36 protein-coding genes (1 of these 36 only partly in view) are annotated in these 44,526 nt (G+C 67.8%); 27 read left to right on the forward strand and 9 right to left on the reverse strand.

All coding sequences use genetic code 11. From position 1 onward, the window contains the following. Positions 1 to 1,575: the 3' portion of an ATP-dependent RNA helicase HrpA gene (hrpA, locus tag ABH900_RS07755; protein WP_429622302.1), read on the forward strand. Its footprint begins 2,508 nt before the window's first position; only the last 1,575 of its 4,083 coding nucleotides appear in the window; the start codon falls outside the window, past its left edge; it ends in the stop codon at positions 1,573 to 1,575. A 75-nt stretch (positions 1,576 to 1,650) separates the two neighbouring features. Here hrpA and ABH900_RS07760 read toward each other — a convergent pair whose 3' ends face one another. Then, complete coding sequence (locus tag ABH900_RS07760) at positions 1,651 to 2,175, reverse strand: hypothetical protein (RefSeq protein WP_429622303.1); 525 nt, start codon at positions 2,173 to 2,175, stop codon at positions 1,651 to 1,653. 130 nt (positions 2,176 to 2,305) lie between these two features. On the opposite strand from ABH900_RS07760, the gene ABH900_RS07765 reads away from it, so the two are divergent. Both ABH900_RS07765 and ABH900_RS07770 read left to right on the forward strand, forming a co-directional pair. Beyond that, entirely contained in the window at positions 2,306 to 4,462 is a 2,157-nt protein-coding gene (locus ABH900_RS07765) for a RelA/SpoT family protein (RefSeq protein WP_429622304.1), read from the forward strand. Between the two features lie 30 nt (positions 4,463 to 4,492). Next, a complete protein-coding gene (locus ABH900_RS07770) occupies positions 4,493 to 6,058 on the forward strand; it encodes a hypothetical protein (protein ID WP_429622305.1) in 1,566 nt (521 codons plus the stop codon). Here ABH900_RS07770 and ABH900_RS07775 read toward each other — a convergent pair. Beyond that, positions 6,055 to 8,154, reverse strand: coding sequence for a glycosyltransferase (locus tag ABH900_RS07775; protein ID WP_429622306.1), 2,100 nt, complete (start codon positions 8,152 to 8,154; stop codon positions 6,055 to 6,057). The two genes, ABH900_RS07770 and ABH900_RS07775, sit on opposite strands and share 4 nt — an antisense overlap. Before the next feature lie 96 nt (positions 8,155 to 8,250). Here ABH900_RS07775 and mrcB point away from each other — a divergent pair, with 96 nt between their 5' ends. From mrcB to tsaB, 4 genes are all read left to right on the forward strand, one after another. Next, the gene (mrcB, locus tag ABH900_RS07780; RefSeq protein ID WP_429622307.1) at positions 8,251 to 10,692 is read left to right on the forward strand and encodes a penicillin-binding protein 1B; all 2,442 of its coding nucleotides are present in this window, start codon (positions 8,251 to 8,253) and stop codon (positions 10,690 to 10,692) included. After that, a complete protein-coding gene (locus ABH900_RS07785) occupies positions 10,689 to 11,225 on the forward strand; it encodes a hypothetical protein (RefSeq protein ID WP_429622308.1) in 537 nt (178 codons plus the stop codon). Before mrcB ends, ABH900_RS07785 begins: the two co-directional genes overlap by 4 nt. Positions 11,226 to 11,814: 589 nt before the next feature. After that, on the forward strand, positions 11,815 to 13,863 hold the full coding sequence (locus ABH900_RS07790; RefSeq protein WP_429622309.1) for an ATP-dependent DNA helicase: 2,049 nt from the start codon (positions 11,815 to 11,817) through the stop codon (positions 13,861 to 13,863). 9 nt (positions 13,864 to 13,872) lie between these two features. After that, entirely contained in the window at positions 13,873 to 14,586 is a 714-nt protein-coding gene (gene tsaB, locus ABH900_RS07795; protein ID WP_429622310.1) for a tRNA (adenosine(37)-N6)-threonylcarbamoyltransferase complex dimerization subunit type 1 TsaB, read from the forward strand. A 500-nt stretch (positions 14,587 to 15,086) separates the two neighbouring features. On the opposite strand, the gene ABH900_RS07800 is transcribed toward tsaB, so the two are convergent. Together ABH900_RS07800 and gshB are read right to left on the reverse strand one after the other, a co-directional pair. After that, positions 15,087 to 15,971: a TonB family protein gene (locus tag ABH900_RS07800; RefSeq protein WP_429622311.1), complete on the reverse strand. Its 885-nt coding sequence runs from the start codon at positions 15,969 to 15,971 to the stop codon at positions 15,087 to 15,089. Then, positions 15,971 to 16,918 carry a glutathione synthase gene (gene gshB, locus ABH900_RS07805; RefSeq protein ID WP_429622312.1) on the reverse strand — a complete coding sequence of 316 codons (948 nt, stop codon included), beginning with the start codon at positions 16,916 to 16,918 and terminating at the stop codon, positions 15,971 to 15,973. The genes ABH900_RS07800 and gshB overlap by 1 nt, the downstream gene beginning before the upstream one ends. A 240-nt stretch (positions 16,919 to 17,158) precedes the next feature. On the opposite strand from gshB, the gene pilG reads away from it, so the two are divergent. The 7 genes from pilG (at position 17,159) to ABH900_RS07840 (ending at position 29,112) form a co-directional block, all read left to right on the forward strand. Continuing rightward, on the forward strand, positions 17,159 to 17,560 hold the full coding sequence (pilG, locus tag ABH900_RS07810; RefSeq protein ID WP_005418455.1) for a twitching motility response regulator PilG: 402 nt from the start codon (positions 17,159 to 17,161) through the stop codon (positions 17,558 to 17,560). Between the two features lie 18 nt (positions 17,561 to 17,578). Then, complete coding sequence (locus ABH900_RS07815; RefSeq protein ID WP_005410717.1) at positions 17,579 to 17,941, forward strand: response regulator; 363 nt, start codon at positions 17,579 to 17,581, stop codon at positions 17,939 to 17,941. Next, positions 17,941 to 18,471: a chemotaxis protein CheW gene (locus tag ABH900_RS07820; protein ID WP_429622313.1), complete on the forward strand. Its 531-nt coding sequence runs from the start codon at positions 17,941 to 17,943 to the stop codon at positions 18,469 to 18,471. The genes ABH900_RS07815 and ABH900_RS07820 overlap by 1 nt, the downstream gene beginning before the upstream one ends. Positions 18,472 to 18,512: 41 nt before the next feature. Beyond that, a complete protein-coding gene (locus tag ABH900_RS07825) occupies positions 18,513 to 20,549 on the forward strand; it encodes a methyl-accepting chemotaxis protein (RefSeq protein ID WP_429622314.1) in 2,037 nt (678 codons plus the stop codon). 100 nt (positions 20,550 to 20,649) lie between these two features. Next, positions 20,650 to 27,324 carry an Hpt domain-containing protein gene (locus ABH900_RS07830; protein WP_429622315.1) on the forward strand — a complete coding sequence of 2,225 codons (6,675 nt, stop codon included), beginning with the start codon at positions 20,650 to 20,652 and terminating at the stop codon, positions 27,322 to 27,324. Then, positions 27,311 to 28,651 carry a chemotaxis protein CheB gene (locus ABH900_RS07835; protein ID WP_429622316.1) on the forward strand — a complete coding sequence of 447 codons (1,341 nt, stop codon included), beginning with the start codon at positions 27,311 to 27,313 and terminating at the stop codon, positions 28,649 to 28,651. Before ABH900_RS07830 ends, ABH900_RS07835 begins: the two co-directional genes overlap by 14 nt. Then, a complete protein-coding gene (locus ABH900_RS07840; protein ID WP_429622317.1) occupies positions 28,648 to 29,112 on the forward strand; it encodes a chemotaxis protein CheW in 465 nt (154 codons plus the stop codon). Before ABH900_RS07835 ends, ABH900_RS07840 begins: the two co-directional genes overlap by 4 nt. Positions 29,113 to 29,211: 99 nt before the next feature. Here ABH900_RS07840 and ABH900_RS07845 read toward each other — a convergent pair whose 3' ends face one another. Both ABH900_RS07845 and bioA read right to left on the reverse strand, forming a co-directional pair. Then, a complete protein-coding gene (locus ABH900_RS07845; protein WP_429622318.1) occupies positions 29,212 to 29,949 on the reverse strand; it encodes a 16S rRNA (uracil(1498)-N(3))-methyltransferase in 738 nt (245 codons plus the stop codon). Continuing rightward, positions 29,940 to 31,331: an adenosylmethionine--8-amino-7-oxononanoate transaminase gene (bioA, locus tag ABH900_RS07850; protein WP_429622319.1), complete on the reverse strand. Its 1,392-nt coding sequence runs from the start codon at positions 31,329 to 31,331 to the stop codon at positions 29,940 to 29,942. The genes ABH900_RS07845 and bioA overlap by 10 nt, the downstream gene beginning before the upstream one ends. Before the next feature lie 77 nt (positions 31,332 to 31,408). Between bioA and nudE the strand changes: the two genes are divergently transcribed. The 9 genes from nudE to gcvH all read left to right on the forward strand — a co-directional run bounded on the left by nudE (position 31,409) and on the right by gcvH (position 37,605). Further along, entirely contained in the window at positions 31,409 to 31,972 is a 564-nt protein-coding gene (nudE, locus tag ABH900_RS07855) for an ADP compounds hydrolase NudE (RefSeq protein ID WP_053506078.1), read from the forward strand. Then, positions 31,969 to 32,772, forward strand: coding sequence for a 3'(2'),5'-bisphosphate nucleotidase CysQ (gene cysQ / locus ABH900_RS07860; protein ID WP_429622320.1), 804 nt, complete (start codon positions 31,969 to 31,971; stop codon positions 32,770 to 32,772). The genes nudE and cysQ overlap by 4 nt, the downstream gene beginning before the upstream one ends. Positions 32,773 to 32,785: 13 nt before the next feature. Then, positions 32,786 to 33,625, forward strand: coding sequence for a nucleoside triphosphate pyrophosphohydrolase (gene mazG, locus ABH900_RS07865; protein ID WP_429622321.1), 840 nt, complete (start codon positions 32,786 to 32,788; stop codon positions 33,623 to 33,625). Then, positions 33,622 to 33,951, forward strand: coding sequence for a YnfA family protein (locus ABH900_RS07870; protein WP_429622322.1), 330 nt, complete (start codon positions 33,622 to 33,624; stop codon positions 33,949 to 33,951). The genes mazG and ABH900_RS07870 overlap by 4 nt, the downstream gene beginning before the upstream one ends. A 115-nt stretch (positions 33,952 to 34,066) precedes the next feature. Further along, the gene (locus ABH900_RS07875) at positions 34,067 to 34,369 is read left to right on the forward strand and encodes an Mpo1-like protein (RefSeq protein ID WP_429622323.1); all 303 of its coding nucleotides are present in this window, start codon (positions 34,067 to 34,069) and stop codon (positions 34,367 to 34,369) included. A gap of 67 nt (positions 34,370 to 34,436) precedes the next feature. Then, positions 34,437 to 35,396, forward strand: a complete 960-nt coding sequence (locus ABH900_RS07880) for an SPFH domain-containing protein (RefSeq protein ID WP_429622324.1) — start codon at positions 34,437 to 34,439, stop codon at positions 35,394 to 35,396. Between the two features lies 1 nt (position 35,397). Beyond that, on the forward strand, positions 35,398 to 35,841 hold the full coding sequence (locus ABH900_RS07885; RefSeq protein ID WP_429622325.1) for an NfeD family protein: 444 nt from the start codon (positions 35,398 to 35,400) through the stop codon (positions 35,839 to 35,841). Positions 35,842 to 36,003: 162 nt separating this feature from the next. Beyond that, entirely contained in the window at positions 36,004 to 37,116 is a 1,113-nt protein-coding gene (gcvT, locus tag ABH900_RS07890) for a glycine cleavage system aminomethyltransferase GcvT (RefSeq protein WP_429622326.1), read from the forward strand. A gap of 93 nt (positions 37,117 to 37,209) precedes the next feature. Beyond that, the gene (gene gcvH / locus ABH900_RS07895) at positions 37,210 to 37,605 is read left to right on the forward strand and encodes a glycine cleavage system protein GcvH (RefSeq protein WP_429622327.1); all 396 of its coding nucleotides are present in this window, start codon (positions 37,210 to 37,212) and stop codon (positions 37,603 to 37,605) included. Between the two features lie 184 nt (positions 37,606 to 37,789). Here the strand turns inward: gcvH and ABH900_RS07900 are convergent, their stop codons facing one another. Next, a complete protein-coding gene (locus tag ABH900_RS07900; RefSeq protein WP_429622328.1) occupies positions 37,790 to 38,269 on the reverse strand; it encodes a hypothetical protein in 480 nt (159 codons plus the stop codon). A gap of 111 nt (positions 38,270 to 38,380) precedes the next feature. On the opposite strand from ABH900_RS07900, the gene ABH900_RS07905 reads away from it, so the two are divergent. Further along, positions 38,381 to 38,920 carry a hypothetical protein gene (locus ABH900_RS07905; RefSeq protein WP_429622329.1) on the forward strand — a complete coding sequence of 180 codons (540 nt, stop codon included), beginning with the start codon at positions 38,381 to 38,383 and terminating at the stop codon, positions 38,918 to 38,920. A 64-nt stretch (positions 38,921 to 38,984) separates the two neighbouring features. Here the strand turns inward: ABH900_RS07905 and ABH900_RS07910 are convergent, their stop codons facing one another. Further along, a complete protein-coding gene (locus tag ABH900_RS07910; RefSeq protein WP_429622330.1) occupies positions 38,985 to 39,899 on the reverse strand; it encodes a LysR family transcriptional regulator in 915 nt (304 codons plus the stop codon). Positions 39,900 to 40,013: 114 nt separating this feature from the next. Here ABH900_RS07910 and ABH900_RS07915 point away from each other — a divergent pair, with 114 nt between their 5' ends. Then, entirely contained in the window at positions 40,014 to 40,772 is a 759-nt protein-coding gene (locus ABH900_RS07915; RefSeq protein WP_429622331.1) for an SDR family NAD(P)-dependent oxidoreductase, read from the forward strand. Positions 40,773 to 40,902: 130 nt separating this feature from the next. Here ABH900_RS07915 and ABH900_RS07920 read toward each other — a convergent pair whose 3' ends face one another. After that, complete coding sequence (locus ABH900_RS07920; protein ID WP_429622332.1) at positions 40,903 to 42,303, reverse strand: serine hydrolase domain-containing protein; 1,401 nt, start codon at positions 42,301 to 42,303, stop codon at positions 40,903 to 40,905. A gap of 286 nt (positions 42,304 to 42,589) precedes the next feature. On the opposite strand from ABH900_RS07920, the gene ABH900_RS07925 reads away from it, so the two are divergent. Both ABH900_RS07925 and ABH900_RS07930 read left to right on the forward strand, forming a co-directional pair. Further along, positions 42,590 to 43,918 carry an NTP/NDP exchange transporter gene (locus ABH900_RS07925; protein WP_429622333.1) on the forward strand — a complete coding sequence of 443 codons (1,329 nt, stop codon included), beginning with the start codon at positions 42,590 to 42,592 and terminating at the stop codon, positions 43,916 to 43,918. 71 nt (positions 43,919 to 43,989) lie between these two features. Beyond that, positions 43,990 to 44,340 carry a DUF1304 domain-containing protein gene (locus ABH900_RS07930; protein WP_429622335.1) on the forward strand — a complete coding sequence of 117 codons (351 nt, stop codon included), beginning with the start codon at positions 43,990 to 43,992 and terminating at the stop codon, positions 44,338 to 44,340. The last annotated feature ends 186 nt before the right edge of the window (positions 44,341 to 44,526 follow it).

Here is a 44,526-nt window from a genome sequence, read left to right on the forward strand (position 1 = left end):
AAGGTACTGGAGGTTGCCCGTGAGGAAGAGGCCAAGCTCCGCCGCGCCGGTATCGTTGCAGATGACAGCTGGCAGGCGCGCTGGTACCTGGACCGGGTGCCGCCGCAGATTCATTCGGCTGCCGGCCTGGATACCTGGTGGAAGGGACTGGGGCCGGAACAGCGCAAGACCCTGCACTGGACCCTGGTCGACCTGCTGCCCGGTGAAGGCAGTGAGCAGGAGCGTTACCCGAAGTACCTGGCACTGGGCCAGGCGCGGCTGCCGCTGCACTATCGCTTCGAGCCGGGTGCCGACGATGACGGCGTGACCCTGGACGTACCGCTGCATCTGCTCAATGCCCTGGACCCGGTACAGCTGGGCTGGCTGGCGCCGGGCTTTGTCGCCGACAAGGCCTCGGCACTGATCCGCAGCCTGCCCAAAGCGATGCGCCGTAACTACGTGCCGGCGCCGGACTTCGGTCGCGCGTTCTACGAGGCGTTCCCGCAGCCTGGTGCCGATGCCATCACCGGTGAGTTGGCGCGTTTCCTGTCACGCGCAACCGGCGCGACGGTGACCGCACTGGATTTCGAGCCGGGTGCGATCGAACCGCATCTGCACATGAACCTGCGCCTGCGCGACGAGCAGGGCAAGGTACTGGCAACCTCGCGTGACCTGGACGCACTGCGGGCGAAATTCGGCGGCCGTGCCGGCGATGCCTTCGCTGCACGTGCCGGGCGAGAGATGGCGGCTGATGGCCTGCGTGCCTTCCCGGCCACGCCGATCCCGTTGCAGGTACCCGGTGAAGCCGGCGTGCCGGCCTATCCGGCATTGCTCGATGAGGGCGACAGTGTGGCGCTGCGCATCTTCGCCGATCGCCAGCAGGCGCAGGAGGCTCATCCGCTGGGTGTTCGCCGGTTGCTGGAAATTGCCCTGGCCGAGAAGGTCAAGCAGGCGCGCAAGCAGCTGCCGGTCGGTGCCAAGACCGGCCTGTTGTATGCGGCGATCGAATCGCAGGAACGCCTGCGCGGCGACCTGGTCGATGCGGCGATGAACGCGGTTCTGGCCGAAGGCCTGGAGGACATCCGCGATGTGGCGGCCTTCGAGCAGCGTCGCGAGCATGCCGCCAAGGCTCTGTTCGGCGAGGCGATGTCACGGCTGAAGCTGGCCGAAACCATCCTGGCGCTGGTGGCGGAGTTGAAGCCGATGCTGGAAGCGCCGTTGATGGGTTGGGCGCGTGGCAACCTGGACGACATGGAAGCGCAGCTGGCCGGGCTGATCCATCCCGGTTTCCTGCGCGATACGCCGGCCGACGCGCTGGCGCAGTACCCGCGCTACCTGAAGGCGATGATCCTGCGCACCGAACGCGCCAAGCGTGATCCGCCGCGTGACCAGGCGCGCATGCTGGAACTGCATCCGTTCCTGGAAGCGCTGGCGGTGGGTGAGCAGCAGGGCCTGCGCGAGCGGCCGCAGTGGCAGGCCCTGCGCTGGGATCTGGAAGAACTGCGGGTGTCGCTGTTCGCCCAGGAGCTGGGCGCACGTACCGGCATTTCAGCGAAGAAGCTGGCGCAACGGGTGACCGCCCTGCGCCAGGCATGACAGCGCGCAATGGTCGCCCTACTGGGCGACCATTGCTGCCGGGAAAGAACCCGGCGCGGCCGGAATACCGGGGCGTTACTTGGTACGGCGCACCTTCGGCTGCACGTTCACCCCATCCACCTTCATGTACCAGGCGCCCATCACGCCGGGACGCATGCTGACCTTCGGGGCCTCCTTGCGGCTGCCCGTATAGTGGGTGGCGTCGATCTGTTCCCACTCCTGGCCGTTCTGCAGCACGTAGCGGCGGCCCTGGCCGAAGCTGCGGAACTCCCCCTGCAGGCTGCTTTCGATCGGCTCGTTGCTGCCGAAGTCGAAGAAGCCACGGTTCTTCTTGATCACTTCCTGGCGGCCTTCCTCGCGTGCGGCGGCTACGGCCTGGGTGGTGGCTGCCTCCACCTTGCCCTGCAGCCAGCGATTGAGCGTGGCCAGTTCACCGGCACTGAGCTTGTCCAGGCCGGCGGCCTTGAACTCTGTGGGCGACATCTGCTGCTGCAGGTCGCCCTCCACCACGCGCTGGGCCAGCGCCGGCGCGGACAGGGACAGCAGCACGGCGGCACAGGCCAGCAGCCGTGGGCGGACACGCAGGGCAATCAAAGGCATGGCGGGTCTCTCCTGGGTTTACCCGCGAGTGTAGCGGCATGTCCTCATGGCCGGCGATGGCAGCAGCGGTGATTGTCCCTGAACGGCGCCGGCGCTAGTGTAGGGCCCTCTGTCTTGCCTGCTCGATGCTGTGAACCGCGCTTCCGTCCCTGGCCTGGATGCCTTGTTGAACCGTCCCTCGGCAGCGGTGCTGCCTGCTCCGCTGCGCCAGGCCCTGCGCGAGCATTGGGAGTCCCCCGGCTGCGATCACCAGATGCGGGCCACCTGGTCGGTGCTGGGCGATACGCTTGATGCGCTGGCGATGCTCTCCGCGGACGAAGGCGCGGTGGTCGCAGCGCTGCTGTTCGATCTGCCGGGCCTGCGTGCCAGTCTGGAACAGCTGCCCCTGGGCGGGCACAAGGCGGCGGTGGTTGGCCTGCTCGATGGCCAGGATGCGGCGGACCCGGTGTGGGCGCTGCATGCCGGCCGCGAAGCCGGGCGCAACAGTGAGGGCCTGCGCCGGCTGCTGCTGGCGATCATCCGTGACCTGCGCGTGGTGCCGATCCTGCTGGCGCGGCAGCTGGCGCGCATGCGCGCGGCCGACAAGCTGGACGACGAACAGCGCCGCGCGCTGGCCCAGTTGACCCGCGACATCCACGCACCGCTGGCCAACCGGCTCGGCATCTGGCAGTTGAAGTGGGAGCTGGAAGACCTGGCGTTCCGCCATCTGGAACCGGAGACCTACCGGCGCATCGCCCGCGAGGTGGACGAAACCCGTATCGCCCGCGAGCGCTATGTCGAGAACGTCAAGAAGGTGTTGTCGCGTGAACTGGTCGCGCAGGGCATCAAGGCCGAAGTCAGTGGCCGGCCGAAGCATATCTACAGCATCTGGCGGAAGATGCAGAAGAAGCGGCTGGCCTTCGACCAGCTGTACGACATCCGTGCGGTGCGGGTGATGGTGGACGACGTCGCTGCCTGCTACGCCGCGCTGGGTGTGGTGCATGCGCTGTGGGCGCCGGTGCCGAGCGAGTTCGACGACTACATCGCCCGGCCCAAGGCCAACGACTACCGCTCGCTGCATACGGCGGTGGTCGGGCCGGAAGGGCGCACCATCGAAGTGCAGATCCGCACCCATGAAATGCACTCGCAGGCCGAGCTGGGCGTGGCCGCGCACTGGAAGTACAAGGAAGGCGGCAAGGGTGCGGAGAAGTCCTTCGACCGCAAGATCACCTGGATGCGCCAGCTGCTGGAGCAGGCGCAGGACGGCCAGGGCAACGAACTGGCCGGGGCGCTCGATGCCGAGCTGACCGAGGACCGGGTCTATGCGCTGAGCCCGAAGGACGAGGTGCTGGACCTGCCGCAGGGTGCCACCCCGCTCGACTTTGCTTACCAGGTGCACACGATGGTCGGCCATCGTTGCCGGGGGGCGAAGGTCAACGGACGCATCGTGCCGCTGACCTACCGCCTGCGCAGCGGCGACCGTGTCGAGATCCTCACCGGCAAGGAGGCCGATCCGCGCCGCGACTGGTTGATGCCGGCCAACGGTTTCCTGGCCAGCAACCGTTCGCGCGAAAAGGTGCGCAGCTGGTTCCACAAACTGGACCGCGCGCGCAACGTGCAGGCTGGCCGCGAGCTGCTCGAGCGCGAGCTGAAGCGACTGGGCCTGCAGCATTCAGACCTGTCGGTGGCGGTGAAGAAGTTCCACGCCGACAGCGTTGATGACCTGTACATCCAGGTGGCGCTGGGCGATACCGGCCCCAACCAGGTCAGCCGTGCGCTGTTGGAAGCCGAGCGTGCGGCCAGCCAGCAGGCACCCGCCCCGACGTTGCCGCGGCCGACCGCGCGCCGCGAGAACCTGGGCAAGTCGAAGTTCACCGTGCAGGGCGTGGGCAACCTGCTGGTGCAGCTGGCGCGTTGCTGCCAGCCGGTGGCCGGCGAGCCGATCGTGGGCTACCTGACCCGTAGCCGGGGTGTCACCGTGCATCGTGCAGACTGTGTGGCGCTGGCCCGGCTGGCGGCCACCAGCCCGCAGCGCATCCTGCCGGTGGAGTGGGGCCAGGCGGGAGGCGGGTATGAAGTGGACGTGGTGGTCGACGCGGTCGATCGCCGCTGGCTGCTGAAGGACATCACCAACCTGATCGCCCAGGAAGACGCCTACGTGCTCGACATCCACAGCGACAACGTGCGCAACAGTGGCCGTGCCCATCTGCGGCTGCGATTGAAGGTCAGCGATTACGGCCAGCTGTCGACGTTGCTGGGCAAGCTCGATGCGCTGCCGGGCGTGAGCGAGGCGCGTCGCCTCGGCTGAGCTTCACGCTGACCCGGCTACCCTGCACGCATGGAACGCGAGCCTCCGCATCGCCCGCATGGCGCTGAACATCCGGCGCTGGACCGCGTCCGCCGCGAGGGCCGTTGGTGGTGGCTGCAGGCGCGCCATGCGCGTCGGATCTGGCGCTGGGCGCTGGTGGTAGCACTGGCAGTGTTCGTGCTGCTGGTGCTGCTGCGCAAGCCATTGGCCGACTGGTTCTGGGATGAGCCGCAGATCGAGCAGTTGCTGGCCGAAGGTGATCGCGCGCTGGCCAGCGGGCGCCTGAGCGAAACCGATGGCGGCGGCGCGCGCGAGCGCTACCAGGCGGTGCTGGCGTTGGATGGTGATCGCCTGCAGGCCCGCCAGGGGCTGGCCCGTACCGGTGCGGCCGCACTGCAGCAGGCGCGTGACCGGCTGCAGGCCAATGACCTTGATGGCAGCGCGCAGGCACTGGCGTTGGCGCGGGAACTGCAGGTGCCGCAGGCCGAGGCCGACAGCGTGTCGCGCCAGCTGCAGGCGCGCCGCAGTACCGGTGCCGGCATCGGCGCCCTGCTGGCGCAGGCGCGCAACGCGTTTGCTGCCGGGCGCCTTGATGACGGCGACAGCAGTGCGTTGCCGCTGTTCCAGCGCATCCTGTCCCTGCAGCCGGACAATCTGCCGGCCCTGGAAGGGCGCGAGGATGCCCTGAGCGATCTGTTGCAGCAGGCACGCACGTTGGCAGGACGCGGCGAGCTGGCCGCCGCCGCCGTGATGCTGCAACGCGCCCGCCAGTTCGATGCAGGGCATGCCGATCTGCCGGCCAGCCAGGAAGCACTGGCACAGGCCGTCGATCAGCGGTTGCGGCAGGCGCAGCGTGCGCTGCAGCGGCAGCAGCTGGAAGCGGCGGCAACCGGATTCCAGGCAGTACTGGCCGTGGCCGCCGATGATCCCAGCGCCCAGCGTGGCCGCGAGCAGACGCTGCGGTCGGTGGTGTCACGCAGCCAGACCCTGGCCGACGATTTCCAGTTCGAAGCAGCACAACGCGATGCGGCACTGGCCGCGCAGCTGGGGGCTTCGCAGGCAACTCGGCAGCAGCTGGCGCAGCGCCTGCAACGCGCACAGCAGGCGCAACAGGCCTTGCAGCAACCGGCAGTGGGCAATGCGCAACGCGAACGGCAGCTGCGTGAACACCTGCGCAGGATTGAACGCGCCGAGCGTGCCGGGCAATGGATCAGCCCACCGGGGCACAATGCATTCGATGCGCTGCGCGAAGCGCAGTCGCTGGCGCCTCGCGACACACGGGTGAAAGCGGCCGCTGCACGCCTGCTGCCAGCCAGCCGTCGTTGCTTCGACGACAACCTGCGACAGAACCGCGTGCAGGCGGCAGGTGCCTGCCTGCAGGCCTGGCAGACGTTGTCGCCGACGGCAGTGGGCCTGCCTTCGGCTCGTCTGCGGCTGGCCCAGCGCTGGCTGGCGATCGGCAGTGAGCGGCTGGGCAATGGCGATCTGGCCTTTGCCGCCCATGCCGCCGAACAGGCCCGGTTGCTGCAACCGGACCTGGCCGAGCTGCCGGCGTTCGAAGAGCGTCTTCGCCGCGCCGGCGGACGCGCGGATTAGGCGAAGAACACCCGTTGTACGGTCGTGCGGGCGGCATCGAGCGAGAAGTGCTCGGCGACATTGGCCAGGCCGGCGTCGGACAGCTGCTGCCACAGCTGCGGGTCCTGGTACAGGCGGACCACCGCATCGGCGAAGCCTGCGGCGTCGTCGGCCACCAGCACGTCCTGGCCCGGGTGCAGGTGCATGCCCTCCACGGCGCAGGTGGTGCCGACCACCGGCTGGCCATGGGCCATGCTCAGGTTGATCTTGCCTTTTACTCCGGCGCCGAACCGCAGCGGTGCGATGGCGATGCGCGCGCCATCCATGTAGGGCGTGATGTCTTCCACGAACCCGTGCATCTGCACACCGGGCTGGCGCGCGGCCAGTGCCAGCAGCGATTCCGGCGCAGCGGCGCCGATGCAGTGCAGGCGTACCTCCGGCAGCCGGGCGCGGATGCTGGCGAACACCTCGCCGATGAACCACTCCATGCCGTCCAGGTTCGGCGGATGGCGGAAACCACCGACGAACACCAGGTCGTGGCGCTCGGCGAAGGTCGCGCCGGCACCGGCCACCTCGTGCAGGTTGGAGATCAGTTCCACCCGCACGCGCGGTGCGTCAGCACGCAGTTGTTCGCGCTCGGCTGCACTGACCAGCACGGTGACATCGCACTGCTCCATCACCGCCAGTTCGCTGCTGCGGGTGCGTTCGGCAGCGCGCAGCAGGGTGGCATCGCCGGCGACTTCGGCACCGCGTCGTTCGCGCAGGTAGTGCAGGTCGACCGTGTCGAACACGGTGCGCGCCTGTGGCGCATAGCGCTTGAGCAGCGGCAGGCACTCATGGGCGACGTGGTGGCGCACCAGCATCGCCACGTCGAAACGCGACCCATGGTTGCGCAGCCAGCCGGCCACGCCGTCAAGGAACGGTGCGTACCAGACCTCCACGCCCATCCGCTGCAGTGCTTCGGTCGCCGCACCGGCATGTTCGCGCCGGGTAGGTACGAACACCACGTGCGCACCGCCCTGGAGCAGCAGGCGGATCAGATTGACCTGGCGCAACGATCCAGAGTCGCGATCCGGCTGCGGCACTTCCTCGTCCAGGATCAGCACCTGGCGGCGGCCGCGCAGCAGCAACGCCGGCGACGGCACCTCGCCGACCGCCGGATGGCGGGCCAGTTCAGCCGCCCACTTGGCAGCGAAGATGGCCTGGTTGCGCACCTGGTAGGCCTTCACCCCGCTGCCGGTGTCGGTACCGTTGCTGGTGCCTTCATCGTGGATCACCCGGCTGGCCGGCTGCACCAGCACGCGCAGCCCCTGCGCGCGCACGCGGAAGGCCAGGTCGGTGTCTTCGTAGTACGCCGGCTTGTAGCGCGTATCAAAGCCGCCCAGCTGCTGCCAGAGCGCTCGGGGCAGCATCAGCGCCGCACCGGAGCAGTAATCGACATCGCGCAGGCTGGCAAAGCGGGGGTCGTCGGCGGCCTCGAAGCGGCCGTAGCTCCAGCCGCTGCCGTTGGCGAAGATCACCCCGCCCGATTCCTGCAGGCGGCCATCCGGGTACAGCAGCTGGCTGCCGACCAGGCCCGCGCCGGGCACATGGCCGAAGGTATCCAGCAGGGCATCCAGCCAGCCCGGCTGCGGCACCGTATCGTTGTTGAGCAACACCACGTAGCGCCCGCGCGCCCGCGCCACGCCATCGTTGCAGGCTTCGATGAAGCCGCCGTTGTGTTCGCGCACCTCGTAGCGCAGCCCGGCCACCTGCGGCATCCACTGCACGGTGGCGTCGCTGCTGCCGTCATCCACCACCAGGATCTCGCACGCGGCGGCCGGCGGGTGTGCGGCCAGGGCACGCAGGCAGGCCAGGGTGTGGTCGGCGTGGTTGTAGACCGGGATGACGATGCTCACCTCCGGCGATTCGCTGAACGGCACCGTAAAGGGAGCGAACGCCTGTGCCGGTGGCAGGAACAGCGGCGTGCGCGGGGCGGGGACGGCGCGTTGCGTGTGGACGCGGATGCGCTGCCACGTGGCCCGCCAGCCGCGGGTACGCAGGCTGGCCAGGCTCCGGCGGGCCAGGCCCGACAGGCGGTTGATCAGGTATCGGATCTCGGCCAGGGACATCGCCATCCGGTTGCAACTCCAGCTTAAGCAGGGGAACCCGGGAGAATTCGCCAGCCGCAGCGGCTGGGGTAGACTCGCCAGACCCTACATTCTCGCATTCCCGTGCCCCGACGCTACGATTCCGACGACATCGACGATTCCGACGACGACGACCAGCAGGACAACGGCCCGCTGTGGCGACGCCGGCTGATCACCTGGAGCATGGCTGCGGTCGCGTTGGGATTGGGTTTCCTGATCCCCTATACGCTGTACCTGAACCAACAGGTGACCCAGCGTTTCGGTGAGCTGCGCTGGCAGATCCCGACGCGTGTGTATGCGCGCCCGCTGGTGCTGACCCCCGGCAAGGCGATGGACGCGTCCACGCTGAAGACCGAATTGGCCGCCTCCGCCTACCGTGATGACGGCCAGGGCAAGGAGCCGGCCACCTACGCGGTGAGCGGTGGGCGCTTCGTCATCTCCAGCCGAGGCTTCAACGATGTCGACGGCCGGGTGGCCCCGCGCCGGCTGGAGCTGTCGCTGGCCGACGGTGGTGTGGCCTCGCTGCGCGACGCCGACAACCGCAAGGCGTTGAAGGCCGCGCGGCTCGACCCGGCGCGCATCGCTACCCTGTACGGTCAAAAGCAGGAAGAACGCCGCCTGATCCGCATGGACGAGGCGCCGGACCTGCTGGTGACCGGCCTGCAGGCGGTGGAAGACAAGGATTTCAACCGCCACCACGGCATCGATCTGTCCGGCATCGCGCGCGCGGTGTGGGTGACGATCCGTTCAGGTGGGCAGAGCCGCCAGGGTGCCTCCACGCTGACCCAGCAGCTGGCCCGCAGCGGCCTGCTCGGCATCGGCAAGGAACAGACGGTTACCCGCAAATTCAATGAAGTGCTGTACGCGCTGATCATGGAAGCGCGCTACGACAAGCGCACCATCTTCGAGGCCTACCTCAACCAGGTGTACCTGGGCCAGCGTGGCAGCCAGGCGATCCATGGCATGTCCTCCGGCGCCGAGTTCTGGTTTGGCCGTGATCTGCAATCGCTGGAGACCGAGCAGATCGCGCTGCTGATCGGCCTGGTCAAGGGGCCCTCCTTCTACGATCCGCGGCGCAACCCGGAGCGCGCGCTGGACCGCCGCAACTTCGTGCTGGGCAAGCTGCATGAGGCCACGCTGATCGATGACGCCGAGTACCAGCGGGCGCTGAAGGCACCGCTGGGCGTGCCGAAGACGCCGGGCCTGGTGGCCGCCAATCGCTTCCCGGCCTACGTCGACCTGGTCCGCCGCCAGCTCGGCCACGACTATCCGGAATCGGCACTGCAGGGGGCTGGGCTGAGCGTGATGACCGGCATGTCGCCGTCCGCACAGGCCTATGCCGAAGGCGCGGTGACCCGCACCATCAAGTCGCTGGAGAGCAAGCGTCGCCCCGAGCTGCAGGCCGGCATGGTGCTGACCGATGTGCACAACGGTGACGTGCTGGCGGTGATCGGCAGCCGTGAGGTCTCCGAGGTCGGCTTCAATCGCGCCATCGAGGCACAGCGCCCGGTCGGCTCGCTGCTCAAGCCGTTCGTGTACCTGCTGGCGCTGGCGCAGCCGGACCGTTACTCGCTGGCCAGCTGGGTCGACGATTCGCCGGTGACGGTGCAGCTCGGCCGCGGCCGCAACTGGAACCCGGGCAACGCGGACAACCGCAGCCATGGCACGGTGCGCCTGATCGACGCGCTGGCGCATTCCTACAACCAGGCCACAGTGCGCGTGGGCATGCAGGTCGGCCCCGAGCGCGTGACCCAGCTGATCCATGTGCTGGCCGGCATCAAGGCCGAACCGAACCCGGCGGTGATCCTCGGCTCGACCGACCAGAGCCCGTACGCGATGGCGCAGCTGTACCAGTTCCTCGCGTCGGGCGGCGAGATCCAGCCGCTGCACGCGGTGCGTGGCGTGCTCGATCCGCAGGGCAAGCTGCTCAAGCGTTACGACAAGACCCCGGCACCGGCACAGGAGGGCGACTCGATTGCCGCCAACCTGATCAGTGTCGGCCTGCAGCAGGTGGTCGCCAGCGGTACCGCGCAGCGGCTCAATGCCGATGGCCTGGGCCGTCTGCAGCCGGCCGGCAAGACCGGTACCACCAACGATGGCCGCGACAGCTGGTATGCCGGCTACACCGGCGACCATCTGGCGGTGATCTGGATCGGCAACGACCAGAACGAGCAGGCCGGTCTGTATGGCGCCACCGGCGCGATGCGGGTGTGGTCGGGCATCTTCCAGCGCCTGCCGAGTGCGCCGCTGCGGGTCAGCAACAAGGGCCTGGACTGGCAGTCGGTAGCGCCCACCGGCCTCAACAGCACCGACGAGGGTTGCCCCGGCGCGCGTCGTTTCCCGTTCGTGGTGGGCTATGCACCGGCCTATGCGCCGTGTGCACCGGCCGCGTCGCCGGATGGGCAGGGCGGGGCCGAAGGCGAGGGCGGTGGCTGGCGCAGCTGGTTCGGCCTGGACCGCAAGCAGGAAGCACCCGCCGAACCCGCTGCGGCACCTGCTGCCACCACTCCTCCTCCGAACCGATGATGCCGATGAACATGCGATCCCTGCTGCAGCCCCTGGCCCTGACCGGCCTCAGCCTGGCCCTGGCTGCCTGTGTGAGCAGCGCACCGCCGGTGATCAAGCCGGTCGATACCACCACGCCGGCGCAGCGTCTGGCCGCCGTCAATGCAGCAGCCGGCCCGGACGACAAGGAATTGTCGGTGCAGCCGCTGCGTGACTCGCAGGTGGAAGACCTGCGATTGACCGCACAGGCGCAGCGTCAAGCGAACGACCTGGCTGGCGCGGCCAGCAGCCTGGACCATGCGCTGGAGATCGTCGCTGCGGACCCGGCGGTGCTGCAGGAGCGCGCCGAACTGGCGTTGCTGCAGGGCCAATGGGCGCAGGCGGAAACGTTCGCGCGCAAAGCGGTCGACCTGGGCTCGAAGACCGGCCCGCTGTGCCGTCGGCACTGGGCGACCATCGAGCAGTCGCGCCTGGCGCGGGGCGAGAAGGAGAATGCCGTGTCGGCGCACGCGCAGCTGGAAGGGTGCACCGTGCCGGGCATCAAGCGGTACTGAGGTAGTCCACTCCATCGGGCGCTGCCCCCTCTGCGGCACGCGCTCGCACTGATGGATGCTGGTGATGGGCCGGATGGGTGGAGCGTGCAGGACACGCCGTAAACCCATCCATGGGGGCTCGTTGGCGCCATCCATGGCGCCAACGGTCCTGCACGCCCCACCCAACCGGCCCGCCATACATCGCGCGGGCCGCAGGCAAGAACAAAAAGAAGATCAAAAGCGGGTCGCGCGCTCGCCACGGGGTCGGATCCGTTTTCCGCAGGAAACGGCTCTGACCCCTTTTACTTTCTCCGTTGCATTGACTGCTTCTGAACCGCCAGTCGAGCGAGCTCGACGCTACCAGGCGCGCCCATCCGTCACCGGGAAACCGTCGAAGGCGGGGGACGGTGGGTTTGCGGGGTGTCCGCGGCATGGATGCCGCGGCCAAGCCCCCCAGGGACGGTTTTCGGCGTCCCCGCAAACCCACGGTCCGCCGCCAGCTCTCAGTACAACCCAGAGCCATGAGCAAACGCTGCTGCCGTTGCTTTTGCCTGGGCCCTGACTTGAAACGGGTGCCGGGCAGCGCCCGGCCCGGTATCCTTTCCTTCTGATGTCCGACCTTGTCCATGCCAGCCGCGGAGCCCTCAGCGAAGGCGGCGCGCTCGCCTCGCACCTGGATGCGTTCGTCCCGCGTCCGGCACAGCTGCACCTGACCGAAGCCATCGCCGACGCGCTTCAACAGCGTGACCTGTTGCTGGCCGAGGCCGGCACCGGCACCGGCAAGACCTTTGCCTATCTGGTGCCCGTGCTGCTGTCCGGGCTACGCACCATCATCTCCACCGGCACCCGCGCGCTGCAGGACCAGCTCTACCATCGCGACCTGCCACGCGTGCGCCAGGCACTCGGTGTCGGCCTGCGCAGCGCGCTGTTGAAGGGACGCGCGAACTACCTGTGCCGCTATCGCCTGCAACAAGCACGCGGCGAGCCGCGCTTTTCCAGCCCCGAACAGGCGGCGCAGTTCCAGCGCATCCTGGCCTGGTCCGGCCGCTCGGAGTTCGGTGACATCGCCGAACTGGAAGGTCTGGCCGATGATTCGCCGCTGTTGCCGATGGTCACCTCCACCGTCGACAACTGCCTGGGCACCGAGTGCCCGTTCTGGGATGACTGCTTCGTGGTGCGTGCGCGGCAACGCGCGCAGGCCGCCGATGTGGTGGTGGTCAACCATCACTTGCTGCTGGCCGATCTGGCGCTGAAACAGGATGGCTTCGGTGAGCTGCTGCCCGGGGCGCAGGCCTTCGTCATCGACGAGGCGCACCAGCTGCCGGAGCTGGCGGCGCAGTTCTTCGGCGAAGGCTTCGGCATGCGCCCGTGGCAGGAACTGGGTCGCGACTGCCTGGCCGAGGCACGCGGCGTGGGCGGCGCGCAGTCGGCCTTGCAGGAGCCGGTCGATCAGCTGCAGCAGGCGTTGCTGGCGTTGCGTTCGGCGATGGAAGGGCTGCCGCCGCGCGGAACGCAGTGGCGTGCGCTGGCGATGCCGCAGGTGCGCGATGGCTTCGACGCGGTGATGGCCGGCCTGGTGGCGCTGGAGCAGGCACTGCAGGTGCTGCGCGAAGCGGCGGCGGGCCTGGATGCCTGCCATGCGCGAGCACGCGAAGCGATCTCGCGGCTCAGCCGTTGGCTCGGCGATGATGAGCCGGTACTCGATTTCGATACCGACTCGGCCGAGACTGCCAGTGCGGCCGACGTGCTCTGGTATGAGCTGACGCCACGAGGTTTCCGCTGCCAGCGTACGCCGATGGATGTGTCCGGCCCGCTGCGCGAGCATCGTGAGCGCAGTCGCGCGGCATGGATCTTCACCTCGGCGACGCTGACCGTCGGTGGTGGCTTTGACCATATCGCCACGCGGCTGGGCCTGGATGATCCGCACACCCTGGTCCAGCCCAGCCCGTTCAACTGGCCCGAGCAGGCGCTGTGCTATCTGCCCGAAGGGCTGCCCGATCCGGCCGCACGTGGATTTGGTACCGCGCTGATCCAGAGCCTGCGGCCGGTACTGCAGGCATCGCAGGGCAGGGCATTCCTGCTGTTCGCCTCACACCGCGCATTGCGCGAGGCCGCCGAGGCATTGCGCGACGGGCCGTGGCCGTTGTTCGTGCAGGGCGAGGCACCGCGGGCGACGCTGCTGCAGCGCTTCCGGGAGTCGGGCAATGGCGTGCTGCTCGGCTCGGCCAGCTTCCGCGAGGGCGTGGATGTGGTCGGTGAGGCACTGAGCGTGGTGATGATCGACAAGCTGCCGTTCGCGGCGCCGGACGACCCGGTCTATGAGGCGCGGCTGGAGGCAATCCGCAGCCAGGGTGGCAATCCGTTCCGCGACGAGCAGCTGCCGCAGGCGGTGATCGCGCTGAAGCAGGGGGTGGGCCGCCTGATCCGCAGCGAGAGCGACCGGGGCGTGCTGGTGCTGTGCGACCCGCGCCTGCTCAACCGCGGCTATGGCAGGGTGTTCCTCGATTCGCTGCCGCCGTTCCGGCGTACCCGCAGCCTGGCCGATGTGCAGGCCTTCTTTACGCCACAATGGGCGCCCGTGACCGATGATGCCGTGCCGACCGCCTCCCCTGTGGCGGGCCCGGAGCCGGCGCCTGGTGCCACGTTCCCCCTGTTCTGACCTGATCCGATGAAACTGCTTGCCTTTGAAACCGCCACTGAAGCCTGCTCCGTTGCCCTGCATGTGGATGGGCAGGTGCTGGAACGTTTCGAGATCGCCCCTCGCCGGCATGCCGAACTGAGCCTGCCCTGGGCTGAGACGCTGCTGGCCGAGGCCGGCATCAGTCGCCGCCAGCTCGATGGCATCGCGCTCAGTCGCGGCCCTGGCGCGTTCACCGGCGTGCGCCTGGCCATTGCGCTGGCCCAGGGCATCGCGCTGGCGCTGGACCGGCCGCTGCTGCCGGTCTCGACGTTGCAGGTGCTGGCGTTGCGTGCACCGGCGGAGGAGACGCAGATCCTGTCGGCGATCGATGCGCGGATGGGCGAGTTGTACGTGGCGCGTTTCGAGCGCGTGCAGGGATTGCCGGTGGCGCGCGATGCCGAGCGCGTGTGCGTGCCCACCGCCGTGACACTGCCGGAGGGGTTGTCGGCCTATGGCGTCGGCACCGGTTTCGGTGCGGCCGAGGGCGTGCTGGTGGCACAGCTGGGCGCGAGCCTGCGTGGTTTTGACGCCACCGCATTGCCGCGTGCATCGGACGTGCTGGCACTGGCGGTACCGGCCTTTGCGCGCGGAGAAGCCATTGCACCGGAGAAGGTCGAGCCGGCCTACCTGCGTGACAACGTGGCGCTCACCCTGGTCGAGCAGCAGGCGGCGCGCGAGGCCAAGGCGAAGGCCAACGGCTGAGCCCCTCGTGGCGGGGGGCTGTAGGCAGCAGCAGAAGCCGCGCTGGGCCGGGCGGGGTGGGTTCGCGGGGGACGCCGTGAACCTGTCCATGGGGGCTTGGCCGCGGCATCCATGCCGCGGACACCCCCGCGAACCCACCCCGCCCGGCCTCTGACGGTTCCCGTGTGCGTCCGCCACGGAAAATCAAAAAAAGAAAATTCAAAGTCAAAAGCGGATCGCTTCGCTCGCATCCACGCATGGCGTGGATGTGTGTCGACCAAGGTCGACACCTACCAACAGCAAAGGTGCGCCGCGATCTGTCGGAGATGGGGCGGTGTGGGCTTGCAGGACCGTTGGCGCCATGGATGGCGCCATCGAGCCCCCATGGATGGGTTTACAGCGTGCCCTGCAAGCCCACACCGCCCCGCCAAACCCAAAGCCCAACCGCAGCTCTTGATCTTGCTGTTGCAGTTGCTTGGGCTTGCAGCGGGCCCCGGGCCGCAGGCCCGGGCAACAAAACCCTACCGGTCGTCGCGCAGTGCGCCGCCCGGCAGGAACACCCATGTACGGGTCACCTGCAGGATATCGATCGCGTCTTCGGTCTTCGGCAGCGGCGGGAACGGCTGTGCCAGCTGCACCACCCGCAGCGCGGCCTCATCCAGCAACGGCGTTCCGCTCGAACGCAGGATCCGGCTGCTCTCCACGCTGCCATCGCGGCGCACGCCCACGCTGATCACCACCTGGCCGCCGAGGCGACGCTGCCGCGCCTCGTCCGGATAATTCAGGTTGCCCACCCGCTCGGCGCGGTCGACCCAGGCGCGCAGGTAGTTGGCATAGGCATATTCGCGCGTGCTGGCCGACACGAACTTGCGGTTGGGGCGCTTGGCGTACTGCGCCGAACGCAGGTGCACCTCGGCCGCCAGCCGTGCCATCTCCGCATCACGCTGTTCGCGCGCGGTCAGCGGGGCGTCTGGTTCGGGCCGTTCCGGTGTCGGCCGAGATTGGGCCTGCGCCACCGTTTCTTCGCCATTGCGGCTGCTGACCACCCGCGCCTGCGGCGGTGGCGTCGGTGCGGCTGACTGCTGTTGCTGCGGCACCGGGCTGACCCCGGCCTGGGCCTGCGGCACGATGCCGGCCTGGTTGTCGCGCGGGCGCTGGGCGCGGTCGTGCTCGCCACCGCCTTCCTGGCTGGCGGCGGCAAGGAAGTCGGCCTGCTTCGGCGTCAGCGCGGTGCGGGTCTGGCTGAAGATCACCTCCAGCGTCGGCACCAGCGGCGCATCGCCCTTCACTGCAAAGCCCACGCCCAGGATCAGCAGGGAGTGGACCACGACCGACAGCGCGATGGTCGCCCCCAGCCGCTGCGCTTCGCGCGGCGGCGGTGGCAGTACGGCAGGTGCGGCAGCCATCAGCGCAGGCCGGCCTCGATCGCGTCGAACAGGGTGCCGGCGATGTTCAGACCGTACTGTGCGTCCAGCTCGCGCACGCAGGTCGGGCTGGTCACGTTGACCTCGGTCAGGTAATCGCCGATCACGTCCAGACCGACGAAGCGCATGCCGCGGCGCTTCATCTCCGGGCCGACCTGGGCCGCGATCCAGCGGTCGCGCTCGCTCAGCGGGCGGCCTTCGCCGCGGCCGCCGGCGGCCAGGTTGCCGCGGAACTCGTCGCCCTGCGGGATGCGCGCCAGGCAGTAGTCGACCGGCTCGCCGTCGACCAGCAGGATGCGCTTGTCACCGGCGCTGATGTCGGGAATGAACTTCTGGGCCAGCGCCAGCGTGCGGCCGCCGTTGGTCAGGGTTTCCAGGATCACGTTCAGGTTCGGGTCGCCCTGGCCGCTGCGGAAGATCGAGCGACCGCCCATGCCGTCCAGCGGCTTCAGCACGGCCTGGCCGTGCTCCAGGGCGAAGGCCTTCAGCGCCTTGGCGTCACGGCTGACCAGGGTCGGCGGGCAGCACTGCGGGAACAGCAGGGCCGCCAGCTTTTCGTTGTAGTCGCGCAGGCCCTGTGGGTTGTTGACCACGCAGGCGCCGGCAGCGGCGGCCACATCCAGAACCTGGGTGTCGTAGATGTACTCCGCGTCGACCGGCGGGTCCTTGCGCATCAGTACGATCTGGCCCGGACCGAACTCGGTACGGCTGAACGCGCCCAGCTCATACCAGCCGGCTGGATCGTCGCGCACCTGCAGCGGCGCGGTCTGGGCCACCGCCACCCCACCTTCCAGGGCCAGTCCGCCCGGGCGCACGTAGTGCAGGGCATGGCCACGGCGCTGGGCTTCCAGCAGCATGGCGAAGGTGGTGTCCTTGGCGATCTTGATGTGGGCGATGGGGTCCATCACCACGATGACGTTCAACGGCATGGGCGCACCTGTCAGGCAAGGCGTTGATGGTAGCGGCAACGCTGGTCGCGCGCCTCCCCGGCGTAGTGCAACGCAGCGTCCGCCTGGGGGCAGCGCAGTCATTGCGAACCCGGTCACGTTCAGCAGGGCGCCGCCCCCTGCGCCATGGCCCGCCCTTGAAGCGGGCGCGGAAAGTGCGATATAGATACGCTTTCGCAGCGGCTCCCGCCAGAGATTGGGCCGTGCGCTTGGGGATAGGCAATGACTGAAAACACGACTGCGGGCGGGGAGCTCGCAGGACTCCGGGTGATGGTCATCGATGATTCGAAGACCATCCGCCGGACTGCGGAAACGCTGCTCAAGCGCGAAGGCTGCGAGGTGGTCACCGCCACCGACGGCTTCGAAGCGCTTGCCAAGATCGCAGACCAGCAACCGCAGATCATCTTCGTCGACATCATGATGCCGCGTCTGGACGGGTATCAGACCTGCGCGCTGATCAAGGGTAACCAGCTGTTCAAGGCGACCCCGGTGATCATGCTGTCGTCCAAGGATGGTCTGTTCGACAAGGCGCGGGGACGCATCGTCGGCTCGGAGCAATACCTGACCAAGCCTTTCACGCGCGAAGAACTGCTGGGTGCCATCCGCACATACGTCAACGCCTGACCAGGGGGGAAAGGCACAATGGCTCGTATCGTCCTGATCGAGGATTCACCGACCGACCGCGCGGTGTTCACCCAATGGCTGCGCCGTGCCGGCCACGAGGTGCTGGAAGCGGACAACGCCGAGGATGGCCTGCAGCTGGTCCGCGACCAGGTGCCGCAGTTGGTGCTGATGGACGTGGTCCTGCCTGGCATGAGCGGCTTCCAGGCGACCCGCGCGATGGCCCGTGATGCGGCGATCAAGCATATTCCGGTGATCATCGTCAGCACCAAGGCGATGGAAACCGACAAGGCATGGGGCCTGCGCCAGGGCGCGGCCGATTACATCGTCAAGCCGCCGCGCGAGGATGAGCTGATCGCGCGGATCAACGAGCTGGTGGCCTGATGCGCTCGCCCTTCGACATTCTTGAAGCCTACGAACGGCGCAGCCTGGCCCATGCTGTGCGGCTGCCCGGGCGGCAGTTCGCCCAGGACCTGTGGCGTGGCGTGGGCTACCGCGTCGGCCAGCGTCGGCTGGTGTCCGATTTCCGCGAAGTGGTGGAAATCGTGCCGATGCCGCCGGTCACCCCTGTACCCTGCGCGCAGCCCTGGCTGCTGGGCGTTGGCAACCTGCGTGGCAACCTGTTCCCGGTGGTCGACCTGAAGTACTTCCTGGAAGGCACGCGTACCGTGCAGCAGGAAGGCCAGCGCGTGCTGATCGTGCGCCAGGCCGGTGGCGATGTCGCCCTGACCATCGATGAACTGTTCGGACAGCGCAGCTTCGAACTTGACCAGCAGATCGCGGCCGGCACGCTGGCCGAAGGGCGCTACGGCCATTTCGTTGATCGCGCTTTCCATGCCGACGGCCATGACTGGGGCGTGTTCTCGCTCTCGCTGCTGTCGCGCACCCCTGAATTCCGGCAAGCCGCGGCCTGAGGCCGGGCATCGCCCCCTGCATTGAAGATCGAGGTTGAACGATGAGTACTGCTTCGGACGCCACCAAAACCGGCAAGCTGCGGCTGGGCGGCAGCAACCTCTGGCTGTTCCTCCTGCTGGCATCGATGATCCTGTTCGGCGTCAATACCGGCGTCGCCACCTGGCAGGGCAGCCGCCTTGCAGACGCCGGCTCCAAGGCCGCCGACCTGCAGGTGCTGTCACAGCAGCTGGCCAACCAGGGTCGTGACGCGGTCGGCGGCAACGCACAGGCCTTCACCGCCTTCAAGGCCACCCGCAACGCGATCGAACAGAACGTATCGACGCTGCAGGGCCGCTATGGCAAGGAGCCGGGCGTGTCCGGCGCCATCGCCACCCTGGGCGAGACCTGGGCACCGCTGGGCAAGCAGGCCGGGCAGCTGGTCGCCAGTGAGCCGGCCGTGCTGGCCCTGGCCGGCAACGCCAACAACTTCACCGGCGCGGTGCCGGGTCTGCAGGCCCAGCTGAATGAGCTGGTGCGGGCGATGTCCGCCTCCGGCGCCCCTTCGTCGCAGGTCTACAGCGCACTGCAGCAGGTCGTGGTGGCCGGCTCGATGGCCCGCCGCGTAACCGAAATGCGTGCCGGTGGCAGCGGCGCGGCCACCTCCGGCGATGCGTTGGCGCGTGACATCACCGTGTTCTCGCAGGTGCTCGACGGCCTGCGCAACGGCAACGAGGAACTGGGCATCACCGCCGTGCGCGGTGCCGCCGCCGTGGCCGCGCTGGAGCAGTCGCAGCAGAAGTGGGAAGCGATGAAGCAGGACGCCGACGCGATCCTGGCCAGTTCGCGCCAGCTGTTCGCCGCGCAGTCGGCCGCCACCGCGCTGGGCCAGGGCTCGGTGCACATGCTGGACGACAGCCGCAAGCTGTTCGATGCGTTCTCCTCGTTCGGCTCGGTGTCCGATACCCGCCTGTTCCCGAATTTCTGGATCGGCGTGGTGTCCGGTGCGCTGTCGCTGATCGCGATCATCGGTTTTGTCTCCACCAACGTGCGCAGCCGCTCGCGCGAACAGGAACTGCGCTACCAGACCCAGGTGGAGTTCAACAGCCGCAACCAGCAGGCGATCATGCGGCTGCTGGACGAAATCTCCTCGCTCGGTGAGGGTGACCTGACGGTGAAGGCCTCGGTGACCGAGGACATGACCGGTGCCATCGCCGACGCCATCAACTACGCCGTTGATGAGCTGCGCCACCTGGTGACCACCATCAACGACACCTCGGCCAAGGTCGCCGTGTCCACCCAGGAAACCCAGGCCACGGCCATGCAGCTGGCAGAGGCGGCGGGCCACCAGGCCAACCAGATCACCTCGGCGTCGGACCGCATCGGCGAAATCGCGGCGAGCATCGAGCAGGTGTCGCGCAACTCGGCCGAGTCGGCCGACGTGGCGCAGCGTTCGGTGGTGATCGCTGCCGAGGGTGCAGGCGTGGTGCGCGAAACCATCCAGGGCATGGACCAGATCCGCGACCAGATCCAGGAAACCTCCAAGCGCATCAAGCGCCTGGGCGAGTCGTCGCAGGAAATCGGTTCGATCGTGGAACTGATCAACGACATTTCCGAGCAGACCAACATCCTGGCATTGAACGCGGCCGTACAGGCCGCCTCGGCCGGTGAAGCCGGTCGTGGTTTCGCGGTCGTGGCCGACGAAGTGCAACGCCTGGCAGAGCGTACTTCGGGCGCGACCCGACGTATCGAGAACCTGGTGCAGGCCATTCAGGCCGATACCAACGAAGCGGTCACCTCGATGGAGCAGACCACTGCCGAAGTGGTGTCCGGCGCGCGCCTGGCCGAAGACGCCGGCACCGCACTGACCGAGATCGAGCGCGTGTCCAACGCACTGAACACCCTCATCAAGAACATCTCCATTGCGGCCCAGCAGCAGTCGGCGGCGGCCTCGGACATCACCCGCACCATGGGCGTGATCCGGCAGATCACCGGCCAGACTTCGCAGGGTGCCGGTCAGACCGCCGAGTCGATCGGCCACCTCGCGCAGCTGGCGGCGGACCTGCGCCGTTCGGTCGCCGACTTCAAGCTGCCGGCGTGACGCGGGCAGGGCGGCGAGCAAGGAACCAGTCGATGAAGCATTTCCATTTTCCACGCCAGAATTCGCGCGGCAACCGCGCGGCGGCGAACGGAGCGCGTCCATGAGCAGTCTGCGCGATGCGATGAGCCACGCAGCGCTGGGTTGGGTCAAGCCCGAGCTGGACGAGACCCTGCGCCAGGTACGCAACGAGGTCGAGTACTACGCGGAAGATCCGACCGATGCCAGCCGCATGCGCATCTGTGCCGGCCATCTGCACCAGGTGCAGGGCACCTTGCGCATGGTCGAGCTGTACGCCCCGGCGATGGTGGCTGAGGAACTGGAGCAGCTGGCCAACGCCATTGGTACCGGCCGCGTGGCCGACCGCGATGAAGCCTGCGCGACCCTGATGCGCGGCAGCGTGCTGCTGCCCGACTACCTGGAACGCCTGCAGAACGGCCATCGCGATATCCCGATCGTGCTGATGCCGCTGCTCAACGAGATCCGTGCCTCGCGCGGCGAAGAAGGTGTCACCGACAGCGTGCTGTTGGCATTCGCGCCGGACAGCGTCAGTGCCACCGAGGCTGAGCTGGACCATGCCCGTGGCAGCCTGAGCGGACGCAACCGCGAGCTGCTCGACACGGTCGGCAGCGCGGTGAAGGAAGAACTGCTGCGCATCAAGGACGCGCTGGACCTGCACCTGCGCACCGGTGGTGCGCCGGAACAGCTGCAGACCCAGGCCAACGAGCTGGGCGCGGTGGCCGATACGTTGGGCATGATGGGCCTGGGCGTGGCTCGCGGCGTAGTGGTGCAGCAGCGCGACGCGCTGCGTGGCGTGGTCGAGGGCCGCCAGCAGATCGACGAGAACCTGCTGTTGGATATCGCCGGCGCGCTGCTGTACGTCGATGCCTCACTGGATGACCAGGTCGCCCATCTGGGTGCCGGTGGCAGTGGTGAAGACGATCCGAGCGCGATGGAGAGCCGGCGCACGGTGGAAGTGCTGGCGCATGAAGCCATCGCCAACTTCTCCGCGGCCCGCGAACATTTCGTCGCTTTCATTGAAACCAGCTGGAACCATGCCGAGCTGCAGGACGTGCCGCGCCTGCTGGGTGACGTGGCCGGTGCGCTGCGCATGCTCGACCTGGCGACTGCCGCCGACTACCTGCGCGGTGTGCAGCAGTACATCGAGGCCGAACTGATCGGTCGTCAGCGCGTGCCGAGCGGGCGCCAGCTGGACACCCTGGCCGATGCCATGGCCAGCCTGGAGTACTACCTGGAAGCCCTGCGCGACCGCCGTCCCGGCCGCGAGGACATCCTCGAAATCACCCGCAGCAGCCTCGAGGCGCTGCGCTACTGGCCGCTGCCCGATCGCAACGCCGCAGAGCCGGTGGCGCTGGCGGTGCAACCGGTCGAGCGCGAATCGATCGCCGTGCAGGCCGCTCCGCTGCAGCCGGAGCACATCGAGATTCCGGTGCAGCCCGCCGCGCCCGTTGCAGGTGATGTGCCGGTGCCGCTGCCGGACTTCACCTTCGATCCGCCGCCGGCGCCGCTGGTGGCCGGCAACAGCCTGATGTTCGCCGCATCGGGCACCGCCGCTGCCGCTGCTGTCGCAGCCAGCGCCGACCCTGTCCATGCCGCGCCGCCGTACGAGGATGCGGATGCCGCGCTGGTATTCGCCGCCTCCAGCGCGCCGGCACCGGAGGTCGCACAGTGGGAGCTGGCGCCGTTCCATCCGGATGCCGCGATCGCCGCGCCTGCCGACGATGAGCGCAGTCCGACCTTCGCCAGCTTCGATCCGGTCAGCTTCGATCACGCCGATGCCGGGCAGGGCGATGCACCGCAATGGTCACTGTCCGAGCTGCCGCAGACGCTGGAGCAGGACGCTGCGCTGGAGACCGATGACACTGCCGAGGTCGTGCTGTCCACCGCAGTGGCTCTGGATGCCATGCCGGTGTTTGACCCGGTCGCCGCCGAGCACGATGCGATGTCTGCCGCCGACGACGTAGTGTTCCGCTTCGATGCCGATGCCCTGGACAACGCTGATGATGTGCTGTCGCTCCACGCGATGGAGACGTTGTCGCTGGACGACGATGCCGGGCTGCGTCCGTCGCTGGAGTTCGTCGATGCTGAGGCGCTGTCGCCGCTCGACGAACACCCCGCGGTTGACGGGACCGATGCCGCCGCGGATGAGCAGACGGCATCGGCCATCGACCTGCCGCAGGCCGACGATGCCATGCCGGTGGTGGAGAGCACCGCACCGGCCGTGTCGGTGATCGATATCGATACCATCGCGCCCATCGACTTCAGCGAAGCCGATGCGCAGTTCTTCGCCGAGCTGAGTGCGGCCGCCGCCGACTTCAATCCGCAGGCCATGGCCGCTCCGGCGGCAGCACGGACTGGTGCTGCGGTTGTCGACGAGACCGGTGCAGACGCGGGCTTCGACGCGGGCTTCGACGACGATGCCGAGAACATCGACGAGGACATCCGCGAGGTGTTCCTGGAAGAGTTCGACGACGAGCTGGGCAATCTCGGTACGTTGCTGCCAGCGTGGCGCATGCAGCCGGACAACATGGACCGGCTGCGGCCGATCCGTCGCATCTTCCACACCCTCAAGGGCAGTGGCCGCCTGGTCGGCGCACGTACCCTGGGCGAGTTCGCCTGGAAGATCGAAAGCATGCTCAACCGCGTGCTTGACGGCAGCCGCGCGGCCTCGCCGGCGGTGCTCGCGATGGTCGACACCGCGCATTCCGCACTGCCGCAGTTGAACGCGGCGCTGCGCAACGGCCAGCGCATCAGTGTCGATCTGCAGGCCATCCAGGCCATCGCTGATCGCGTCGGCGCCGGCGAAGAAACCTACTACGTGCCGCTGCCTGGTGCCGCCGTACCGGTTGCGCCGGTCGCAGAGGCCGACGGCGAGGACGAGATCAGCCGCATCCTCGAGGCCGAAGCGGCCGGAGCAGTGCGCGCCGACGACGGCATGGCGGACGCCGAAGCCAGCGGCACGCCGGCCAACATCGACAGCGTGCTGCGCGAGATCCTTGAAGCCGAGGTGGAAGTCCACCAGGCGACCCTGCAGGACTGGCTGCGCTCGGCGCAGCAGGCGCCGCAGCCGGTCAGCGACGCACTGCTGCGCGCGGTGCACACCATGAACGGCGCCTTCGCGATGACCGAAGTGCCGGAGATCACTGCAGTGACCGGGGGGGCCGAGTCGTACATCAAGCGCGCGCTGGCCGCCGACGTGGTGCCGGGTGACGAAGGCGTGGCTGCATTGGATGCGACCGCACAGGCGATCACCGCGACGATGGAAGCGTTGCAGGCCGAACAGCCACGCATCGTGCCGCAGCAGGCACTGGTGCAGCGCCTGCTGGCGCTGGCCGGCGAGCTGCCGGAAGCGCGTTGGCCGATGGTCGGCCTGGAAGAGGACGACGACTTCGCGGTGGATGCTGAACCCGCCGTCGAAGCGGTAGGCGGTGCACCAGTGACCGATGGCACCGACGCCGCACCGCTGGCCGATGTCGAACCCGAGCGGGAGCCGGAGCAGCCATCCAGCGACCTGGAGGCCGATGTCGCCGCAACGACAATCGAGGAAGGGTTGGAAGTCGGTGAGCTGACCGCCAGCGACGATCTTTCGCGCTACTTCGATGCAGGCTGGCCGTCCGTGCCGGGCGAAGGAGAGCCACAGGCAGCAGCGCTCGAATCGATCCAATCGCCGGTCGAAGCACAGGACATCCCGGTCACCGCGGTCGGAGCGGAAGACGACGCTGCGCTGTCGCTGTCCGACGAGGCCGGGTTGACCGCCGTGGAGGATCTGTCGCCCTACCTGGACGCCAGCGCGCTGCCGGTCGACGACCGTGACGTCGAAGAGGCCGTCGTGGCCGACGAAACTGTCGCATTCGACCTGAATAGGGTGTCGTTCGATGACGCCCGCGATGCTGACCCCGCAGCCTTCGATGGGCCTGCTGCACTGCCACTCGACAGCGAGCTGTCGAGCCTGCAGGATGAAATGGCTGTGCCGGGTTTTGCAGAACCGGTCTCGCTGGAAGCCGCGCTCGAGGCCGGCCTGCACGTGATCGACGAAGAGCAGACTCTGGCCGACGACGGGCAATGGCCCGTACTCGGCCTGCAGGCCAGCGAACTCGCGCCGGGCGAAGCGGAAGCCTTCGCTGAGGATGCGGACGTCGGCGGGGAGGCGGCGGTCGGTGAAGGAGAGAGCGCCGACCAGCCGTCCCCGGCGACGGTGGATGACGATGTTCCGGTGCAGGCGCCGCAGGCGGCCGCCGAACCGGTACGCTTCTTCGAACTGGAAGACGCACCGGGTCAGGGCGCCGTCCATGCCGACGTGGCCGAAGCCGAAGCTGCGACCATCGACACAGAGGCCAGCGTGGCCCTCGTCGAGCAGACGGAAATCCTGGACGCACCGTTGGCCGATGACAGCGCCGATGCGCTCGACTTCAGCGTGTACGACCGCGAGCTGGTCGACATCTTCGTCGAGGAAGGCAAGGATCTGCTTGACCACTGCGATGGCCTGATCAGCGAACTGCGCGATGCACCGCAGGATCGCGAGGTACTGGCTGGCCTGCAACGTGACCTGCACACCCTGAAGGGCGGCGCACGCATGGCGGGCATCAATGCCATCGGTGACCTTGGCCACAGCATCGAATCGCTGCTGGAAGCCGTCGCCGGAGGCCGCACCGAGATCGAACGCCGCGACGTGCAGCTGCTGGAGCGTGGATTCGATCGTCTCCACCAGCTGCTGACCCGCACTGGCAACCACCGAGTGGTGGAACCGGCGCAGGATCTGCTCGAGGCCTTTGAAGTCCGCACCACCACCGATATCGCTGCGGCGACTGCAGCTGCCCGCGCGGCCGCTGTTGCGGCAGCCGAGCCGGCTTCTGCCGCCGGCCCGGTGCCAGCGCTGCTCGACGCACCGCTGTCGGCGCCGCTGCCGGCCGAAGGCGTGGTCGATGAAGATCCGCTGGCTCGTCCGCAGCAGGAACAGGTGCGTGTGCGCGCCGACCTGCTCGACCGCCTGGTCAACCACGCCGGTGAAGTGGCGATCTATCGCTCGCGCCTGGAGCAGCAGCTCGGCGCATTCCGGGGCGCGATGGGCGAACTGGAGCGTACCAACGCGCGTCTGCGCGACCAGCTGCGCCGTCTCGACCTGGAAACCGAAGCCCAGATCGTCGCCCGCTATCAGCGCGAGCAGGACCAGGCCGACCACAAGTTCGATCCGTTGGAGCTGGACCGCTTCTCCACGCTGCAGCAGCTCAGCCGTGCGCTGAACGAATCGGCGGCCGATCTGGGCGGCCTGCAGGGCGTGCTGGACGATCTGTCGCGTCAGTACGATTCACTGCTGCAGCAGCAGTCGCGGGTCAGCTCGGAGCTGCAGGACGGCCTGATGCGCGCGCGCATGGTGCCGTTCGATGGCCTGGTGCCGCGCCTGCGTCGGGTGGTCCGCCAATCGGGCATGGATACCGGCAAGCAGGTCCACCTGACGCTGGAAGGTACCCATGGCGAACTGGACCGCAACGTCCTCGATCGCATGGTCGCGCCGCTGGAGCACATGCTGCGCAACTCCGTGGCCCATGGCCTGGAAGCGCCGGAACAGCGCCGCGCCGCCGGCAAGCCGGAAGAGGGCGAGGTCGCCATACGTCTGCACCGCGAAGGCTCGGAAATCGTGCTGGAAGTGGCCGACGACGGTGCCGGTCTGGACCGCGAAGCGATCCGCCGCCGTGCCGTCGATCGTGGCCTGCTGGCCAGCGATGCGCAGCCAAGCGAGCAGGAGCTGGACAACCTGATCTTCGCCTCCGGCTTCTCCACCGCCGACCAGGTCAGCCAGCTGGCCGGCCGCGGCGTGGGCATGGATGTGGTGCGCAACGAAGTGCGCCAGCTCGGCGGTTCGGTCGACATCCAGTCGGTGCGTGGTCAGGGCGTGCGCTTCACCCTGCGTCTGCCGCAGACGCTGGCGGTCACCCAGGCGGTGTTCGTGCAGATCGGCGAAACCACGTTCGCGGTGCCGGTGGCATCGGTCAGTGGTATCGGCCGCCTGTCGCGCGAGCGTTTCGAAGCCGCCGACAGCAGCTACCGCTACAGTGGCGAAGACTATCCGCTGTACGACCTCGGCAGCCTGGTCGGGCAGGCCCCGGCACGCGCCGACGGCCAGGACCAGGTGCCATTGCTGCTGGTCCGCGCCGGTGACCTTCGGGCCGCCGTGGCAATCGACCAGGTGCTTGGCAACCGTGAAATCGTGGTCAAGCCGGTCGGCCTGCAGATCGCCTCGGTGCCGGGCATCTACGGTGCCACCATCACCGGCGATGGCCGCGTGGTGGTGATCCTGGACGTCGCGCCGCTGGTGCGTCGTTTCCTTGCCAACCCGACGCTGCCGGTACTGGCCAATACGCCGCGCGATGAACGCCAGGTGCCGCTGGTGATGGTGGTCGACGACTCGCTGACCATGCGCAAGGTGACCGGACGCATCCTCGAACGCCACAACTTCGAAGTCAGTGTCGCCCGCGATGGTGTCGAGGCGCTGGAGCGGCTGGAAGAGCGCGTGCCGGATCTGATGCTGCTGGATATCGAGATGCCGCGCATGGACGGCTACGAACTGGCGACCGCGATGCGTGCCGACCCACGTTACAAGGACGTGCCGATCGTGATGATCACCTCGCGCAGCGGCGACAAGCACCGTCAGCGCGCCTTCGAAATCGGTGTCCAGCGCTACCTGGGCAAGCCGTACCAGGAACTGGACCTGATGCGTAACGTGTACGACCTGCTGGGGATCGCCCGTGTCCGTGAGTGAAGCCCGTCCGGCCCCGGCCGTTGCCCTGCTGGCCCGCCCCGGCGCGGCGCGTGAGCGTCTGCGCGAAGCGCTGTCGCACGCCGACGTGCAGCTGGTGCTGGAAGACGATCCGAACGGCCTGGAGCCGCAGAACCTGCTGGCAGCGTGTCCGCAGTTCGTGGTGATCGCACTGGAAGCGGCCATCGAGGAGGCGCTGGAGCGCCTGGAATCCGTGTTGTCTGCCCCTGGCCTGACCCTGGTGTTCGATGAGGCCGAACTGGCCGCGCGCCGCGATGGTTGGGAGGCCCAGCGCTGGGGTCGCCACCTGGCTGCCAAGCTGCATGGCCATCAGCAGGTGCTGCCGCCGGGTGCCGAGGAAGAACCCAGCCTGCAGCTGGAGCCAGGTCATCCGGCGCCGCCGCCGGCACCGCGGGAAGAGGCCCTGCAGCCCCACCTGCAGCAGGCATTGAGCTGGGCCGACGACGTTCCGGCCGACAGCCTGTATTCGCCACCGGCGCACCTGCACGAGCCGATCGCGCTGGAGCAGGCGCTGGCCGCACTGCAGCCGGTCGTGCCCGAACCGTTGGATCCGCCGTCATCGCTGCCGCAGGCGCTGCCCGAACCGCCGGCTCCTTCGGCACCGCCGATCTCCTTCGATCACACCGCCTGGTCTCTGGTCGAGGAATCCATCGAGGCACCGGTGCCGGCGGCTGTCTTGGCGCCAGTCGCCGCACCGCAGCCCTCTTTCGATACCGATCACCTGAGCCTGGTCGATCTGGATGCCACCGCCCCGGCCGGTGCGCGCGCCGCGTCGCTGCTGGTGCTGGCCGGCATCGGTGGCCCGGACGCGCTACGTCGCCTGCTCGGTGCGCTGCCGGCGTCGCTGAGCGTGCCAGTCCTGGTGCACATGCGCCTGGACGGTGGCCGCTACGGCAACCTGGTCAAGCAGATGTCGCGTGTTTCGCCGTTGCCGGTGCTGTTGGCCGAAGCGGGTCAGCGCGCGGTGCCCGGCGAGGTGCACGTGTTGGCCGATGACATCGGTGTGCGCGCGGCCAGCGATGGACTGCATTTCCACAACGATGCCGACGGTATCGCGCTCACCGCACTGCCGGCCGAACACACCGCGGTGGTGCTGCTCAGTGGCGCCGATCTGGCCCATGTGGGCCCGGCACTGGACCTGGCTGCCGCGGGTGCCTGGGTGGCCGGGCAGGTGGGCGAGGGCTGCTATGACCCCGCCGCGGCCACGGCCGTGGTTGCGGCGGGCCAGGTGGCCGGTGAACCGCAGGAGCTGGCGCAGGCGATCGCCGCGCGCTGGAGCGTGGAAGACGACAACGGAGAGGCACGATGAGCTACGCCAGCAATGACGAGATCCGCGGTGTCCTGATCCAGGCCGGCCACGAGCGCGTGCTGCTGCCCAATGCCACCGTGGCCGAAATGATGTCCCGCGTGCCGGTGCAGCCGGTATCCGATGCACCGCACTGGCTGGTCGGTGAGATCGGCTGGCACGGCTGGCAGGTGCCGCTGGTGTCGTTCGCGCGCCTTTCCGGGCTGGGCGAGGAACCGGTGGCCGGCCACAACAAGGTCGTGGTGCTCAAGGCACTCAGTGGCAACGCGCAGCGGCCGTACTACGCGCTGCTGACGCAGAATTTTCCACAGCTGATCTCGGTGCCGCGCGATGGCCTGTTGGCCGACGCCTCCGAGGAAACCCTGCCGCAGACCGTGCACATGCGTGTGTTGCTGGGTGAGCAGAGCGCACTGCTGCCGAACCTGGACGCGCTGGAAGCCGCGCTGGATTCGCTGGCAGCCTGAATTGCATCGGCCGGGCATGGCCCGGCGCCACCAGGGTGCTCCGGATATCGGCTAGCGCCGGGCGATGCCCGGCGAGCGACGCGGTCGCGCGATCCGTCCTTACCCCAGATCCCCCAGCCGCGCCTGCAACGCAGCGATCGCCGCCAGCCCGGCCGTCTCTGTGCGCAGGATCCGCGGGCCCAGCTGCAGTCCCTGGAATCCTGCCGCGGCCAGTTGATCACGGTCGCGCGGTGACCAGCCACCTTCCGGCCCGATCGCAATCACGATGCCGCCTGCCGGAGCGGGCTCCAACGTCGACAGGCGGTGTTCGCCCTGCGGGTCCAGGGTCAGTCGCAGGCTGTCGGCCGGCAGCGCCGCCGCCGCCTGCGCCAGCGACAGCGGCGATCCCACCTGCGGAATGCAGGCGCGCCCGGACTGGCCGCAGGCCGAAGTCACCACGTTGTTCCAATGTGCCACGCGCTTTTCCGCGCGGGCGGCATCCAGCTTCACCTCGGTGCGCTCGGCATTGACCGGAATGATCGCGGCTACACCCAGTTCGGTGGCCTTCTGCAGGATCAGGTCCATCTTCTCGCCGCGTGCGATGCCCTGCAGCAGGGTGATCGCCAGCGGCGACTCGGTATCGATGGCCTGCACCGCGTCGATGCGGACCTGCACCTCGCGCTTGCCGGCCACCGTCAGGGTCGCGCTGTAGTCGTGTCCGTCACCGTTGAACAGCACGCAGGCATCGCCCTCACGCAGGCGCATCACCCGCACCAGATGGTTGGCCGTCTCTTCCGGCAGGGTTACGGTCTGGCCGCTGTGCAAGGCCAGGTCGATGGGGCAGCGGGTCACGCGCATGCAATCGCCTCGTCGATGGCTGCCAGCGTGGTGTGTGCCAGCAGCTCCAGTTGTTCGTCATCCACGCAGTAGGGTGGCATCCAGTACAGAACGTCACCCAGCGGGCGCAGCACCACGCCACGCCTCAGCGCAGCCTTGTAGGCGTGCAGGCCCAGCCGCAGCGCCGGGTCGAACGGGGTGTGCCTGTTGCCGCCGCGCGAGAGCTCGAAGGCCACGACCATGCCGGCCTGGCGTACATCGGCCACGTGCGGATGGTCGCTGAAAGGGGCGGCCAGTGTGCCCATCACCGAGGCAATGCCGCGGTTGCGGGCGATCACATCATCGTCGCGGAAGATATCCAGCGTCGCCAGCGCCGCCGCGCAGGCCAGCGGGTTGCCTGTATAGCTGTGCGAATGCAGGAACGCCCGTTCGCGTGATTCGTCGAGGAAGGCGTCGTACAGCGCCTGCGTAGCCAGCACTGCGGCCAGCGGCAGGAAGCCACCGGTCAGGCCCTTGGACAGGCACATCAGGTCGGGCATCACCCCGGCCTGCTCGCAGGCGAACAGGGTGCCGGTGCGGCCGAAGCCGGTGGCGATCTCGTCGGCGATCATGAACGCGCCATGCGCGTCGCACAGTTCGCGCACGCGCTGCAGGTAGACGGGGTCATGCATGCGCATGCCGCCGGCACATTGCAGGCGCGGTTCCAGGATCACCGCGCAGATCTCGCCCGGGTGCTGGTCGAACAAGGTGGCCAGGCCGTCGGCGGCCTGGCGCGCACGCTCGGCCGCGCTCTGGCCCGGCTCGGCCAGATAGGCGTCGGGCGAGGGCGCGAACAGGCCCTCGGCCAGCAACGGAGCATAGACGCGGCGGTACAGCGGGATGTCGCCCAGCGCCAGTGCGCCCAGGGTCTCACCGTGGTAGCCGTTCTCCAGCGCGACAAAGCGCGTGCGCCGTGGTTCACCACGGTTCTGGAAGAACTGGAAGGCCATCTTCAGTGCGACTTCCACGCCGGCCGAACCGTTGTCGGCGTAGAACACCTTGGCCAGCGGCTCGCGACCGGGCTGGCGTGGCGCCAGCGCCAGCAGGCGCTCGGCCAGGGTGATTGCCGGCTCGTGGCCGAAGCCGGCCAGCATCACCTGTTCCAGTTGCCCGGCCTGGGCCGCGATGGCGCCTCCGATACGCGGCTCGGCATGGCCGAACAGGTTGGTCCACCAGCTGCTGACCGCATCCAGGTAGCGGTTGCCATCGTGGTCGATCAGCCACGCGCCTTCGCCGCGGGCGATCGGCACCAGCGGCAGGGTGTCCGGATGTTCACGCATCTGCGTGCAGGGGTGCCACAGCACCTGCAGGTCGCGCTGCCGCCAGTGGCGGGCCAGCGGGGAGGGGGTTGGGTCTGCTAGCATTTCGGGCTCATGAACATGTCGCTGCCTGCACATTCTATCGGCCCCGACGCCTGCGCCGGCCGCCGCGGAGATTCCGCATGAACGATGACCGTGCCGGCCGTCGCTTGCCGATCATCCATCGGATCACCGATGAAGAGAACGGCCCTTTCCAGCGCCAGCACCTGGACCTGGAGTTTTCCAACGGCGAACGCCGCCGCTTCGAGCGCCTGGTCAGCCGTGGCCATGGCGCGGTGGTGGTGGTGCCGATGCTCGATGACGAGACCGTGCTGCTGGTACGTGAATACGCCGCCGGCATGCACCGTTACGAGCTGGGCCTGGTGAAAGGCCGGATCGACGCAGGCGAGACCCCCGAGCAGGCCGCCGACCGCGAACTGAAGGAAGAGGCGGGTTACGGTGCGCGCCGGGTCGATGTGCTGCGCGCGATGACCCTGGCGCCGACCTATATGAGCCACCAGTCGTGGCTGGTGGTGGCACGCGATCTGTACCCGGAAAAACTGGCTGGCGACGAGCCGGAAGAGCTGGAAGTGGTGCCGTGGAAGCTGGCCGACCTCGACCAGCTGATGCTGCGCGAGGACTTCTCCGAGGGACGCTCGCTGGCGGCGCTGTTCATCGCCCGCCAGTGGCTGCAGGGAACGCGATGATCAAACTGACCACGGACCTGCGCGAAACCGCCATCGCCATCGCCCAGGAAGCCGGACAGGCCATCATGCAGGTGTATGCCGATGGCTTCGACGTTCAGATCAAGGACGACAACAGCCCGGTCACGGCGGCCGATCTTGCCGCCAACCAGGTCATCGAACTGGGCCTGCGCCAGCTGACCCCGGACCTGCCCATCCTGTCCGAGGAGTCTGCACAGGCGGGCTGGGAGCAGCGTCGCCACTGGAGCGCGTACTGGTTGGTCGACCCGCTCGACGGCACCCGTGAGTTCGTCAAGCGCAACGGCGAGTTCAGCGTCAACATCGCGCTGATCTACCAGGGCGCGCCGGCGTTCGGCGTGGTGCTGGCGCCGGTCACCGGCATCGTCTGGCATGCCATGCGCGGCGAGCTGGCCTATCGGCGGCAGGGCCTGCATGACACCGTACTGCGCACACGCACGCCGGCCACGGCACCGTTGCGGGTGGCCGCCAGCCGTTCGCACCGCTCGCCGCAAACCGAGGCGCTGCTGGCCCGCATGGGCCGCATCGAGACCATTGCGCAGGGCTCATCGCTGAAGTTCTGCCGGATTGCCGAAGGCGGCCTGGACGTCTATCCGCGGCTCGGCCCGACCTCGGAATGGGATACCGCCGCCGGCCAGTGCGTGTTGCACGCCGCCGGCGGCGCGGTGCTGTCGGCGACGACCGGCAAGCCGTTCCGCTACAACCGCCGTGAAACCCTGTTGAACGGCGATTTCATTGCCCTTGGTGACACCAGCCTGCCGTGGCGGGACTGGTTGTCCGATTGATTCTGGAGGCCGCATGAGCGCGCACGACACCCCCCCCACCGGCGGCGCTGCCACCCAGCAACTGGAACGCCTGCTGGCGATCATGGCGCGCCTGCGCGATCCGCAGGGCGGCTGCCCGTGGGACCTGGAACAGGATTTCTCGACCATCGCCCCGTACACCATCGAGGAAGCCTACGAGGTCGCCGATGCGATCGATCGTGGTGACCTCGACGACCTCTGTGATGAGCTGGGTGACCTGCTGCTGCAGGTGGTGTTCCATGCACGCATGGCCGAAGAGCAGGGCGCCTTCGCTTTCGCCGACGTCGCCCGTGCGATCAGTGACAAGATGCAGCGCCGACACCCGCACGTGTTCGCCGACGTCAGTGTCGATGATGCTGACGGGGTGATGCGCAACTGGGAGGCGATCAAGCGTGCCGAGCGCGCCGCCAAGGGCGAGCAGGATGCCTCCGCGCTGGCCGGCATCTCGCGCGGCCTGCCGGAATGGCAGCGGGCGGTGAAGCTGCAGTCGCGCGCGGCCAAGGTCGGCTTCGACTGGCCGGGTCCGCTTCCGGTGCTGGACAAGGCCGCCGAGGAGCTGCAGGAACTGCGCGAGGAGTTCGAGCGTGGCGATATCGCCGGCAACAAGGCGCGCCTGCAGGAAGAGCTGGGTGACCTGTTGTTCGTCTGCGCCAATCTGGCCCGCCACGCCGATATCGACCTGGGCGCGGCACTGCGCGGTGCCAACCACAAGTTCGAACGCCGATTCCGTGCAATGGAAGCGCAGGCCGAAGCGCAGGGTGAAGCAATGGCCGCACTGGACCTGGATGCGCAGGAAGCGCTGTGGCAGCACGCCAAGGCGGCGGAGAAAGCATGAAGACGCTCGGTCTGTTCCTGCTGACCGCGCTGGCCGAGATCGTGGGCTGCTACCTGCCGTGGCTGTGGCTGCGCAAGGGGGGCAGTGTGTGGCTGCTGCTGCCGGCGGCGGCCAGTCTGGCCCTGTTCGCCTGGTTGCTGACCCTGCACCCCACGGCCAGCGGGCGGGTGTATGCCGCCTACGGTGGCGTCTACATCGGCACCGCGCTGTTCTGGCTGTGGCTGGTCGATGGCATCCGCCCCAGCCGCTGGGACCTGCTCGGTGCCGCGCTGTGCCTGGCCGGCATGGCGGTGATCATGTTCGGACCACGCGCCTCCGCACCGTAGCGTCGAGCTTGCTCGGCGGCCCCAGCCGCCGCCGAGCACGGCTCGGCTCTACACCGGCAGCGCCGCATCCCCGGAAGGCGCATGATGGAGCCGACCATGGCCCCGGGGCACACGCATGTCGCGCTTCGCCAGCTTCCGCGAGTTCTATCCGTTCTACCTCAGCGAGCACCGCCATCCGATATCCCGCCGGCTGCACTTCATCGGCAGCTGCGGGGTGGTGCTGCTGGTCGTCGTGGCCCTCCTGCGTGGGCAGCCGATGCTGCTGCTGGCGGCCCTGCTGTGTGGCTACGGTTTTGCCTGGGTCGGTCATTTCTTCTTCGAGAAGAACCGCCCGGCCACCTTCCGCCATCCGCTGTACTCGTTCATGGGCGACTGGGTGATGTTCGTCGACATCCTGCGCCGGCGCGTGCCCTGGTAGCCCCCGCTGTGCATGCCGCCTTCACGCGCTATGCTGGGGCCTGGACGTCATAGATAAGGAAAGCGCGATGTTCCCGACCATGTTCTTTACCGTGGTACTGGCCTTCGTGGCCGTGGTGATCCTGTTCAAGGCGGTGCGGATGGTGCCGCAGGGGTATGAATGGACCGTCGAGCGCTTCGGGCGCTACACCAACACCCTCACGCCCGGCCTGCACTTCCTGATTCCGATCGTGTACGGGGTAGGGCGCAAGGTGAACATGATGGAGCAGGTGCTGGACGTGCCCAGCCAGGAAGTGATCACCAAGGACAATGCCGCCGTGCGCGTGGATGGCGTGGTGTTCTTCCAGGTTCTGGATGCAGCCAAGGCCGCCTATGAGGTGGCCAACCTGGAAGTGGCGATGATCGCCCTGGTGCAGACCAACATCCGCACCGTGATCGGTTCGATGGATCTGGACGAGTCGTTGAGCCAGCGGGAGGTGATCAACGCCCAGCTGCTGAGTGTGGTCGACCACGCCACCAATCCCTGGGGTGTGAAGGTCAACCGCATCGAGATCCGCGATATCCAGCCGCCGCGCGACCTGCTGGATGCCATGGCGCGGCAGATGAAGGCCGAGCGCGAGAAGCGCGCGCAGATCCTCGAAGCCGAGGGCTCGCGGCAATCGGAGATCCTGCGCGCCGACGGCGAGAAACAGGCCACCGTGCTGGAGGCCGAAGGCCGCCGGGAAGCCGCGTTCCGCGATGCCGAGGCCCGCGAGCGACTGGCCGAGGCCGAGGCGAAGGCGACCCAGGTGGTCTCGGCGGCAATCGCCGAAGGTGACGTGCAGGCGATCAATTACTTCGTCGCCCAGAAGTACGTGGAGGCCTTCAAGGAGCTGGCCAGTTCGCCGAACCAGAAGCTGGTGCTGATGCCGATGGAGGCCAGTGGCGTGATCGGGTCGATCGCCGGCGTGGCCGAACTGGCCAAGCAGGCGCTGGCGTCCCAGACCAATGCGCCGGCGGGCAAGCGGCCACCGCCGATCGGAGGCTGACATGCGCTGGGAAGTCGTAGGTTGGGGCGCGCTGGCGCTGCTGTTGTTCGCCGCCGAGGCGCTGGCACCAGGCGCGTTCATGCTGTGGATCGGCATCGGCGCGGCAGCGGTATTCGTGCTGGTGGCGGTGTTCAGCGGCATTCCGCTGTTGTGGCAGGTCGTTGCCTTCGTGTTGCTGAGCGTCGTCTCGATCCAGTGCTACCGGCGCTGGGGCAGGGCGCGGGCGCGGGCCAGCGATGCGCCGTTGCTCAACCGTCGTGCCGAGCAGCTGGTCGGGCGGGTGGTGCCACTGCAGCAGGCCATCGTCGGTGGGCAGGGCCGGGTCAGCATCGATGACGCGTACTGGCAGGTCACCGGCCCGGAGTTGCAGGCCGGTGCACTGGTGCGGGTGGTGGCGGTGCAGGGCAGCATGCTGCGGGTCGAGGCGGCCGACCCTCGCTCGTAGCGCCGACCCCGCCACAAGAACCCGGAGCCGATCGAAATCCGCTGCGTAGAAGACGCTGTCGGCCAAGCGCGGGCCAAACATCGCCGCTGCGCTGCGGCACGCCTGCGGGCGACCGATCTGGGATAATGGGGATTCTTGTTTCCTCTGCTGCCGGACCCGGTCATGACCCAGAAGACGCTGCTCAACGATACCCACCGCGCCCTCGGCGCCAAGATGGTCGATTTCGGGGGTTGGGACATGCCCATCCACTACGGCTCCCAGCTTGACGAACATCATCTGGTGCGTCGCGAGTCGGGCGTGTTCGACGTCAGCCACATGACCGTGGTAGACCTGCGCGGTGAGCAGGTCAAGCCGTTCCTGCGCCGCCTGCTGGCCAACTCCATCGACAAGCTGAAGGTACCGGGCAAGGCCCTGTACTCGTGCATGCTGAATCCGCGCGGCGGCGTCATTGACGACCTGATCGTCTATTACCTCGGCGACGACTTCTTCCGCATGGTGGTCAACGCCTCCACCCGCGAAAAGGACCTGGCCTGGCTGCGCGAGCAGGCGGCGCCATTTGGTGTCAGCGTCGAGCAGCGCCCGGACCTGGCAATCCTTGCCGTGCAGGGCCCGCAGGCTCGCGAGATCGTCATCGGCCTGGCTCGCGACGCCGACCGTGAGGCGCTGACCAAGCTCGGTCGCTTCGCCGCGCTGGAGGTGCAGTCCGATGATGGCGTGGCCCTGTTCGTCGCCCGCACCGGCTACACCGGCGAGGACGGTTTCGAGATCCTGCTGCCGCAGGACGCTGTGGTTGCGTTCTGGAACCGCCTGCTGGCGGCGGGCGCGAAGCCGGCCGGCCTCGGCGCGCGTGACACCCTGCGCCTGGAAGCCGGCATGAACCTGTATGGCCAGGACATGGACGAAGAGATCAGTCCGTATGAAGCGGCGCTGGCCTGGACCGTGTCGCTGGACGAAGGCCGCGACTTCATCGGCCGTGACGTGCTGGAAGCGCAGAAGGCCGCTGGCACTGCCCGCCAGATGATCGGCCTGGTGCTGGATGAGAAGGGCGTGCTGCGCCACGGTCAGGTGGTCACCACCGCCGGTGGCCAGGGCGAGATCCTGTCCGGTACCTTCTCGCCGACCCTGGCCAAGGGCATCGCTTTTGCCCGCGTGCCGGCCGGTGAGCTGGGCCTGGTCAGCGTCGACATCCGCGGCCGGGAAGTGCCGGTGCGCGTGGTCAAGTTCCCGTTCGTGCGCGAAGGCCAGGCCCAGCCCGGCGTGCTCGCCGACGCCTGATCCCAACATGCCGGTCGTCACTGACAGCAGTGGCGGCCGGTTGGTTACACTAGCCCCGTTTTTTCCACCCCTGCAATTCTCTGGAGCAGTCCCATGAGCGAGATCCCCGGCGACCTCAAGTTCCTCAAGTCCCATGAGTGGGCCCGTGTCGAAGGCAATGGCCGCGTCACCGTCGGTATTTCCGACCACGCCCAGGGCCTGCTGGGTGACCTGGTCTACGTCGAACTGCCGGAAGTCGGCAGCGACGCCAAGGCCGGCGAACAGATCGCCGTCGTCGAGTCGGTGAAGGCCGCCTCGGACGTCTACAGCCCGATCAGCGGCAAGATTGTCGAGGTCAACTCGGCGCTGTCCGACAAGCCGGAAACCATCAACGAAGACGCCTACGGCGAGGGTTGGATGTTCGTGGTCGAACTGACCAACGCCGAAGAGATCAACGAACTGCTGGACCCGGACGCGTACGCCGAAGCCCTGGAAAACGAAGACCACTGAGTCGTCGCTTCCCGATTCGAACACGGCCACCTTCGGGTGGCCGTTTTTGTTTCGGCAGCCGCGTCGGACTCATGACGCCGGGTTCGTTGCGGACCCTCGATGCGGCATCAGCCGACAGGCGAACGGCGCCGAGGGACGTGCGCAGTTTTGCGCAAATCCGCGTTTCCACCCCACGCGGGCGCGTTCAAATGTGAAAACTTTTCGCTCCCCGTTGCGGCCCCGTTGTGCTGGCGTTGGTGGTGCTGCAGGTGACCGTCGATGCTGCGCGTGCGGTGTGGCGCCGAACCTGCATGCATCTTCGCGGAGTGCCTATTTCAAGTGTTTTTTGTTCAACGCTTGCGTCGATGCCGTTGCGCGCATGGTGCGCGCGTGCCGCTTCGACGCGCGTTGCGGGCACGGTGGGGCGGCGCCACGGGCGGCGTTCGGGATGGTGCGGATGTGAAAATTTTTCGCGGGGGTTGTTGACAGTAAAAAAAACCGTGATTAGGTTTCGCCTCAGCAGACCTTGCCTGCCCAACCGAGTGCGCAGAATCAATCGTCCGATGCGAAGCAGCCCCTTCAAGACCACCGCGATCCTGCTGACGGTGGACATGGCCCCGCTTCCCCCGGAGAAATGCAAGGCACTTCCCGTTCCAATGCCCGCTCCGCCGATCGAGGCGGGCATTGCCGCATCCGTAACGGCGCGCCTGACGCGCCGGCGGTCCCCGCACGCAGCATCTGCGGGTTTGATCCACCTGGGCGTTTCAACTCCCTATCACTGACGAGGAGCCATCCCATGGCAACCAAGAAAGCTGCGAAGAAGAAGCCCGCCGCCAAGAAAGCGGTGAAGAAGGTCGCGAAGAAGGCCGCTGCCAAGAAGGCAGTGAAGAAGGTCGCGAAGAAGGCGACTGCCAAGAAGGCGGTGAAGAAGGCTGCGAAGAAGGTCGCCAAGAAGACCACTGCGAAGAAGGCAGTGAAGAAGGCGGCAAAGAAGGTAGCCAAGAAGTCCACTGCCAAGAAGGCCGTCAAGAAGACCGCGAAGAAGGCCGTCAAGAAGGTAGCCAAGAAGGCGACCAAGAAGACTGCCAAGAAGGTAGCCAAGAAGGCAACGGCGCGTAAGCCGGCCAAAAAGGTTGCCAAGAAAGCGGTAAAGAAGACCGCCAAGAAGGCGGTAAAGAAGACCGCCAAGAAGGCAGTGAAGAAGACTGCGAAGAAGGCCACCAAGAAGGCTGCCCCGAAGAAGGCAGCGAAGAAGGTTGCCAAGCGCAAGCCGGCCGCCCGCAAGAAGAAGGCCGCTCCGGTCGCTCTGCCGGCAACCCCGGCGCCGCTGATCTAAGTACTTCCCGATAGCCGCATCCTGAAACCCCCTTCCCTGGCTGCCCAGCGGGGAGGGGGTTTTTTTATGCGGGTTTACCGCCGGCAAGCGGGGCGGCGGCCGGTGGGAAACGTTCCACCAGGAAGTCGAGGAAGCTGCGCAGTCGGGTGGAGTGGTATCGGTCGTGCGCGTAGACCACATGCATCGGCCGACCGACCTGGCCCTGGTCGGGGAACAGCTGCACCAGGCGCCCGGCGTCGACGTCCGCTGCCAGCAGCAGGTTCGACTGCAGGATGATGCCCATGCCATGCAGCGCTGCCGAGCGCAGTGCTTCACCGTTGTTGATCTGCAAGCGGCCGTCGGGAGCACGGTCGAGCTCGCCGGCATCGGCCTGCAGCCACTGCGCCAGCGCGCCCGGTTCGAAGGACAGGCACTGGTGACCGGCAAGTGCCTGCAGGGTGTGCGGCGTACCATGCCGGTCCAGGTAGGCCGGTGAGGCGCACATCATCAACCGATACGGGGTGAGCGCGCGTGCGACCCGCTCGCTGCTGTCGGCCAACGTACCAATGCGCAGTGCCGCTTCGAAGCCTTCCTCGGCCAGGTCGACCACGCGGTCGGTCAACGTCGCTTCGACGCGCACGTCGGGGTAGCGCACCATGTAGTCGGCCAGCGCGGGCACCAGTGCATGCGTGCCGAAGATCACCGGTGCACTGATGCGCAACGTGCCCGCCGGCGCCAGGCGCTGGTGCTGGGCCTGCGCGTCGGTCTCTTCCACCAGGCACAGGATCTCCCTGCAACGCCGGTAGTAGTCCTCGCCAAAAGGCGTCATGTGCTGGCGCCGGGTGGTGCGGCTCAGCAGCTGCATGCCCAAGCGTGCTTCCAGCGCCCGCAGGTGCTTGCCGGCCATTGTCGCGGAGATGTCCATCGCCGCTGCGGCGGCGCTGAGGCTGCCCTTGTCCACGATCAGCACGTAGACCTGCATGCTCTCCAACAGGTTCATCTGACACCCCGGGTGTTGAATGCTGAAACCTTTCTGGAGTTTATCAATCAGTAGTGATCAAAGAGCATGCGCTGCACGGGCCGGGTGTACCGGCCACGCTGACAGGAGAACGCCATGGATTTGAACCTTGAAGGCCGTACCGCACTGGTGACCGGTGCGGGTAGTGGCATTGGTGCCGCCATTGCCAGGCAGTTGGCCGCGCAGGGCGTGCGCATCGCGATCAGCGCACGGCGCGCGCCGCCGCTGCAGGTGCTGGCGGCGCAGATCGAAGCCGAAGGCGCGCCCGCGCCGGTCATCGTGCTGGGCGATGTCACCGATGCCGACGACGTGCGCCGTATCGCGGACGCGTCCCTGGCAGCGCTGCAGCGCGTGGACATCCTGATCAACGCCGCCGGCGGTTCACGGCCGACCACGTTGGATGCCGGTGACGAGGTCTGGGAAGAAGCGATGGCACTGAACTTCTCCGCCGCGCGACGGCTGACCCAGGCGCTGCTGCCGGCGATGCAGGCGCAGCGGTGGGGAAGGGTGATCAACTTCAGTGGATCGATGGAACCACGTGCAGTGAACGCTGCGACGGCGGCGAAGGCGGCGCTGCACCTATGGGGCAAGGGGCTGTCGTCGGAAGTGGCCGGGCAGGGCATCACGGTCAACGCGATCGCGCCGGGGCGGATCAACAGCGCGCAGATCCTTGGCCGCCTCCACCCCACAGAAGAAAGCCGGCGCGAGTTCATCGCCCGCAACATCCCGATCGGACGCTTCGGTGAACCGGATGAGGTGGCCCCGTTGGTGGCGTTCCTGGCCTCGCCGTTGGCCGGATACATCACCGGTGCGGTGATCCCGGTGGATGGCGGTATGCACTACTTCGCGCATTGACCGGGCATTTGTAGAGTCGAGCCATGCTCGACTGCTTTGGCCGATCAGTCGAGCAAGCTCGACTCTACAAAAGCGAACAAAAAGGGCGACCCATGGGTCGCCCTTTCCGCTCACGGTCCAGCCCGCCAGATCAGCGCGGCGAGGCCACCGCACGGTTGCCCGACGCGCCCTTGCCCTTGCGCTTGTCCTGCTGCGCGGGAGTTGCCCCCTCGGCCATCAGGTTGTCGCTGCCGAAGTCGGTGTCCACGTCCAGCCAACGCTGTGCCGGCAGGCCCAGCGCGGAGTCGAGTACGGTCGGCAGCAGGCCGCTGGGCAGACCGCTTTCGCCGTTCCAGAGGATGGCGATGCCGAGATCGCGTTCCGGCACCAGCGCGACCAGTCCGCGATAGCCCTGCACGGCGCCAGCATGGAACACCACGTCGTGGCCGGCGTAATCGAAGGTGCGCCAACCCAGTGCATAACCGGCCGAGTGCAGGCGCTCGCGGCGCCAGCCCGAACGCATCTCGCCAGGGGTGTTGATCAGGCTGGAATGCAGGGTGGCCAGCAGCGGCGCGGGCAGCACGTCGGGGCGATGACCGGTGTGGGCCAGCAGCCATTGCGCCATGTCGCTGGCGCTGGCATTGACGCCGGCAGCCGGGGCGACGCGGTAATAGGTCGGCTTCGGCGTCAGCGCGACCCAGCCGTTGCGGCTGCGCACGTGCGGGCGCGCCCAGCGCGAGCTGGCCTGGATGCCGGCCAGGCCGAGGCTGGCGTCGTTCATGCCCAGCGGCTTGAAAATGCGGCGTTCGACCGACTGCTCGTAGAAGCTGCCCGAAGCCGCATAGACCACATCGCCGATCAGGCTGAAGGCCACGTTCTGGTAGGCGTAGCAGTCGCCCGGCAGGCACTTGAGGCTGGTGTTGGCCAGCTTCTGGGTCAGCGAGTAGTACTCGGCGTTGCCTTCGATGTCGCGATCGTAGGCGTTGTACGGCAGGCCGACGCGGTGGCTGAGCACATCGGCCACGGTCAGGCGGTCGGTGGCTTCCGGTGAGTTGAGGCGGAAGCCCGGCACGTAGTCGGTCACCTTGCTGTCCCAGCGCAGGGTGCCGTCGTTGACCAGCAGGCCGGCCATGGTGCCGGCGAAGGCCTTGGACAACGAGGCCAGACGGAACACGGTGTGCGCATCAACCGGCAGCGGATTGTTGACGTCGGTGACACCGTAGCCACGGGCGCTGAGGATGCGGCCGCCCTGCACGATCGCCACGGCCATGCCCGGCACGCGCTCGCCATAGGTGAGCTGCTGCGCCATCGATTCGATGTTGGCGACGTTGAAGCCGGCGGCCGGCGCCTGCACCTGCGGCACCAGGCCGGTGCGGTAGGCCGCCGGTTGGGTGTGGGCAACGGCGACGGCAGCGGGAGATTCGATGTTGGCCGGCATCGGTGGCAACGCCGGCGGGGTCTGCGCGGTGGTGGACAAGGCAACGGGCATCAACATGCCCAGCAAACCGGTGGCCGCCGAACGGATCGGACGACGCAGGCTGTTCTTTTTCATCGGTTGGACCCGTGCGCGACTGCTGATGGCGATTCTAGCGCCGCTTTTCGCCTGTGCACAAACAAAGCGAAGATGAATGCGCATCTCTTTGAAAAAGTTGGGATTTTGACGCCTGGAATGTGTGTATCGGAACGTATCGCCCGGGCCTGGTCCTGCGGCGCCGTTACAGACGCCAGCGGGGCCTGTGCTGGCGATGTTGCAGTGCATTGGCTAACGTACGCGCTTCACCGCCCCCGGAGCCTGCGATGCCGCTGTCCAACCGCCGTCTTGTGGCGAGGGGCGCCGCGTGAGTGCGGCATCGCGCAAGGGGCCGCTGCAGGGCCTGATCGCGGCGCTGCGCGAGTCGCCGGCGCTGTGGTGGTCGTTCCTGTACTTCTTCTGCCTGCTCAGCGGCTACTACGTGCTGCGCCCGGTGCGCGAGGCAATGGCGGCCTCGGCCGACCTGGAGACGGTGTTCCCACCGGTGCTGATCGCCTGGTTCGAAAGCCACGGCATCGCGCTCAAGGACTTCGTGCTGCAGTTCCTGTTCTCCTGCGTGTTCTTGATCATGCTGGTATTGCAGCCGGTGTACGGCTGGCTGGTCAGCCGCTTCCCACGCCGGGTGTTCCTGCCGGTGGTGTACGGCTTCTTCATCGTCACCCTGCTGGGGTTCTACGCGCTGTTCGACAGCCACGTACCAGGGCGGGGGATGGCCTTCTTCCTCTGGGTGATGGTGTTCAACCTGTTCGCGGTGGCGGTGTTCTGGAGCTTCATGGCCGACGTGTTCTCCAATGCACAGGCGCGCGCTTACTACGGTTACATCGGTGCGGCCGGCACCGTGGGCGCCTTTCTCGGCCCGTTGATCACCAGTGCGCTGGTGCAGCGCGTGGGCATCGCCAACCTGATGCTGGTCTCGGCCGGGTTCCTGGTCGTGTGCCTGCTGTGCATCTGGCGGCTGCGGCATTGGGCGGTCCTGCGCGAGCGCGAGCAGCAGCTGGTATCCGGCGAGCAGCCGATGGGCGGCAGCGTGCTGGATGGCCTGAAGCTGATCGCGCGTGAGCCGCTGCTGCGCTGGCTGGCGGTCATGGTGGTGTTCGGTGTGGGCGTGGGCACGCTCCTGTACAACCAGCAGGCGAGCATCGTGCGTGCGGCCTTCACCGATCCGGCGGCCAGTACGGCGTTTTTCTCGCGTATCGATCTGGCGGTGAACGCGCTGGCGCTGCTGATGCAGGTGGGCCTGACCCGCTGGCTGCTGTCACGCCATGGCATTGCACCGGCGCTGCTGATTCCCGGCTTCGCCATCCTGATAGGCTTCTCGGTGCTGGCCGCCTCGCCGATGCCGTTGATGGTGGCGATGGTGCAGGTGATGACCCGTGCCAGCGAGTTCGCCCTGGCCAAGCCGGCACGTGAGACGATCTACACGCGCGTGGACCGTCAGTGGCGATACAAGGCCGGTGCGGCGATTGACACCGTGGTGTACCGCGGTGCCGACCTGGGCTTCACCTGGGTGCACAAGGCGCTGACGCTGTTCGGTTCGCACGTGGTGTTCATCGGCGGCGTGATCGTGGCCGGGTTCATGACCCTGGCGGCGTTCGGCGTGCTGCGCGAAGAGAAGAAGCTGCCGCGCGAGCGCTGAGTGTTCCTGGGTCGGATCCCTTTTCATCGGAAAAGTGCACTGACCCCAACCATCCGAAGGAGAGAGAATCGATGTCGCTGATCGCGCTGCTGCTGACCGTGCTGGTCGCGGTACTGCACCTGTACTTTCTGGTGCTGGAGATGTTCCTGTGGACCCGCCCGCTGGGGCTGAAGACGTTCCGCAATACGCCGGAGAAGGCCGAGACCACGCGGGTGCTGGCGGCCAACCAGGGGCTGTACAACGGCTTCCTGGCGGCAGGCATCGTGGCGGGGCTGGTGATGGCCCAGCCGGTGCTGGTGACGTTCTCGCTGGCCTGCGTGGTGGTGGCGGGGTGCTATGGCGCCTACAGCGTGAGCCGCCGCATTTTCATGATCCAGGCACTGCCGGCGATCCTGGCGTTGGTGTTGCGCGCACTGGTGTGAGTTTCCAGCCAACGGCGCAGCCCCTCGTGGGTAGGTCGCTTAGAGCTTGTCATGGGATTGGGTCGGGGGGGGGGGGGGGGGGGGGGGGGGGGGCCCGGGGGGCGGGGGGGGGGGGGGGGGGGGGCCCCCCCCCCCCGCCCCCCCCCCCCCCACCCCCCCCCCCCCCCCCCCCGGGCCCGGGGGGGG

It is taken from the genome of Stenotrophomonas sp. AN71 (assembly GCF_050435725.1).
Lineage (GTDB): Bacteria > Pseudomonadota > Gammaproteobacteria > Xanthomonadales > Xanthomonadaceae > Stenotrophomonas.

Bases quoted from the DNA above. Each gene is read 5' to 3' on its own strand.
- ABH900_RS07760 (WP_429622303.1), bottom strand. From the start codon at position 2,175: ATGCCTTTGATTGCCCTGCGTGTCCGCCCACGGCTGCTGGCCTGTGCC.
- ABH900_RS07770 (WP_429622305.1), top strand. From the start codon at position 4,493: ATGGAACGCGAGCCTCCGCATCGCCCGCATGGCGCTGAACATCCGGCG.
- ABH900_RS07775 (WP_429622306.1), bottom strand. From the start codon at position 8,154: ATGGCGATGTCCCTGGCCGAGATCCGATACCTGATCAACCGCCTGTCG.
- ABH900_RS07785 (WP_429622308.1), top strand. From the start codon at position 10,689: ATGATGCCGATGAACATGCGATCCCTGCTGCAGCCCCTGGCCCTGACC.
- ABH900_RS07790 (WP_429622309.1), top strand. From the start codon at position 11,815: ATGTCCGACCTTGTCCATGCCAGCCGCGGAGCCCTCAGCGAAGGCGGC.
- tsaB (WP_429622310.1), top strand. From the start codon at position 13,873: ATGAAACTGCTTGCCTTTGAAACCGCCACTGAAGCCTGCTCCGTTGCC.
- ABH900_RS07800 (WP_429622311.1), bottom strand. From the start codon at position 15,971: ATGGCTGCCGCACCTGCCGTACTGCCACCGCCGCCGCGCGAAGCGCAG.
- gshB (WP_429622312.1), bottom strand. From the start codon at position 16,918: ATGCCGTTGAACGTCATCGTGGTGATGGACCCCATCGCCCACATCAAG.
- pilG (WP_005418455.1), top strand. From the start codon at position 17,159: ATGACTGAAAACACGACTGCGGGCGGGGAGCTCGCAGGACTCCGGGTG.
- ABH900_RS07815 (WP_005410717.1), top strand. From the start codon at position 17,579: ATGGCTCGTATCGTCCTGATCGAGGATTCACCGACCGACCGCGCGGTG.
- ABH900_RS07820 (WP_429622313.1), top strand. From the start codon at position 17,941: ATGCGCTCGCCCTTCGACATTCTTGAAGCCTACGAACGGCGCAGCCTG.
- ABH900_RS07825 (WP_429622314.1), top strand. From the start codon at position 18,513: ATGAGTACTGCTTCGGACGCCACCAAAACCGGCAAGCTGCGGCTGGGC.
- ABH900_RS07830 (WP_429622315.1), top strand. From the start codon at position 20,650: ATGAGCAGTCTGCGCGATGCGATGAGCCACGCAGCGCTGGGTTGGGTC.
- ABH900_RS07840 (WP_429622317.1), top strand. From the start codon at position 28,648: ATGAGCTACGCCAGCAATGACGAGATCCGCGGTGTCCTGATCCAGGCC.
- ABH900_RS07845 (WP_429622318.1), bottom strand. From the start codon at position 29,949: ATGCGCGTGACCCGCTGCCCCATCGACCTGGCCTTGCACAGCGGCCAG.
- bioA (WP_429622319.1), bottom strand. From the start codon at position 31,331: ATGCTAGCAGACCCAACCCCCTCCCCGCTGGCCCGCCACTGGCGGCAG.
- nudE (WP_053506078.1), top strand. From the start codon at position 31,409: ATGAACGATGACCGTGCCGGCCGTCGCTTGCCGATCATCCATCGGATC.
- cysQ (WP_429622320.1), top strand. From the start codon at position 31,969: ATGATCAAACTGACCACGGACCTGCGCGAAACCGCCATCGCCATCGCC.
- mazG (WP_429622321.1), top strand. From the start codon at position 32,786: ATGAGCGCGCACGACACCCCCCCCACCGGCGGCGCTGCCACCCAGCAA.
- ABH900_RS07870 (WP_429622322.1), top strand. From the start codon at position 33,622: ATGAAGACGCTCGGTCTGTTCCTGCTGACCGCGCTGGCCGAGATCGTG.
- ABH900_RS07875 (WP_429622323.1), top strand. From the start codon at position 34,067: ATGTCGCGCTTCGCCAGCTTCCGCGAGTTCTATCCGTTCTACCTCAGC.
- ABH900_RS07880 (WP_429622324.1), top strand. From the start codon at position 34,437: ATGTTCCCGACCATGTTCTTTACCGTGGTACTGGCCTTCGTGGCCGTG.
- ABH900_RS07885 (WP_429622325.1), top strand. From the start codon at position 35,398: ATGCGCTGGGAAGTCGTAGGTTGGGGCGCGCTGGCGCTGCTGTTGTTC.
- gcvT (WP_429622326.1), top strand. From the start codon at position 36,004: ATGACCCAGAAGACGCTGCTCAACGATACCCACCGCGCCCTCGGCGCC.
- gcvH (WP_429622327.1), top strand. From the start codon at position 37,210: ATGAGCGAGATCCCCGGCGACCTCAAGTTCCTCAAGTCCCATGAGTGG.
- ABH900_RS07900 (WP_429622328.1), bottom strand. From the start codon at position 38,269: ATGCCCGCCTCGATCGGCGGAGCGGGCATTGGAACGGGAAGTGCCTTG.
- ABH900_RS07905 (WP_429622329.1), top strand. From the start codon at position 38,381: ATGGCAACCAAGAAAGCTGCGAAGAAGAAGCCCGCCGCCAAGAAAGCG.
- ABH900_RS07910 (WP_429622330.1), bottom strand. From the start codon at position 39,899: ATGAACCTGTTGGAGAGCATGCAGGTCTACGTGCTGATCGTGGACAAG.
- ABH900_RS07915 (WP_429622331.1), top strand. From the start codon at position 40,014: ATGGATTTGAACCTTGAAGGCCGTACCGCACTGGTGACCGGTGCGGGT.
- ABH900_RS07920 (WP_429622332.1), bottom strand. From the start codon at position 42,303: ATGAAAAAGAACAGCCTGCGTCGTCCGATCCGTTCGGCGGCCACCGGT.
- ABH900_RS07930 (WP_429622335.1), top strand. From the start codon at position 43,990: ATGTCGCTGATCGCGCTGCTGCTGACCGTGCTGGTCGCGGTACTGCAC.